The 57671-nt window shown below is 69.2% G+C and carries 40 protein-coding genes and 1 pseudogene (1 of these 41 running past the window's edge); 27 read left to right on the top strand and 14 right to left on the bottom strand.

The genetic code is table 11. The annotated features are described in order from the left end of the window. From NON00_RS05010 to NON00_RS04975, 8 genes are all read left to right on the top strand, one after another. On the top strand, positions 1 to 179 hold the 3' end of the coding sequence (locus NON00_RS05010; protein WP_256018011.1) for an ABC transporter substrate-binding protein. Its footprint begins 763 nt before the window's first position; only the last 179 of its 942 coding nucleotides appear in the window; its start codon lies beyond the left edge, outside the window; it ends in the stop codon at positions 177 to 179. A gap of 29 nt (positions 180 to 208) precedes the next feature. Then, positions 209 to 1087, top strand: a complete 879-nt coding sequence (locus NON00_RS05005; protein WP_256018009.1) for an NAD(P)-dependent oxidoreductase — start codon at positions 209 to 211, stop codon at positions 1085 to 1087. Positions 1088 to 1138: 51 nt separating this feature from the next. Continuing rightward, on the top strand, positions 1139 to 2143 hold the full coding sequence (locus NON00_RS05000) for a tripartite tricarboxylate transporter substrate binding protein (RefSeq protein WP_256018007.1): 1005 nt from the start codon (positions 1139 to 1141) through the stop codon (positions 2141 to 2143). Between the two features lie 16 nt (positions 2144 to 2159). After that, positions 2160 to 3026: an amidohydrolase gene (locus tag NON00_RS04995; protein WP_256018004.1), complete on the top strand. Its 867-nt coding sequence runs from the start codon at positions 2160 to 2162 to the stop codon at positions 3024 to 3026. 15 nt (positions 3027 to 3041) lie between these two features. Then, a complete protein-coding gene (locus NON00_RS04990) occupies positions 3042 to 3770 on the top strand; it encodes a PIG-L deacetylase family protein (protein ID WP_256018002.1) in 729 nt (242 codons plus the stop codon). Beyond that, on the top strand, positions 3767 to 4459 hold the full coding sequence (locus NON00_RS04985) for a 4-carboxy-4-hydroxy-2-oxoadipate aldolase/oxaloacetate decarboxylase (protein ID WP_256017999.1): 693 nt from the start codon (positions 3767 to 3769) through the stop codon (positions 4457 to 4459). The genes NON00_RS04990 and NON00_RS04985 overlap by 4 nt, the downstream gene beginning before the upstream one ends. A 54-nt stretch (positions 4460 to 4513) precedes the next feature. After that, on the top strand, positions 4514 to 5527 hold the full coding sequence (locus NON00_RS04980; RefSeq protein ID WP_256017997.1) for a tripartite tricarboxylate transporter substrate binding protein: 1014 nt from the start codon (positions 4514 to 4516) through the stop codon (positions 5525 to 5527). 245 nt (positions 5528 to 5772) lie between these two features. Then, on the top strand, positions 5773 to 6567 hold the full coding sequence (locus NON00_RS04975; protein WP_256017995.1) for an SDR family NAD(P)-dependent oxidoreductase: 795 nt from the start codon (positions 5773 to 5775) through the stop codon (positions 6565 to 6567). Between the two features lie 3 nt (positions 6568 to 6570). Here the strand turns inward: NON00_RS04975 and NON00_RS04970 are convergent, their stop codons facing one another. After that, positions 6571 to 7236 carry a GntR family transcriptional regulator gene (locus NON00_RS04970; protein ID WP_256017992.1) on the bottom strand — a complete coding sequence of 222 codons (666 nt, stop codon included), beginning with the start codon at positions 7234 to 7236 and terminating at the stop codon, positions 6571 to 6573. A 176-nt stretch (positions 7237 to 7412) separates the two neighbouring features. On the opposite strand from NON00_RS04970, the gene NON00_RS04965 reads away from it, so the two are divergent. The 3 genes from NON00_RS04965 (at position 7413) to NON00_RS04955 (ending at position 10787) form a co-directional block, all read left to right on the top strand. Further along, positions 7413 to 8825, top strand: coding sequence for an FAD-binding oxidoreductase (locus NON00_RS04965; RefSeq protein ID WP_256017990.1), 1413 nt, complete (start codon positions 7413 to 7415; stop codon positions 8823 to 8825). Positions 8826 to 8838: 13 nt separating this feature from the next. Continuing rightward, complete coding sequence (locus NON00_RS04960; RefSeq protein WP_256017987.1) at positions 8839 to 9723, top strand: oxaloacetate decarboxylase; 885 nt, start codon at positions 8839 to 8841, stop codon at positions 9721 to 9723. Between the two features lie 68 nt (positions 9724 to 9791). After that, entirely contained in the window at positions 9792 to 10787 is a 996-nt protein-coding gene (locus NON00_RS04955; protein WP_256017985.1) for a tripartite tricarboxylate transporter substrate binding protein, read from the top strand. Between the two features lie 12 nt (positions 10788 to 10799). Here NON00_RS04955 and NON00_RS04950 read toward each other — a convergent pair whose 3' ends face one another. The 10 genes from NON00_RS04950 to NON00_RS04905 all read right to left on the bottom strand — a co-directional run bounded on the left by NON00_RS04950 (position 10800) and on the right by NON00_RS04905 (position 23344). Beyond that, positions 10800 to 11483, bottom strand: a complete 684-nt coding sequence (locus NON00_RS04950) for a TetR/AcrR family transcriptional regulator (RefSeq protein ID WP_256017983.1) — start codon at positions 11481 to 11483, stop codon at positions 10800 to 10802. Positions 11484 to 11485: 2 nt separating this feature from the next. Next, the gene (locus NON00_RS04945; RefSeq protein WP_256017981.1) at positions 11486 to 12637 is read right to left on the bottom strand and encodes an FAD-dependent monooxygenase; all 1152 of its coding nucleotides are present in this window, start codon (positions 12635 to 12637) and stop codon (positions 11486 to 11488) included. A 64-nt stretch (positions 12638 to 12701) separates the two neighbouring features. Further along, positions 12702 to 16202 carry a molybdopterin cofactor-binding domain-containing protein gene (locus NON00_RS04940; protein ID WP_256017979.1) on the bottom strand — a complete coding sequence of 1167 codons (3501 nt, stop codon included), beginning with the start codon at positions 16200 to 16202 and terminating at the stop codon, positions 12702 to 12704. Beyond that, positions 16199 to 16672, bottom strand: a complete 474-nt coding sequence (locus NON00_RS04935; protein ID WP_256017977.1) for a (2Fe-2S)-binding protein — start codon at positions 16670 to 16672, stop codon at positions 16199 to 16201. Before NON00_RS04935 ends, NON00_RS04940 begins: the two co-directional genes overlap by 4 nt. After that, positions 16672 to 17373: an ABC transporter ATP-binding protein gene (locus NON00_RS04930; protein ID WP_256017975.1), complete on the bottom strand. Its 702-nt coding sequence runs from the start codon at positions 17371 to 17373 to the stop codon at positions 16672 to 16674. The genes NON00_RS04935 and NON00_RS04930 overlap by 1 nt, the downstream gene beginning before the upstream one ends. A gap of 1 nt (position 17374) precedes the next feature. Beyond that, positions 17375 to 18133 carry an ABC transporter ATP-binding protein gene (locus NON00_RS04925; protein ID WP_256017973.1) on the bottom strand — a complete coding sequence of 253 codons (759 nt, stop codon included), beginning with the start codon at positions 18131 to 18133 and terminating at the stop codon, positions 17375 to 17377. Then, a complete protein-coding gene (locus NON00_RS04920) occupies positions 18130 to 19971 on the bottom strand; it encodes an ABC transporter permease (RefSeq protein ID WP_256017971.1) in 1842 nt (613 codons plus the stop codon). The genes NON00_RS04925 and NON00_RS04920 overlap by 4 nt, the downstream gene beginning before the upstream one ends. A gap of 19 nt (positions 19972 to 19990) precedes the next feature. Continuing rightward, complete coding sequence (locus NON00_RS04915) at positions 19991 to 21199, bottom strand: ABC transporter substrate-binding protein (RefSeq protein WP_370688670.1); 1209 nt, start codon at positions 21197 to 21199, stop codon at positions 19991 to 19993. Between the two features lie 43 nt (positions 21200 to 21242). Continuing rightward, positions 21243 to 22295 (bottom strand): 2,5-dihydroxypyridine 5,6-dioxygenase, encoded by a 1053-nt coding sequence (locus NON00_RS04910; RefSeq protein WP_256017969.1) that lies wholly within the window; start codon positions 22293 to 22295, stop codon positions 21243 to 21245. 155 nt (positions 22296 to 22450) lie between these two features. Further along, a complete protein-coding gene (locus NON00_RS04905; protein WP_256017968.1) occupies positions 22451 to 23344 on the bottom strand; it encodes a LysR family transcriptional regulator in 894 nt (297 codons plus the stop codon). Between the two features lie 112 nt (positions 23345 to 23456). Between NON00_RS04905 and NON00_RS04900 the strand changes: the two genes are divergently transcribed. The 5 genes from NON00_RS04900 (at position 23457) to NON00_RS04880 (ending at position 28524) form a co-directional block, all read left to right on the top strand. Further along, a complete protein-coding gene (locus tag NON00_RS04900) occupies positions 23457 to 24575 on the top strand; it encodes a 4-oxalomesaconate tautomerase (protein ID WP_256017967.1) in 1119 nt (372 codons plus the stop codon). A gap of 38 nt (positions 24576 to 24613) precedes the next feature. Beyond that, complete coding sequence (locus NON00_RS04895; RefSeq protein ID WP_256017966.1) at positions 24614 to 25603, top strand: tripartite tricarboxylate transporter substrate binding protein; 990 nt, start codon at positions 24614 to 24616, stop codon at positions 25601 to 25603. A 291-nt stretch (positions 25604 to 25894) separates the two neighbouring features. Beyond that, positions 25895 to 27070, top strand: coding sequence for an isochorismate synthase MenF (locus NON00_RS04890; protein ID WP_256017965.1), 1176 nt, complete (start codon positions 25895 to 25897; stop codon positions 27068 to 27070). A 36-nt stretch (positions 27071 to 27106) separates the two neighbouring features. Then, positions 27107 to 27763 carry an isochorismatase family protein gene (locus NON00_RS04885; RefSeq protein WP_256017964.1) on the top strand — a complete coding sequence of 219 codons (657 nt, stop codon included), beginning with the start codon at positions 27107 to 27109 and terminating at the stop codon, positions 27761 to 27763. Beyond that, positions 27763 to 28524, top strand: a complete 762-nt coding sequence (locus tag NON00_RS04880; RefSeq protein ID WP_256017963.1) for a 2,3-dihydro-2,3-dihydroxybenzoate dehydrogenase — start codon at positions 27763 to 27765, stop codon at positions 28522 to 28524. Before NON00_RS04885 ends, NON00_RS04880 begins: the two co-directional genes overlap by 1 nt. Positions 28525 to 28658: 134 nt before the next feature. Here NON00_RS04880 and NON00_RS04875 read toward each other — a convergent pair whose 3' ends face one another. After that, complete coding sequence (locus tag NON00_RS04875; RefSeq protein ID WP_256017962.1) at positions 28659 to 29996, bottom strand: hypothetical protein; 1338 nt, start codon at positions 29994 to 29996, stop codon at positions 28659 to 28661. A 208-nt stretch (positions 29997 to 30204) separates the two neighbouring features. Between NON00_RS04875 and katG the strand changes: the two genes are divergently transcribed. From katG to NON00_RS04855, 4 genes are all read left to right on the top strand, one after another. After that, a complete protein-coding gene (gene katG, locus NON00_RS04870) occupies positions 30205 to 32424 on the top strand; it encodes a catalase/peroxidase HPI (RefSeq protein ID WP_408906445.1) in 2220 nt (739 codons plus the stop codon). A gap of 185 nt (positions 32425 to 32609) precedes the next feature. Beyond that, positions 32610 to 32777 carry a hypothetical protein gene (locus NON00_RS04865; RefSeq protein ID WP_256017961.1) on the top strand — a complete coding sequence of 56 codons (168 nt, stop codon included), beginning with the start codon at positions 32610 to 32612 and terminating at the stop codon, positions 32775 to 32777. Between the two features lie 181 nt (positions 32778 to 32958). Then, positions 32959 to 34116 (top strand): AAA family ATPase, encoded by a 1158-nt coding sequence (locus NON00_RS04860; protein ID WP_256017960.1) that lies wholly within the window; start codon positions 32959 to 32961, stop codon positions 34114 to 34116. Further along, entirely contained in the window at positions 34113 to 35195 is a 1083-nt protein-coding gene (locus NON00_RS04855; protein WP_256017959.1) for a ParB/RepB/Spo0J family partition protein, read from the top strand. The genes NON00_RS04860 and NON00_RS04855 overlap by 4 nt, the downstream gene beginning before the upstream one ends. A 150-nt stretch (positions 35196 to 35345) precedes the next feature. On the opposite strand, the gene NON00_RS04850 is transcribed toward NON00_RS04855, so the two are convergent. Together NON00_RS04850 and NON00_RS04845 are read right to left on the bottom strand one after the other, a co-directional pair. Then, complete coding sequence (locus NON00_RS04850) at positions 35346 to 36380, bottom strand: replication protein RepA (RefSeq protein ID WP_256017958.1); 1035 nt, start codon at positions 36378 to 36380, stop codon at positions 35346 to 35348. 353 nt (positions 36381 to 36733) lie between these two features. Further along, positions 36734 to 38116, bottom strand: coding sequence for a tetratricopeptide repeat protein (locus NON00_RS04845; protein ID WP_256017957.1), 1383 nt, complete (start codon positions 38114 to 38116; stop codon positions 36734 to 36736). 213 nt (positions 38117 to 38329) lie between these two features. On the opposite strand from NON00_RS04845, the gene NON00_RS04840 reads away from it, so the two are divergent. The 7 genes and pseudogenes from NON00_RS04840 to NON00_RS04810 form a co-directional block, all read left to right on the top strand. Further along, a complete protein-coding gene (locus NON00_RS04840) occupies positions 38330 to 50020 on the top strand; it encodes an LEPR-XLL domain-containing protein (RefSeq protein ID WP_256017956.1) in 11691 nt (3896 codons plus the stop codon). A 79-nt stretch (positions 50021 to 50099) separates the two neighbouring features. Then, a complete protein-coding gene (locus NON00_RS04835; protein WP_256017955.1) occupies positions 50100 to 50390 on the top strand; it encodes a DUF3467 domain-containing protein in 291 nt (96 codons plus the stop codon). Between the two features lie 28 nt (positions 50391 to 50418). Beyond that, positions 50419 to 52380 carry an efflux RND transporter periplasmic adaptor subunit gene (locus NON00_RS04830; RefSeq protein ID WP_256017954.1) on the top strand — a complete coding sequence of 654 codons (1962 nt, stop codon included), beginning with the start codon at positions 50419 to 50421 and terminating at the stop codon, positions 52378 to 52380. Beyond that, a complete protein-coding gene (locus NON00_RS04825) occupies positions 52377 to 54557 on the top strand; it encodes a hypothetical protein (RefSeq protein ID WP_256017953.1) in 2181 nt (726 codons plus the stop codon). The genes NON00_RS04830 and NON00_RS04825 overlap by 4 nt, the downstream gene beginning before the upstream one ends. Next, the gene (locus tag NON00_RS04820; RefSeq protein WP_256017952.1) at positions 54550 to 55416 is read left to right on the top strand and encodes an efflux RND transporter periplasmic adaptor subunit; all 867 of its coding nucleotides are present in this window, start codon (positions 54550 to 54552) and stop codon (positions 55414 to 55416) included. Before NON00_RS04825 ends, NON00_RS04820 begins: the two co-directional genes overlap by 8 nt. Beyond that, on the top strand, positions 55413 to 56870 hold the full coding sequence (locus NON00_RS04815) for a TolC family protein (protein WP_256017951.1): 1458 nt from the start codon (positions 55413 to 55415) through the stop codon (positions 56868 to 56870). Before NON00_RS04820 ends, NON00_RS04815 begins: the two co-directional genes overlap by 4 nt. Positions 56871 to 56937: 67 nt before the next feature. Next, positions 56938 to 57671: pseudogene (locus tag NON00_RS04810) on the top strand (hypothetical protein); the annotation flags it as partial.

The following is a 57671-nucleotide window of genomic DNA, read 5'->3' as shown; positions in this document are numbered from 1 at the left end:
CACCGGGTATCCCACCGGGTATCCCACAGGGCGGCCCGCACGGCGCGCCCCCCGCCAGCCGCGCCGCGCTGCGCCCCGTTCTGGCGCTGGCGCTCCGCTTCATGGCCGCGCAGGGCATGCTGCCCCGCCCCCTCACGCTGGACGCGGTGTGGGACGGGCTTCCCGCCGGCCTGGAATGACCACAACGAAGAATACGGGAGAAACCGCCATGACACGCTTCGCGATCATCGGCTTTGGCGAGGTGGGCGGCATTTTCGCCCGCGACCTGCGGGCGGGCGGCGCCACGGCCATCACGGCCTATGACATCGCCCCGGCGGCGCTGGAGCGCGCCCGCGCCACCGGCGCCCAGGTGGCGGAAAGCGCCGCCGCCGCGGCCGCCGCCGCCGATGTGGTCTTCGTCTGCGTCACCGCCGGCAGCGTGCCGGCGGCCATGCGCAGCCTGACCGGCGGGCTCGGCCACGCGCCTTTCGTGGTGGATGTGAATTCCGTCTCCCCCGGCACCAAGCAGGCCGCCGCCGCCACCATCACCGCCCAGGGCGGGCGCTATGTCGAGGCGGCGGTGATGGCCAGCGTGCCGCCCAAGGGGCTGCGCTCGCCCATCCTGCTCGGCGGGCCGGAGGCGGGGGCATTCACCGCGCTGATGGCGCCCTTCGGCATGGACCTCACCCTTTTCCCCGGCCCGGTCGGCAAGGCCTCGGCGGTGAAGATGTGCCGCAGCGTCATGGTGAAGGGGCTGGAGGCGCTGACCACCGAGAGCATGCTGGCCGCCCGCCATTATGGCGTGGAGGAGGAGGTGCTGCGCTCGCTCTCCGACACGCTGCCGCACCCGGACTGGCGCGGCCTCGCCCGCTACGTCATCAGCCGCGCGCTGATCCATGGCCGCCGCCGCGCCGAGGAGATGCGCGAGGTGGCGCGCACCGTGCAGGAAGCCGGGGTGGAGCCGCTGCTGAGCGCGCCCATCGCCGAGCGGCAGGACTGGGCCGCCGCCCGGGGCCGCGCCATGCGCCCGGAGGAGCTGGCGACGCAGGATCTCGATGTGCTGCTCTCCGGCATCATCCATGCGGTGCCGGCGCAGGCGGCCGAATGAAGCAACCCAGGCCGCCCCGGTGAGAGGCGGCCGGGACGGGAGGACCATGCCATGACGATCACTCGCCGGCTCCTGCTCGGCGGCGGCGCCCTCGCCTGTGCCGCGCCGCGCGGCCCTGGCGCGGCCCGCGCCCAATCTGCCGCCACCCAGCCCATCGCCACCCTGCCGGACAAGCCCATCCGCCTGCTCGTGCCGAATGCGGCGGGCGGCGTGGCCGATCTCGCGGCGCGCAGCGTGGGGCAGGGCCTGTCCGAGCGGCTCGGCCGCCCGGTGGTGGTGGAGAACCGCCCGGGCGCCGGCGGCACCATCGCGGCGCAGGCGCTGCTGGCCGCGCCGGCCGATGGCAGCACGCTGATGGTGGCCACCAATGCCCATGCCATCAGTGTCTCGCTGTTCCGCAGCCTGCCCTTCGATCCGCTGCGCGACTTCGCGCCGGTCGGGCTGATGGGCAGCTTCGGCATCGCCATCCTGGTCGCGCCCGGCTCGCCGCTGCGCGATGTGGCGGCGCTGCTGGCGCAGCTCAGGGCCGCGCCGGAACGGCACCCGATCGGCACCATCAGCGTCGGCAGCACGCAGCACCTGGCGGCGGAACTGTTCAAGGCCAGCGCGGGGGTGGATGCGCTGACCGTGCCCTTCACCGCCACCCCCGCGCTGCTGACCAGCCTGATGCGCGGCGATGTCGCCGTGGCGTTCGAGATCGTCGCGCCGGTGATGGGGCAGGTGCGCGACGGGGCGCTGCGCGCGCTGGCCGTGACCTCGCCGGAGCGCTCGCCCAGCCTGCCGGAGGTGCCGACACTGCGCGAGGCGGGGCTCGCGGGGTTCGATGTCACCTCCTGGAACGCGCTGGTGGCCCCGGCGCGCACGCCGCCCGCCATCATCGCCCGGCTCAACCAGGAGCTGAACGCCGTGCTGGCCGAGCCCGGCCTGCGCGCCACGCTGCGCGCGGCGGGGGTGGAGGCCGGCGGCGGCACGCCGGAGGCACTCGCCGCCCTGCTGCGCGGCGAGACGGCGAAGTGGCGCGCCGCCATCGAGCGCGCCGGCATCGAAAAGCAATGAGAGGGGGAAGACGCGCATGAAGACCTGCAAGGCACCGGACCCGAACCCGCGGCGGCCCGGCCTCACCCTGCCGCCCGGAGCCTGCGATGCGCATTGCCATGTCTTCGGCCCGGCGGCGGCCTTTCCCTATGCCGAGGACCGCTCCTACACCCCGCCGGACGCGCCGGTGGAGGATCTGCGCCGGGTGCACGCGGCCATCGGCGTCAGCCGCGCGGTGATCGTCCAGGCCAGCTGCCACGGCACCGACAACCGCGCCATGCTGGATGCCATCGCGCGCAGCGGCGGCGCCTATCGCGGTGTCGCCATCGTCGATGGCGGGATCAGCGATGCGGCGCTTGAGGCGCTGCACCAGGGCGGCATCCGTGGCGTGCGCTTCAACTTCGTGCAGCATCTGGGCGGCACGCCGGATCTCGACGTGTTCGACCGCGTGCTGGACCGGATCGCGCCGCTGGGCTGGCATGTCGTGCTGCATCTCGATGCGGGCGACATCCTGACCCATGCCGGGCGCATCGCGCGCATCCGCGTGCCCTTCGTCATCGACCATATGGGCCGCGTGCAGGCGAAGCACGGGCTGGAGCAGGAGCCCTTCCGCCGCCTGCTGGAGCTGATGCGCAACCCGCTCGCCTGGGTCAAGATCTGCGGGCCGGAGCGCGTCTCCTCGGCCGGGGCGCCGTTCCACGATGCCGTGCCCTTCGCCCGCCGCCTGGCCGAGGCGGCGCCGGAGCGCACGCTGTGGGGCACCGACTTCCCCCACCCCAACATCGCCGGCGACATGCCGAATGATGGCGACCTCGTCGATCTCCTGGCCCTGGCGGTGGAGGACGAGGCGCTGCGCCACAGGATCCTGGTGGACAACCCGGACCGTCTCTACTGGGCTGAGTAAGAGGAAGAACCCACGATGTCTGATACGCCGAAATCCGGCCTGGTCGTCACTGCCCATCCCGGTGATTTCGTCTGGCGCGCGGGCGGCGCCATCGCCCTGCACGCCCAGCGCGGCTACCGCATGAAGATCGTCTGCCTCTCCTATGGCGAGCGCGGCGAGAGCCAGGGGGCCTGGAAGCAGCCGGGCATGACGCTGGAGGCCTGCAAGGCCGGCCGCCGCGCCGAGGCCGAGGCCGCCGCCGCCATCCTCGGCGCGGAGATCGAGTTCTTCGATGCCGGCGATTACCCGCTGCGCCTGACAGAGGCGATGCTCGACCGCCTGATCGACATCTACCGCGAGGTGCGGCCCTCCTTCGTGCTGACGCACCCGCTGGCCGACCCCTACAATGTGGACCACCCGGAAGCCTCGCGCTTCGCGCAGGAGGCGCGCATCATCGCCCAGGCCGCCGGCCACAAGCCCGGCCCCGGCGGCGTCGCCTATGCCGCGCCGCAGGTCTTCCAGTTCGAGCCGCACCAGCCCGAGCAGTGCGACTTCAAGCCCAACCGCATCCTCAACATCACCGAGGTGTGGGAGACGAAGTGGAAGGCCTTCGAGCAGCTGCCGGCGCAGAAGCACCTGTGGGAATACTACCACCGCGTCGCGCTCAACCGCGGCATGCAGGGCGGCCGCAATTCCGGCAGGCCGATGACCTATGGCGAGGCCTACCAGACCATCTTCCCCGACGCGGTGGAGGTGCTGGCGTGAAGACCGTCGTCGTCACGCGCAATCCGCGCGCCGATCTCGCCCTGGTGGACCGCTTCGCGCCGCTCGGCGTCTCGACGGTGCACGAGGCCTCGGGCCGCGCGCCCAACCTGATGAAGCCTTCCCTGCGCCCGGCCTGGCCGGGGGCGGCCGTGGCGGGCTGCGCCGTCACCGTGCTGGCGCAGCCGGGTGACAACTGGATGCTGCATGTCGCGGTGGAGCAGTGCCAGAAGGGGGATATCCTCGTCGTCGCCTGCACCACGGACTGCACGGATGGCATGTTCGGCGACCTGCTGGCCACCTCGCTGCAGGCGCGCGGCGTGCGCGGGCTGGTGATCGATGCCGGGGTGCGCGATGTCGCCACGCTGCGCGAGATGGGCTTCCCCGTCTGGTCGCGCGCCATCTCGGCGCGCGGCACGGTGAAGGCGACGCTCGGCGCGGTGAATGTGCCGGTGGTCTGCGCCGGCGCCGCGGTGCGGCCGGGCGACATCGTCGTGGCCGATGATGACGGCGTCGTCATCGTCCCCGCCGCCGACATCGCCACCACCCTGGCAGCGGCCGAGAAGCGCCAGGCCAATGAGGGCGAGAAGCGCGCGAAGCTCGCCGCCGGCGTGCTCGGGCTTGACCTCTACGGCATGCGCCCGGCGCTGGAGAAGGCCGGCCTGCGCTACGTCGAGACGCTCGAGGAATAGCGCCGCGCCGGCAGCGGCGCGGAACGGTCCAGGAAAGACAAGAAAGGAAAACCCATGATGCAAGGGCTGATCCGGCCCGCCCGGCGGCGCGCCCTGCTGCGCGCCGCGGGCGCCGCCCTGCTGCCGCTGCCCTGCTGGTCCGGCGGGGCACGGGCCGCCGCGCCCTGGCCGGGCGACCGGCCGGTGCGCATCATCGTCCCCTTCACCCCGGGCGGCTCCACCGATATCCTGGCCCGTGCCCTGGCGCAGCGCCTGGGTGAGGAGCTGCGCCAGACCTTCGTGGTGGAGAACCGCGGCGGCGCCGGCGGCACCATCGGCACCGAGGCGGCGGCGCGCGCCACGCCGGATGGCTATACGCTGATGATGGGGCATATCGGCACGCTCGCCGTCAATCCTGCCCTCTACAGCAATCTTTCCTTCGATACCGCCACGGCCTTCGCGCCCATCGCGCTGGTGGCGACGGTGCCGAACATCCTCGTGGTCAACCCGCGGCGCGTGGCGGCGCGCGACGTGGCGGAGCTGATCGCCCTGGCGAAGCGGCGCGGCGGCCAGCTCACCTATGGCTCGGGCGGCAATGGCAGCGCGGCGCATATCGCCATGGCTGCCTTCACCATCACCGCCGGGGTGGAGATGGTGCATGTGCCCTACAAGGGCACCGCGCCGATGATGAGCGACCTGATCGCCGGGCAGATCGACCTGACGCTGACCGGCGGCCCCCCGGCCCTGCCACCGGTGCGCAACGGGCTGCTGCGCGCCCTCGGCGTCTCCAGCCTGACGCGGCTGGAGAGCGCGCCGGAGATCCCGACCATCGCCGAGACCGCCCTGCCCGGCTTCGAGGCGGTGCAATGGTATGGGCTGGTGGGCCCGGCGGGGATGCCCCGCGCGGTTATCGGGCAGTTGCACGAAGCCAGCCAGCGCATCCTGCAGGAGCCCGCGCTGCGCGCCCAGCTGGAAGCGGAAGGCGCGCAATTCTCCCCCCATACGCCCGAGGCTTTCGGCAGCTTCATTGCCGCCGAGCGTCAGCGCTGGGGCGCGCTGATCCGCCAGGCCCGGCTTCAGCCAGACTGATAGGGCCGGGCGTGGTCTTGAGAGGGGCTTCGCCCCTCTCAAACTCTCCCCACCAAAGGCCTGAGGCCTTTGGAAACCCATCTGTGAGTCCCCCCTGATGGCGGGTGCAGGGGACCCTGTCCCCTGCTGGGGGTTGAGGGGGCAAAGCCCCCTCAACTTTCCACGGCACCTGTCTTGCGGGCGGCGGCGGTTTTGGCTCCGATGCGGCCGCGGGTTCGCCCGCGGGACCACCGGAGGAAACGACATTGCACCACGACACAGCACCCGTCGCGCTCGTAACCGGCGCGGCGCGCGGCATCGGCCTCGCCACGGCGCGGCGCTTCCTGGCCGAGGGTTGGCGCGTCGCGCTGCTGGACATCGACGCGGCGGGGCTGGACGCCGCCGAGGCCGAGCTGGCGGCCCCCACCCGCACCCTCGCCCTGGCCTGCGATGTGGCGCAGAGCGGCAGCGTGGCGACGGCCGTCGCGGAGCTGGGCCGGCGCTTCAGCCGGCTGGACGCGCTGGTCAACAATGCCGGCACCGCCGTCTTCAAGCCGCTGCTGGAGACGACCGAGGCCGAATGGCAGCGCGTGATGGCGGTGAACCTCACCGGCCCCTTCCTGCTGACACAGGCGGCCATGCCGCTGTTCCGCGCGGCGGGGGGCGGGGCGATCGTCAACATCACCTCGATTTCCGGGCTGCGCGCCTCCACGCTGCGCGTCGCCTATGGCACCAGCAAGGCGGCGCTGGCGCATCTGACGCGGCAGATGGCGGTGGAACTCGGCGAGGAGGGAATCCGCGTCAATGCCGTGGCCCCCGGCCCGGTGGACACGGCCATGGCCAAGGCGGTGCACTCGCCCGAGATCCGCGCCGATTATCATGACGCCATCCCGCTCAACCGCTACGGGCTGGAGGAAGAACTGGCGGAGGCCATTTTCTTCCTGTGCGGCAGCGGGGCGAGCTACATCACCGGGCAGGTGCTGGCGGTGGATGGCGGCTTCGACGCGGCGGGGATCGGCCTACCGACGCTGCGCCGCGCCCGCGCGGCCGCCGCGCAATAGGCCTCAGCCGCGCAGCGCCTCGGCATAAACCGCCTGGGCGCGCAGGATATGCGCGGCCATCAGGCCGCGCAGCGCCGGCAGGTCCGCCGCCGCGAACGCCCCGATGATCTGCCCGTGCTCGCGGAAGGACAGATCCTGCTGGTCGCTGCGCGGCACGGAGAGATGCGCGCGCAGCGCCGCCACCCGCCCGGCGATGCCGCGATAGGCATGCGCCAGATGGACGTTGCCGCAATGGGTGAAGAAGGCGGCGTGGAAGGCGGTGTCGGCCCGCGCATAGGCCTTGCCATCCCGCGCCGCGCGCGCCGCGCCCATGGCGGCGAAGGCGGCGCGCAGATCGGCCAGCGTCGCCGCCGCGTCGCCCTCCAGGCAGCGCTCGACCGCGCCATTCTCCAGCATCAGGCGGAAGGAGGCGAGCTGCCCGACATCCTCCAGCGTCGGGCGGAAGACGAAGCTGCCCTTCTTCGGCTGGATGACCACCAGGCCCTGCTGCTCCAGCCGGGTCAGCGCCTCGCGCATCGGCGTGCGGCTGACGCCGAGGGAGAGGCCCACGGCATCCTCGCTGAGCGCCTGGCCGAAGGCGAGTTCGCCATTCACGATGGCCTCGCGCAGCCGCTCCTCCACCAGGGTGGAGAGGGTCTTGGGCAGTTCGACCGTCAGCGGCGGCAGCATCCGTGGGTCTCTCTCCTGCGGCGGTGGATCATCGCGCCTCTCATATGGGCTGGCGGGGAGCCGGTCAAAGCGCCCCCACCCTTTCTGTATCCAAGATACAGCATCTTGCACACAAAGAGACGCTGGCCTAGGAAGGCAGCAAGGCTGGAACAACCGGCCGGAGGAAACGCGACCGCATGGACAGCCTCACCCTGCCGCCCGCCGCCCCTGTGGCGGAGGGCCTGCCGCCGGCCCTGCTCGCCGGGTTGCGCGCCTTGCTCGGCCCGCGCCTGAGCTTGAACGCGGCGGAGCGCGAACAGCATGGGCGCGGCGAATCCTACCACCCCTCCTGCCCACCACAGGCCGTCTGCCACCCGCGTTCCACCGCGGAGGTGGCGGCCATCCTGCGGCTCTGCGCCGCCGCGGGCACGCCCATCGTGCCCTTCGGCGCTGGCACCTCGCTGGAGGGCCATGTCGCCGCCCTGCGCGGCGGTGTCTGTATCGATCTCCGTGGCATGGACCGCATCCTGGCGGTGCGGCCGGACGACCTCGACGTCACGGTGGAGGCCGGCGTCACGCGCCACCGGCTGAATGAGGAGTTGCGCGCCACCGGGCTGTTCTTCCCGGTCGATCCCGGCGGGGAGAGCACGCTGGGCGGCATGGCGGCCACGCGCGCCTCGGGCACCAATGCCGTGCGCTACGGCACGATGCGCGACAATGTGCTGTCCATGACTGTTGTCACCGCCACAGGCGAGATCATCCGCACTGGCAGCCGGGCCCGCAAATCCTCCGCCGGCTATGACCTGACGCGGCTTTTCGTCGGCTCCGAGGGCACCCTGGGCATCATCACCGAGGTGACGCTGCGCCTCTATGGCATCCCGGAGGTGGTGGCCGCCGCCATCTGCCCCTTCGCCACGGTGGAGGAGGCGGTGGCCGCGGTGGTCTCCGTCATCCAGTGCGGCATTCCCGTCGCGCGGGCGGAGCTGATGGACCGGCGCACCGTCCAGGCGGTGAACCGCTATTCGAAAACGGAATATCGCGAGACACCCACACTGTTCTTCGAATTCCATGGCCCGCCCGCAGCCGTGGCCGAGCAGGTCGCGCTGGTGGAGGAGATCGCGCGCGGCCATGGTGCCCTCGCCTTTGACTCCGCGCGGGAGCCGGAGGCGCGCGCCGCGCTGTGGAAGGCCCGGCACAGCGTGCATTATGCCATCCAGGCCATGCGCCCCGGCGCGCGGGTTTGGAGCACGGATGTCTGCGTCCCGGTCTCCAACCTGGCCCGCTGCATCGCCGAAACGCGGGAGGATACGGAGCGCGCCTCCTTCTTCATCTCGCTGGTCGGGCATGTGGGGGATGGCAATTTCCATCTCGGCCTCGTGGTGGACCCCTCGGATGCCGCCGAGATGGCGGAGGCGGAAGCGCTGAACGACCGGCTGGTGCGCCGCGCCATCGCGCTGGACGGCACCTGCACGGGCGAGCATGGCATCGGCTATGGCAAGGTGAAGTTCATGGAACTGGAGCATGGCGCGGCGCTCGGCGTCATGCGCGCGCTCAAGCAGGCGCTGGATCCGGCGAACCTGCTGAACCCTGGCAAGATCCTGCCCGGCTGAGGGAAAGATGCGCATGAACGCTGCCCAGACCCTCCGCGCCCGCCTCGGCCTTGGCGAGGGCGGCCGCCGCCCCATCCTGATGGCGCCCGGCGCGCCCGATGCCCTGGCCGCGCGCCTTGTCCAGCAGGCGGGGTTCGAGGCGGTCTACATGACCGGCTTCGGCGCCACGGCCTCGCGCCTTGGCCGGCCGGATATCGGCCTGCTGACCCAGACGGAGATGACGACCCATGCGCGCGACATGGTGCGCGCCGTCGCCATTCCCGTCATCGCCGATGCCGATACGGGCTATGGCGGCCCCGCCAATATCGCGCGCACCCTGGAAGAATATGCCCAGGCCGGCGTCGCCGCCGTGCATCTGGAGGACCAGGTGGCGCCCAAGCGCTGCGGCCAGCTCGCCGGGATTCGCCTGATCCCGGCGGAGGAAAATGTCCGCCGCCTGCGCTGCGCCCTGGCCGCGCGCGGGGCGGCGGGGCCGCTGGTGATCGGCCGCACCGATGCGCTGCCGGCACTCGGCCTCGACGAGGCGGTGCGCCGCGCCGCGCTCTATCGCGATGCCGGGGTGGACCTTGTTTTCGTCGATGGCGTCAAGACCGTGGCGGAGGTCGAAGCCATCGCGCGGCGTGTGCCGGGGCCGAAGGTCGTCAGCATTGTCGATGGCACGGAGGCCGTGGCCCTGAGCGCCGCCGCGCTGGAAGAAATGGGCTTCGCGCTGGTCTTCCACGCCGTCACCGCGCTGTTCGCCGCGGCGCGGGCGATGGCGGAGGCGCTGGCCACCCTGCGGCGCGACGGCACGCCGGCCGCTATCCCCGGCATGGGCTATGCCGATTTCAGTGCCCTGGTCGACCTGCCACGCTTCCAGGCGCTGGACCAGGAATTCGGCTGGGACCCGGCGGGCTGAGCACTCCCGCAGGGTTCTCCGCACAAACACGCGTAATACAGAAGAAAAAAACGGAGGACGTCCCCATCATGACCACGCGTCGCCATCTGCTGCGCGGCCTCGCCGCCAGCGGCACCCTGCTCGCTCCCAGCTTCGCCGGCGGCATGGGTACGGCCCGGGCGGAAGAAGCCTGGCCAAGCCGCCCCGTCAATGTCGTCGTTCCTTTCGGCGCGGGTGGCTCGACCGATGCCTTCGCCCGCGTGGTGCTGCAACGCCTGGGCGCTGATCTCGGGCGGCCCTTCACGGTGGACAACCGCAACGGCGCCAATGGCACAATCGGCGCCAATGCCGTGGCGCGGGCGCGGCCGGATGGCTATACCCTGCTCATCACCACCATCACCTCCTATGCCATGGCGCCGCACCTGATCCAGGTGCCCTATGACAATGCCCGCGCCTTCGCCAGTGCCGGCCTCGTCGCCAATATGCCGATGCTGCTGATGGTGGGGCGCAACCACCCCGCGCGCAGCTTGCAGGAGTATGTGGCCCTGGCACGCGCACGGCAGGGCAAGGAGATTTTCGCCAACCCCGCCGTCGGCTCCTCCGCCCATCTCGCCGCCGAATTGTTCTTCCAGCAGGCACGGCTCGAGGTGCATGACGTGGTCTACCGCGCCACGGCGCCTGCGGCGCAGGCGGTGATCAGCGGCGAGGCCGGCATGACCGTGGCCGCCAGTTCCGCCGTGATGGGGCTGGTGCGCGATGGGGAATTGCGCGTCCTCGCCGTCGCCGCACCGCATCGGGTCGCCCTGCTGCCCGATGTGCCGACCTTCGAGGAAGCCGGCTTCCCCGGCGTGGTCATCAACGAGGATATCGCCCTGCTCGCGCCGGCTGGCACGCCCGAGAGCATCCTTGACCGCATCAATGCCACGATGGCGGCGGCGATGAAGGCCCCCGAGGTGAGCGAGCGCCTGACGGCGCTGGGCGTCGAGCCAGGGGTGAGGCCACGTGCCGAATGGCCCGCCTATTTCGAGCGCGAATATACCCGCTGGGGCGAACTGATCCGCGCCAAGAATATCCGCATCCAATAGCAGCGGCGGCGCTCAGGGCGTGGAGGGGGCGGTCAGGCCGGCCACCAGGAAATCGGTCAGGCGGCGGACCACCTCCTCCGTATCGTCGGAATTGTAGAGCCCACCAGATAGATCGGCGAGGCGATCGAAGCCAGAGAGCATGTAGAGATAGGTGCCGACGGCGAAAGTCATGCGCCAATGCGCATCGGCCGCATCCAGCCCCGGCACAAGCTGACGCAGGGCCGCGATGTAATTGCGCGTGGCGTGGTCATAAACCTCGCGCCGCAGGCGCAGGGCCAGTTCATCCGGCTCATGGTGCAGCCGCGCCTGCATGCGCACAAAGGCGAGGCTGCCCGCCCCGCCCTGGCGCAGCGCGAATTGCGGAGCCAGATAGGCACTGACCAGCTCGCGCACCGTGGGCGGCTCTGCACGCTGCAACAGGGCATCAAGAAGTTCCTGCCTGCGGCGGGAAACTTCCAGGCCACGCCGCTTGAACAGCGTTTCGAACAGCGCCTGCTTGCTGCCGAAATAGTAGATGATGAGGGCCTGCGTCACATCCGCCCGCGCCGCGATCTCGCGCAGCGAAGCCGCGACATAACCATGTTCGGCGAAGACCGCCTCCGCCACGGCCAGGATATTCTCCTGGGTCGGCACGCCATCGGGGTCGGCCGGGCGGCGGCCATTGCGGCGGCGGGCCGGAGTGGCGGAGACGGACATGCTCAGGCCGCCACCCGCGCTGGCTCGACCAGCTTCACATTGAAGACGTCATAGCCGAAGACCCAGGCGGGATCCTCGTCGGTGCGCAGCCAGGTGTTATCATGGGAGACCTTCTGCACGCGCGAGGCACGCTCGATGCGATTGGCGCGGTAGAGGGCGAAGGCCGTCTCGTAGTCGTCGCCACCGACAAGGCGGAAGCAACGGGCCAGCATGGCGGCATCCTCGATCGCCATGGCCGCACCCTGCGCCATATGCGGCTTCATCGGGTGGCAGGCATCGCCCAGCATCACCATGCGGCCACGGCTCCACAGCGGCAGCGGGTCACGCTCCAGCAGCGGCCATTTGGTGATGTCGTCACAAGCATCGATCAGCGACTGCACCATCGGGTGATAACCCGCGAAGGCCTCGCGCATCTCCTCCTGGCTGCTCTGTACCCAGGCCTTGCTCATATCCCATTCCGCCTGCGGCACGCCGGTGACATAGTAATATTCATCGCGCTGCTCGGTGACATAATAGACCATCATGTGGCGATCCTCGGACCACCACTTCACGCACTGATCGAAGTCGAAGCCATATTTCGCCAGGGCCGAGGCCGGAAAGACGGCACGATGCGCGACATAGCCGGTGTAGCGCGGTGCCTCAACCCCCAGCATGTGTTCGCGGATCACGGAGTTCACGCCATCGGCCCCGATGACGATTTCCGCCTCCGCGCTGGTTCCATCGGCAAAAGCGAGATGCACGACGGAACCGCGATCCTCGATGGCAACCAGGCGCTTGTCATAGCGGATGGCACCTGCTGGCGCGGCCTCCACCATCAAGCGGTGGAAGTCACCGCGGTGCACGGTGAGATAGGCAGCCCCATAAGTGCGGCGGGCATAGTCGCCCAGCGGAATCTGCGCCAGCACCGCGGCATCATCCCAATTGCGGCTGTACCAGTAGTCCGGATGCGAGCCCATGCTCTCCATCGCTTCCTCCAGGCCGAGGCGACGCATGATCTTCATCACATTGGGGCCGACATGGATGCCGGCACCAAGGCGTGTAAAGGCCGGTGCCTGCTCATACAGCGTAGCCTCGAAGCCTTCCTGGCGCAGCAGCAAAGCGGCGGCGATGCCGCCCAGGCCGGCCCCGACAATGGCGATACGCGGCTTGCTCATGCTCGGATCTCCTGCTGACCTTCCGGTCATTGAAATGCTCGTTCTGTTGAACCCAAAATGTTCTTCAGGACGCACGCCGAAGCCGGGCGATGGCCTGCGGCAGGCCATCCCAGGCGGGGCGGGCGGGGGCAAAGTGGCCGCGCAGGAAGACCGCCAGACTCTCGATCTGACGCTCGCTCAGACTGTCGCGGAAGCCGGGCATCTCGCCATGGCCGGGCAATCCTGGCCGCACGCCTTCGAGAATGACGCGCAGCAGATTGTCCGGGCGGTCGCTGTGCAGGCTGGTGGTGAGGCCAAGCGCAACCTCTGGGCCTTCCTGCATGCCACCGCCATGGCAGGCGCCACAGGCGGCCTGAAACAGCCGTGCACCAGGGTTCAACCCTGGCGGCGGCGATGTGAGGGCTGGAATATTCTGCGCCTGCAAAGGAACGTCACGGGGTGGCGGATTCAGCGTGGCCAGATAATGCGCCATGGCACGGATATCGGAATCCGGCAGGCTCTGGAGTTCCTCCACCACCGGGGCCATCGGCCCCATTGCCACGCCATGCCGCGGTGAATGCCCGTGTCGGAGATAGGCATAGAAATCTTCTTCCGTCCACGGCAAGGGCGCGCATGACAGGGCGTTCAGCGCCGGCGCCTCCCAGCCTTCCACCATGGCACCGGAGAAGCGTGCGCTCCCCCCCTTCTCTGCCCCCAGCGCATTGCGCGGCGTGTGGCAGGCGCCGCAATGGCCCAGGGCATTGACGAGGTAGGATCCACGATTCCACAGACCAGAACGTGCCGGATCAGGCGCCTCCGGACCTGCGCGATGGAAGAGCAGTTTCCACCCCGCGAGCAGAGGCCGCAGGTTGAAGGGGAAAGACAATTGCGTCTCTGGCACCGTGGTGTGCAATGGCGCCTGCGCCATCAGAAAGGCGTAGAGCGCCAGAAGATCCTCATCCGTCATCCGCGTATAGGCGGTATAGGGAAAAGCCGGATAGAGGTGCCGCCCATCGCGCGCGATACCGTGGCGCATGGCACGCTCAAAGGCAGCGAAGGAATAGCTGCCGATGCCGGTCTCCATATCGGGCGTCAGATTCGTGGTCCAGATCGTGCCAAAGGGAGTTTCCAGAGCACGACCACCGGCATAGGGCGCGCCACCCTGCGCCGTGTGACAGACGGCACAATCTCCCGCCGCCGCCAGCAGGCGCCCACGCTCGATCTGCGTCGGGGAGAACACATCCGGCGCGGGGGGCCGCGCTGGCGGCATGGCTGAGGCCAAGCCCAGCGCTGTCATGACTCCCCCGGTCAACGCGCCTAATCCTGCAAACCAACGACGCCGGCTTTTGCGTGTTTCCTTCTGCTGCAAAGGCTGCAGGCCAGCGCGAATGACTTCCGGCGTGAAAGGCACGCTACGAAATCGGACACCTGTGGCATCAAAAATGGCATTGGCGATGGCCGCAGCACTCGGGACAGAGGCGGATTCACCAGCACCCAGCGGAGGTTCATCCGGGCGTGGCATCAACAGCACCTCGACCGCCGGGACCTCGCGGAAATCGAGAATGGGATACCCCCCCCATTCGCGCGGTGCGGGCAGCCCTTCCTCGAAGGTGACGCGTTCCTTCAGCACGCGGCTGGTAGACTGGAGGACATTACCATGCACCTGGTGGCGCACGCCCTCCGGGTTGATCATCAAGCCCGCATCATGACCCGTGACAATGCGCGTGGCGGTCACAACCCCAGTGCGCCGGTTGACCTCAACCTCCGCCACCCAGGCTGCCCAGGCCGCGCCATACCCAGGAAATTTGCTGTGCACATAAAGCGCGTAAGCGAAACCCTGGCCGCGCAGGATATCACCCTCAGCCTGCATACGCGGGCCTGTACGCTTCTGCCATCCGGCACGCTCGGCCACCGCGCGCACCAGCTCTGCGGCACGCGGTTCCTTCAGGTAGCGCAGGCGATACTCAACCGGATCGACCCCCGCCTCCGTCGCCAGTTCATCGATATAGGATTCATGGGCAAAAGTGCTGGGTAGCGCAGAAACGCCCCGCATCCAGGAAGCACGCACGATCGGCGGCATATCTTCGACCGCAATGCGCAGTGCCGGGTAGTCATAGGGCGGGATAGCGGTACGGTCGCCCATCTGCAGCACGGCCGGTTGCGCCGGCAGCATACCTGTCAGCAGCAAGGCCAGCAGCGGTGCATCATTCGAGGGGTAGCGCGAGACAAAATCATAGGCAGCCACGTCACCATCGGCATTGAGTCCGCCATCGATATCGATGAGTTGTGCGGCGCCCTTGGGTTCCCATTGGTGTTCCTGCTCGCGGGTCAGCTGTACGCGCACCGGGCGACGGACAGCCCGCGAGAGCAAGGCGGCATCACCACAGACATCATCGGCACAGTTGCGGCCATAGCAACCGGCCGCCTCCATGCGGGTGATGGCAATCATGGCTTCCGGCATATTCATCAGCTGCGCCAGGGCAGCACGCAGCATGTGCGGATTCTGTGTGCCAGACCAGAGTTGCAATCGGCCTTCAGACCAATCGGCCACCGCGCAGGAAGGACCGATGGAACCATGCAGGTGATAAGGCCACGAATAGCTGCGCGTCAGTCGCTTCGCTGCTCCCGCCAGCGCGGCATCAACATCGCCTGTTTCTTTCAGGAGGCGGCGGGTGGAAGGATTGAGGCGCAGCGCCTGCTCGACATCCTCCAACCCGGCAGGAGCGGTGAAAGCCTTCCAGGAAACACGCAACTCCCGCGCGGCGCGCGCTGCTTCCTCCTCCCGCTCGGCAACGACGCCGATGAAATCGCCGATAACAACAATATCAACGAGGCCTGTGATATGCGCAACGGAATCACGATCGACTGCCAGAAGGCATTTCCCGATAAAAGCGCCAGCATCAAGGCCTGCATAGGGCGGGCGCACAACGCGGCCATGCAGCATGCCGGGTACGCGCATGTCGTGCACAAAGGTCAGGCCACCGGTCGCCTTGGCTGGAATATCGACACGCGGCACGGGCTGGCCAACGATCCGGTACGCAGAGACGGACTTCAGCGGCGCATCCGGCATGAAGGGCAGGAATTCACGTCTTCCGCGCAGCAAGTCTGCATAGGTACAAGAGCGTGCGTGATCCTCGGCATCGTAGACAACGCCGTCCACCACGGCGAGCGCTGTGGTGCCCAGCCGTTCGGCAGCAAGACCCAGCAGCGCCTGCCGCGCCTGGGCCGCCGCCTGGCGCAGTGGAATGGCGGCAATCTGGATGGTTTCGCTGGCAATGGTCGGACCCTGGTCAGGTGCGCGCTCCGTATCGCCGAGCACCATATGGACAGCGGCGAAGGAAACATCCATTTCTTCCGCGACGATCTGCGCCAGCGCCGTACGGATTCCTGTGCCGAGATCAACATGACCATTATAGGCAGAAACACTGCCATCATCGAAGACCACGACAAAAATATCGCGTGTGTCCTGATGGTTATCTCCGGGAGCCGTGCCAGGAATCGGCGGGCGTTCGCGCAGGATGGCCAGCAGGCCCTCCTGCTCCAGCACTGCCCTACGTGATAAGGCAAGAGCAGCACGTGATGTCATACCATCCCCTCCGCCGCGGCACGGCGAGCCGCCGCCAGAATCTCCAGATGGGTGCCACAACGGCAAAGATTATGCGCCAGGGCAGAACGGATCTGTGCCTCATCCGGATGCGGATTACGTGACAGCAGGGAGACAATCGTCATGATCATCCCATTCAGGCAATAGCCGCATTGAGCCGCCTGCTCTGCGATAAAGGCCGCCTGCACCGGATGAGGCGCCGCGATCGTGCCGAGCCCTTCCAGTGTCGTCACCTGCCGCCCCGCCGCGCGCGACAAGGGCAGCACGCAGGACCGCACCGCACGCCCATCGAGCAGCACGGAGCAGGCTCCGCATTCGCCCAGTCCACAGCCATATTTAGGGCCGTTCAGCGCAAGGTCATTGCGCAGAACCATCAGCAGTGGCGTATCAGGATCGAGCGCAAGCTCATGCCGAACGCCATTCACCACGACGGTCACGGGCGGCCGCGGCATCATACCGCCAGATACTGGCTGCGGGCAGTTTCATCGGCCCGCAATGCCGCGATACTGCCGGACCAGACGACACGGCCCTTTTCAACCACCGTTGCGCTATCAGCGACGCGACCCGCGAAGTGCAGGTTCTGCTCGGCCAGCAGGATGGTCAACCCTTCCCGCTTCAACGCCAGGATAGCATGCGCCATCTGCTCGACGATCACCGGCGCCAGCCCCTCGCTCGGTTCATCAAGCAGCACGAGGCGTGGATTGCCCATCAGTGTGCGCGCGATGGTGAGCATCTGCTGCTCTCCGCCACTCATGCGCCCTCCTGGCCGGTGACGCATGAGGCCAAGATTGGGGAACAACTCGAACAGCCGTTCCGGCGTCCAGGGGCGCATACCATCGCGTGGCGTTTGGCGCCCAACCTCGAGATTTTCCATCACCGTTAGATCGGCAAAGATCCGCCGTTCCTCGGGCACGTAGCCAAGGCCACGACGGGCAATGCGATGAGGCTCCTGGCCGGCGATGGGCTGTCCTTCAAAAAGAATCGCGCCACTGCTCGGCCGCACCATGCCGATGATGGACTTCATCGTCGTGCTCTTGCCGGCACCATTGCGGCCGAGCAGCACCATCACTTCACCACGCCCAATGCTCAGTGCCATATCCTGAAGGATATGGGCGCGACCGTAATGCGTGTTCAGACCTTCGACCGAGAGCATGTCAATGACCTCCGCTCGTCGCGCCGCTACCAAGATAGACCTCCCGTACCGCCGGATTGGCACGGATGGAGGCCCCATTGCCCTCAGCCATGAGCTGCCCACGGTTGAGCACCAGGATGCGGTCCGAGACATCAAAAACGACATCCATGTCGTGCTCAGTGAAGAGGACGGCCATGCCACGTTCTGTCGCCAGGCGGCGGGTGAGTTGCATGAGGGCGACGCGCTCGGCGGGTGCCATGCCGGCGGTCGGCTCATCCATCAGCAGCAGCCGGGGCCCGTTGCCAAGAGCAATGGCAAGTTCCAGGCGCTTCAGATCACCATAGGCCAGTACGCTGGTTGCACGGTCAGCCTGCGCGGCGAGGCCGACCTGATCGAGCAGCGCATCAGCCTTATCCGCGTGACGGCCGGCAACGGGGCGCCAGAACTGCCAGATCTCACGCCGGTGGGCGAGCAGCGCCATCTGGACATTCTCGCGTACCGTCATCGAGCCGAAAGTGGCGGTGATCTGGAAGGTTCGGCCAACACCACGATGGGCGATGGCGCGCGGCGAAAGCCCTGTGATCGGCCTGCCTTCCAATAGCACTGTGCCCGCATCCGGCGGAAGCTGACCACCAACCATGTTGAAGCAGGTGGATTTTCCGGCACCATTCGGGCCGATCAGTGCCAGCATTTCGCCCGGCGCGACATGGAAAGACACATCGGAAACCGCGCGCACGCCACCAAAGGATTTGCGCAGCCCCTGCACCACCAGCGTGCTCATGCCTCGCGCCCCCGGAGCCAGAGACGACGTACCGCACCAGCGATGCCCTCCGGAAAGGCGATGACCAGCACGACGATCACCGCGCCCAGCACCAGGCGCCACAGATCGGTCGAGCGGACAAGAAGATCGGCAAGGCCGGTATAGATCAGCGCGCCGACAATCGGCCCTGCCATGGTCTGCAAACCACCGAGCAGCACCATCAGCAGCGCCTCGACCGAATGGGCGATGCTGATATAGGTCGGGAACACGCCACCCTTGGCGTAGGAGAAGAGCGCACCGCCCAGACCACAGGACGCGCCAGCGATGACCAGCGCCACCATGCGCAGCCTCGGCACATCAAGACCGATGGACTGGGCACGCGGCGAGGAATCCCGTGCTGCCCGCAGCGCATAGCCATAGGGCGCGTAAAGGACACGGCGAAGAAGCAGCGCCACACCGGCCGCGAGCCCCAGGGCGAGCCAGTAATAGACACGCGGGCTACGGGCCCATTCCGGCGGCCAGACACCAAGCAGGCCATTATCACCCGCCGTCACCTCGACCCACTGGAAGGAAATGGCCCAGGTGATCTGCGCGAAGGCCAGGGTGAGCATGGACAGATAGACACCGGAAAGCCGTACCACGAACCAGCCGAACAGCGCGGCGAAGAGGCCACCCGCCAGCGGCGCGGCCAGCAGGCCAAACGGCATGGGAGTGCCCAGCCAGTGCAGCAGCAGGCCTGCCGCATAAGCACCGATGCCGAACCATGCGGCATGCCCGAAGCTTGCCATGCCACCCGGCCCCATCATGAAATGCAGGCTGACAGCGAAAAGAATCGCGACACAGGCATCGGTCAGCACGGAGAGCGCATAGTCGCCTGCCAGGAAAGGCGCGGCCGCCGCCAGGAGAAGAACGGCCAGGCCCAGCAGGCGCAATTCACGCGGCGCGGCACGCACCACGGGGGCAGGCAAGGCAGCCTCGCGCGCCTCGGCCTGCGGCCGGCCGAGCAGACCATTCGGGCGGAAGACCAGCACCACGGCCATCACCAGGAAGACCAGCACCAGCGTGATCTTGGGCAGCAGCATGATACCGAAAGCCTGCAGCACACCAATCAGCAGGCTGGCAACGAAGGCCCCCGTCAGGCTGCCAAGGCCACCAACCACGACAACCACGAAGGCATCGGTGATCACCGAGAGGTCGATGCCCAGATTGGCCGAGGAATTCGGCAGAGACAGCGCGCCGCCCAGCCCCGCCAGCCCGGCGCCAAGCGCGAAGACGGAGGTGAAGAGCAGGCGCTGGTCAACACCCAGCGCCGCGACCATGCCACGATCCAGCGTGGCGGCACGCACCAGCGTCCCCCAGCGCGTGCGGTGCAGGGCAAGCCAGAGCAGCCCGAGCACCAGCGGCCCGATGCCGATCAGGATGAGGTCGTAGAGCGGCAGGCGGCTACCGGCGATCTCGACGAAGCCACGCAGCCAGCGCGGACGCGGCAGGGGCAGTTCCACCGCGCCCCAGAGCCAGAGCGTGACATCCTGCAGCACCAGAACCACGCCGAAGGTGGCAAGCAGCTGGAACAATTCCGGTGCGCGATAGACACGCCGCAGCACGGTGATTTCCAGCACCACGCCGATCGCCGCCGTTGCCAGAGCCGCAGCCAGCACACCCAGGACAAACCATTCCGGGTCGCGCGGCAGGCGGGTGAGGATGCTCCAGCCAATATAGGCGCCGAGCATCATCAGGCTGCCATGCGAGAAGTTCACGATCCGCGTGACGCCGAAGATGATCGTCAGGCCGGAGGCGATGAGGAAGAGGGACGAGGCTCCGGCGAGCCCCGTCAGCAACTGCGGGATCACGATCTCCATGGCTGGGGCGCGGCCTGGATCAGCTCGCGCTGGCCGGGCGCAGGCTGCGCACCACCGCTTCCTCCGGCAGCAGGGCCTCGCCGGGGATGTAGCGCCAGTCCTGCATCACGCCCGCATTGCCCTTCAGCGCCGTGCGGCCGACGAAGACGCCGAGCGTCCCCTGCTGGTCGAGTGCGCGGTAGCTGGCGGGGCCAACCGGCGTGTCGAAGGTGACGCCGCGGAAGCCCTCGACCATCGCCTCCGTCTCCACCGAACGCGCGCGCGCGATGCCAGCGGCGATGGAGCGGATCAGAGAATAGCCCACGAGGGAGCCACACATCGGCTTGGCATTGAAGCGGGCGCGATAGGCGGCGGCATAGGCCTTGTGCGCCGGCAGGGCGATATCCTCGCCCGGATAGCCGGTGACGATCCAGCCCTCCGGCGCCTCGTCGCCCAGCGGGTCAAGATATTCGGGTTCGCCGGTGAGCAGGGAAGCGACGGCGCGCTTCTCGAACAGGCCGCGCGTATTGCCCTGGCGGACGAAATTCGTCAGGTCCGGGCCGAAGAGGACGTTGAAGATGGCATCCGGCTTCAGCTGTTCCAGCGCCTGCACCGTGGCGCCGGCGTCGACGCGCCCGAGCGCGGGCCATTGCTCGCCGACGAACTGCACATCCGGCCGGCGCGCGGTCAGAAGCTGGCGGAACCACTTCACCGCCGACTGGCCGAATTCATAGTTGGGCGCCACCGTGACCCAGCGCTTCGCCGGCAGCTTCGCCGCTTCCTCCGCCAGGATGGCGGCCTGCATATAGGTGCTGGGGCGCAGGCGGAAGGTGTAGCGGTTGCCCTTCTCCCACACCATCGCATCAGTCAGCGGCTCGCCGCCAACATAGAGCTTCCTGTTCTGCGCGGCATATTCTCCGAGCGCCAGGCCGACATTCGAGAGATAGGCCCCGGCCAGAACATCCACCTTCTGGTCGTTCACCAGCTCACCGGCGAGGCGGACGGCATCCTGCGGGCGGCCGGCATCGTCGCGGGTGATCAGTTCCAGCGGGCGGCCAAGCACGCCACCTTCGGCATTGAGCTGCTCCACCGCCAGTTGCATGGCATTGCGGTAGGGCAGGGTGAAGGCCGGGTTGCTGGTGTAGCTGTTGATCTCGCCAATGCGGATCGGGCTGCTGCCGGACTGGGCGTGCAGCAGGCGCGGCATCGCGAGCAGGCCAGACGCGCCGAGGACAAGGCGCCGTGTCATAGGCATGGGGCTACTCCGGGACAGAGGTTGCGATGCCGCGCCGTCACGCGGCGGCGGCGGGCAGGTCGGCCACGACCTTGCCATCCAGCGTCACCGCCTCGCCATCGAGGCGCACGGTGCAGTGGCGCAGCGGGATGTCGATATGGCAGGGCGTGTTGCGCGTGCCGCCAGCTTCCGTGTTGGGGCCGAGCGAGAACAGGAAATTGCCGGCGAAGGCACGCGCATCCATGCCGATCGTCTGCTCCCGGTCATAGAGGGAGAGCACGGACCAGCGGGCGCGGTCCTGCAACCCCCAGCCGATATGCGAGATGGCATAGGCTTCCGGGTCGCCGAAGGAATCGATGTAGTCCTTCAGAAGATCGGCATCCAGGCCGCCCTCGATGGCGGTGACATAGCCATCCTTCACCGTCATCACGATCCTGTCCTGCACATAGGATTTCTGGGGCAGCAGGATATCGCCGCGGTCGATGACGATGGTGCCGTTCGACTGGCCCTCATTCGGCCAGGTTGCGAGGAAGCCGCTCGGCCAATGGTCCCAGCGGCCCGGCCCGTCGACGAAGCCATATTCCTCCAGCAGTGGATATTGCCCGAGGGCACAGCGCAAATCCGTGCCGGCGGCGGAGGTGACATGCATCTCCCGCGCGGCCTTCAGCTTCAGCCCGGCGGCCTTGACGCGCGCCTTGTCGGCCGGCGTGGGCACCAGCCGGGCCAGCACCTCGGGCGGCTCCACGGCCAGCAGCATGCGGGTGCCAGACTCCAGGATCTCGCCCTGCTCGGGGGAGAAGAGCAGCAGCATCAGGTCCAGCACGAGGTCGCTCGCCTTCAGCGCCGCCATGCCAGCGGGGTTGCCGGTGAGCGGCGTGTCGCCCACGAAGGCCAGGGCATCGCGGCTCAGCGAGGCCTCGCCATTCACCGGCGGCAGGTCCAGGCGGTTGACGATGGCGCCCATGCCGCGCGCCGCGATCATCGCGGTGGACAGCGTCTGCGGATGGGTGGAGGGGCCGGTGAGGACGGTGACCACCTCCCCCGGCTTCAGTTCAGAGAGGGTAAGGACCTGCTTCCAGGCCGCGATCATATCCGCGTCGCTGATGGGCATCGGCTGCGCTCCCGCTGAAACTAACTGAGCGTACAGTTATTCAAAGCCGGCGCAGAAGCAGGAGAATGGCTGTTTTTTAGCTTTTGCTTATATCATCCCACAAATATCGATCAAAAAAAGTGCAATCTTCGCATATATGCACAAAAAATATGCTATCAGCTAGCAGCCATCCGCCGCTCCAGCAGATCGAGCAGCGCCCGCGTCGCGGGGGCAGGGCTGCTGCCGCGCCGCAGCACCAGCCCCGTCGCCCGCTCGATGCGCGGCGCCTCCAGCGGGCGCGCCACCAGCACCGGGTGCGGGCTGCGCGGCAGGGCCAGGCGCGGCACCACCGCCACCCCCAGCCCCGCCTCCGCCAGGCCCAGGCTGGTCGAGAGGTGCTCCGCCTCGTAATGCCAATTGGGCCGGATGCCCTGCGGCAGCAGCGCCCGGTCGAGGATCAGCCGGTTGCCGGAGCGGCGCGAGACGCCCACCAGCTTCTCCCCCTCCAGATCCGCCCAGCGCAGCCGCCGCCGCCGCGCCAGCGGGTGATCATGCCGGCAGGCCAGCACGAAGGGGTCGCGCCGCAGCGGCTTGAACTCCACATCCGGGTGCATCGCCCCTTCCATGCCGATGCCGAATTCCGCGCCGCCGCTCGCCACCATGTCGATCACCCCATCGGCGGAGAGGTCCATCACCCGCACGCGCACGGCCGGAAAGCGCCGGGCGAAATCGGCGATGGTCACGGGCAGGAAGTAGTAGGCGGCGGTCGGGATGCAGGCGAGAGTGATGAGCCCGCGCCGCCGCGCCGCCGTCTCACGGATGCCCAGCAGGCTTTCCTCCAGCTCGTCCAGCAGCCGCCGCGCGCGCGGCAGGAATTCCCGCCCCGTCTGCGTCAGCGCCACGCGCCGCGTGGTGCGGGTGATCAGGGTGATGCCGAGTTCTTCCTCCAGCGCGCTCAGCCGGCGCGACACGGCGGGCAGCGAGAGATGCATCAGCTCCGAGGCGCGCGTCAGGCTGGAGGCCTCGGCCACGGCGACGAAGGTGCGGATCTGGTCGAGGTCGATGGCCATGCCGGGGGCCTTTCTTGCTTGTGTTGCAAGTATTCTACCATTCTTTGCACTTCTTTCCGCATCCCGCCGGGCGCAGAACCACGGCGAACACGAAGATGGGAAGGAAACAGCGATGCAGACACGCATCCCCTGCGTGCTGATGCGGGGCGGAACCAGCCGCGGGCCGTTCTTCCTCTCCGCCCACCTGCCGGCCGATCCGGCGGCGCGGGACGCCGTGCTGCTCGCCGCCCTCGGCTCGCCCCACCCCATGCAGGTGGATGGCATCGGCGGCGGCACGACGCTGACCAGCAAGGTCGCCATCGTCGGCCCCTCCACCGAGCCGGGCGTGGATGTCGATTATCTCTTCGCCCAGGTCGCGGTGGAGCGGAACAGCGTCGATACCCGGCCGAACTGCGGCAATATGCTCGCCGCCGTCGGGCCCTTCGCCATCGAGGCCGGGCTGGTGGCGCCGGGCCACCCGCAGACGCTGGTGCGCATCCGCAACCGCAACACCGGGCAGCTGGTGGAGGCGGTGGTGCGCACCCCGGGCGGCCAGGTGACCTATACGGGCGAGACCGCCATCCCCGGCGTGCCCGGCACCGCCGCCCCCATCGCGCTGCGCTTCCGCGATGTCGCCGGCAGCAAGACGGGGCGCCTCTTCCCCTCCGGCGCGCGCAGCGAGGCGATCGGCGGCGTCACCGTCACGCTGATCGACGGCGCCATGCCGATGATGCTGGTGGCCGCCGCCGATCTCGGCACCCGCGCCGATGCCCCGCCCGAGGCGATCGAGGCCGATCCCGCCCTGCGCGCGCGGATCGAGGCGCTGCGGCTGGAAGCCGGGCGGCGCATGGGCCTTGGCGATGTGTCGGACAGCGTGGTGCCCAAGCCCGCCCTGCTCGGGCCGGGCACGGGCGGCGCCACCCTCACCGCGCGTTACCTGACGCCGCACAGCGTCCACCGCGCCATGGCGGTGACGGGCGGCATCACTCTGGCGGTGGCCGCGCGCCTGCCGGGCACCGTGGCCGCGGCTCTCGCCACCCCCCCGGCCCGGCCGGAGGGCGGGGAGGACAGCATCAGCATCGCCCACCCCGCCGGCCTGATGGAAATCGGCCTGTGGCTGGAGGAAGGCAAGGTCCGCTGGGCCAGCGTGCAGCGCACGGCGCGGCGGATTTTCGAGGGGCACCTGCTCCTGCCCGAGGAAACCGCCCGGGCGGTGGCCATGGCGGCACCGCCGCTGCTGGCCGCCGAGTAGAGCCAGGGTCCATAAAAAAGAATCGGAGGAAACGAGACATGATCTCGCGCCGTTCCCTGCTGGCCGGCCTCGCCGCCGGCACCGCCGCCACCCTGGCCGCCCCACGGCCTGCCCTGGCCGATACCGGCGCCTGGCCGCGCCGCCCGATCCGCCTGCTCGTCGCCTATGCGCCGGGGGGCGGGACGGACAATGTCGCCCGCGTCCTGGCCGCCCAGTTGCAGACCGTGCTGGGCCAGCCGGTGGTGGTGGAGAACAAGCCCGGCGCCGGCGGCAATCTGGCCACCGAGGCCGTCGCCCAGTCCCGCCCCGATGGCTATACGCTGCTGATCGGCAATCAGGGGCCGATGACGGTCAACCAGTCGCTCTTCCCCTCGCTGAAGATCGACCCGCTGAAGGTGCTGGAGCCGGTGGCGCTGGTGGCGGATGCGCCCCTGGTGGCGGTGACCGGCCCCGGCAGCAAGGCCACCGACCTGCGGAGCCTGCTGGCCGAGGCGCGCGGCAAGCGCGGCGGCTTCAGCTATGCCTCGGCCTCCAACGGCTCGGCCAGCCACCTCGCGGCGGCGCTGATGTTCCAGATGGCGGGGGTGGAGGCGGAGCACCTGCCCTTCCGTGGCGCCGGCCCGGCGCTGAACGATGTGGTCGCCGGCCATATCCCCTTCATGGTGACGACGCTGCCCTCCGTCGCCGGGCTGATCCAGGGCGAGATGGTGCGCCCCCTGGCGGTGACCGGCACGCGGCGCATCGCCGCCCTGCCCCAGGTGCCGACGGTGGCCGAGGCGGCGCTGCCGGACTACCACGCCTCCGCCTGGTACGGGGTGGTGGCGCCGCGCGGCCTGCCGGAGGGCATCCGCGCCCGCCTCGAAGCCGCCATCGCCGACAGCCTCGGCGTGCCCGAGGTGGCGAAACGCCTCGCCGAGGAAGGCGCCGTCCCGGCCCGCATGGGCGCGGATGACTTCGCCCGCTTCATGGCCACCGAGCGCAGCCGCTGGGCCAGGCTGATCGCCGAGACCGGCATCCGCGCCGACTGAGAAAGCGTTGCGCCTTGAGGGGGCTTCGCCCCCTCCGATACCTGCCCCCAGAAAGGGTTTCCAAAGGCCTCAGGCCTTTGGTGGGGAGAGTCTGAGAGGGGCGAAGCCCCTCTCAGCACCCCATGGACGGCCTCAACACCCCTCCCCTCGCCTTCTCCGCGTGGCGTGAAAGCCCTGCATATGCCGCAGGGCAGCAATCCCCGCTGCCGCCCGCGCAGCGGCAAGGATTGCGAATGAAAATCACCTTCACTATTGAAGCCACGCCAGGGATGCCGAATGGAGAGACCGGCCATGAACATCATGTTGCGCGGGGCCACCCAGGAACAGGCCGGGGGCGCACCGCTTTTCGCCTTCCGCTCACGCCATGGCCTGCTCTGCGGCCAGGGCGAGGCCGCCGCCCTGCCCCCCGGCCCCGCCGAAACCCTGGCTGCCCGCGCCGAGGCCTTCTTCCGCGCCGCCGGGCCGGAGGCGGTGCTGGCCGGCGCCCTGCCCTTCGACCGCGCGGCGGCGGACCACCTGATCCAGCCACGCCGCCTGCTCCCTGCCCTGCCCCCCGCGCCGGAGGAGGATGCCCCGCCGCCCGGCCAGGACTGGCGCCTGCGCCACGAGCCGGATGCCGCCGGCTATGCCGCCGCCGTCCGCCGCGCCCTCGACATCATGGCCGGCGAGGCCGGGCCAGACCGGCTGGACAAGATCGTGCTGGCGCGCAGCCTGCTGGCCCATTCCGCCACGCCGATCGACACCGCCCGGCTGCTGCACCGCCTCTCCGCCGACCCGGCGGTGACCGCCTTCCTGGTGCCGCTGCCGCCGCAGGAGGGGCGCCCCCGCCTGCTGATGGGCGCCACGCCGGAACTGCTGGTGTCCAAGACGGGGGAGGCGGTGGTCTCCCACCCCCTGGCCGGCTCCGCCCGGCGGCAGGCCGATGCCAGCGCCGACCGCGCCGCGGCCGAGGGCCTCGCCCGCTCGGAGAAAGACCAGCGCGAGCATGCCATCGTGGTGGAATACATCCTCGACACCCTGGCGCCCTTCTGCCGCGACCTCGCCACACCTGAGGGCACGACGCTGACCAGCACGCGCAGCATGTGGCATCTTGGCACCCGCATCGAGGGGGTGGCGAAGGAGCCGGGCCTCTCCGTGCTCGCCCTCGCCGCCGCGCTGCACCCGACGCCGGCCGTCTGCGGCCTGCCGCGCGCCCGGGCGGCGACGCTGATCGGCGAGATCGAGCCCGCGTCGCGCGGCTTCTATGCCGGTGCCGTCGGCTGGGGCGATGGGCGCGGCGATGGCGCCTGGCATGTCGCCATCCGCTGCGCCGAGATCAGCGGCCATACCGCGCGGCTCTATGCCGGGGCGGGCATCGTGCCCGGCTCCGACCCCTGGCAGGAGGCTGCGGAAACCGGCGCCAAATACGGCGCCATGCTCGCCGCGCTGGGCATCGACCCGCGCGGGGTCGATGCCCCCGCCCCCTGACTGCCTTCTTTCTCCCTGCCAAGGACGACCCGCCCGATGAGCCAGAAGGGCCTGCCCACCATCGCCCCCTATGCCCTGCCCGAGGCCGCGTCACTGCCCGCGCCGCGCGGCGGCGGCTGGCCGCTGGAGCCGGGGCGCGCAGCCCTGCTGGTGCATGACATGCAGCGCTATTTCCTCCGCCCCTACCCGGCGGGCGAGGCGCCGCTGGCCCCGGTGGTGGCGCATATCGCGCAGCTCCTGGCGGCCGCGCGGCGGGCGGGGGTGCCCGTTTTCTACACCGCCCAGCACGTCAACCAGGACCGGCGTGACCGTGGCCTGCAGGCCGATCTCTGGGGCCCGGGCATGAGCGATGCCGGGGCGCACCAGCCCATCCTGCCCGAGCTTGCCCCCACGCCGGAGGATTTCGTCCTCACCAAGCACCGCTACAGCGCCTTCCAGCGCAGCAACCTGGAACGGCTGATGCGCGCGCGCGGGCGGGACCAGCTCATCATCTGCGGCGTCTACGCCCATATCGGCTGCATGCTGACGGCGGCGGATGCCTTCATGCGCGATATCCACCCCTTCTTCGTCGCCGATGCGGTGGCCGATTTCTCCCGCGCCAAACATGACATGGCGGTGGAGTATGTCGCCGCCGTCTGCGGCGTGCCCTGCGCCACGGCCCAGGTGGTGGCCCGGCTGGAAGGCCAGGGCTGATGCGCCTCACCGGGATCGAGGGCCGGCTGGCCCTGCTGACGGGCGCCGCCGGCGGCATCGGCCGCGCCGTGGTGGACACCCTGCTGGAGGCCGGCGCCCGCGTGGTCGCGACGGACCGGGTGGTGGACGACCTCCCCCCCCGCCCCGGCCTGCGCGCCCTGCCGCTCGACGTCTCGGACGCCGCCGCGGTCGAGGCGCTGGTGGCGCGGGTGGAGGCGGAGGAAGGCCCGGTCGATTTCGGCCTGTCCGTCGCCGGCGTGCTGGAGACGGGGCTGGTGACGGAGACGGAGGATGCCGCGTGGCGGCATGTCTTCGCCGTCAATGCCGATGGGGTGTTCCATCTCGGCCGGGCCCTGGCGCGGCGGATGGTGCCGCGGCGGCGCGGCGCCTTCGTCACCGTCAGTTCCAATGCCGCCGGGGTGCCGCGCCACGGCATGGCGGCCTATGCGGCCTCCAAGGCCGCGGCGACCATGTTCACCCGCTGCCTCGGGCTGGAACTGGCGCCGCATGGCATCCGCTGCAACATCGTCGCCCCCGGCTCCACCCTGACGCCGATGCAGACAGGCATGTGGGCCGATGACCAGGGCGCCGCCCGCGTGATCGCCGGCTCGCTGGACAGTTTCAAAACCGGCATCCCGCTCGGCAAGCTGGCCACGCCGCAGGATGTGGCCCATGCCGTGGTCTTCCTGCTCTCCGATCAGGCGGGGCATGTGACCATGGCCGATCTCTATGTGGATGGCGGGGCCACGCAAAGAGCCTGAACAAGAATGTCCTTTTTTTCAAAAAAGGACCAAAAAACTTTTTCCAGTTGGCGTCCCGCCTCAGGCCATAGGCGGGACGCCAGACTGGAAAAGTCTTTTTGCTTCTTTTTCTTCAGAAAAAGAAGATTCCTTCCTTACTGGGGCCTGTGGCTGACGAGGGCCACAAACTCTTCCAGCAGGGCGGGCATTTCGGCGGGGGGCACGGGCAGGCGCTCCGCCTCCAGCCGGGTTTCGTCGAGCAGGCGGCCAGCGCGGGTATAAAGCGTCAGGTGGAGTTCCTCCGCCGTGGCGCGCGGCAGGCACAGCACGTCTTCCCCCCGCGCTTCCTCCCGCGCCACCTCGATGAAGTCGCGGATCTCGCGCAGCGCGCCGCCGCCCTGTTCATCCGCCTCTTCCAGGAAGTCAGCGATTTCAGCCGCCGTCTCGGAGAGCGGCACAAGGGCCAGCGGCACGCAGCCACCCTGCGCCTGATACGCCAGGGAGCGCCAACGGTCGAACGCCTCGGCCCGGGCCTCTTCCTCCGGGGTGGCGGGCGCATCCTCGGCCGGGGGCTCCGGCAGGCCAGAGACGGCGATCTCCTCCCAGAGCGGCACATCCCAATCGAGTTGCAGCCCGATCAGCACGGCGAAGCTGCCCTGCCCCAGCACCGCGGCCTCGGCGGGCGGCAGGGCGGCGGGCGGCTGCCCGGCCAGCATCTCCAGCAGGACCTGCCGCGCCTGCACCGGCGTCAGTTCCGCGATGGCCTCGGGCGCGCGCCATTCCGGCAACAGATGCAGGGCGACGCCCTCAGACAGGGCACCGGAGGCCAGCAGCCCCTCGACCAGGGCCAGGGGGTCGGGCAGGGCACCGGGCGACAGGGCCACCGGCAGCGCCACCAGCCCGGCCCAGCCAGAGGGGCCAGCCGGCGCAGCCTCGGCCAGGGTCAGCAAGTCCTGCGCCAGATCATCCGCCGCCTCCTCGCCATAGCGCTGCGCCACCTTGCGCACCGCCTGGTCCAGCACGCCATCCCGCCCCTGCTGGATCAGCGTCTCGGCGAGGGTCTCGAAGGCCAGGCGGTCCTCCCCGGCGAAGAGGCGCATCAGGCGCTCGGCCGGGGTGCCGCTGCCCTTGTCGGCGCGGGGGGCGGGGGCCTTGGCCGGGTCGAGGCCGAGCAGGCGCAGCGCCTCCGGCCCCTGGCGCAGGGCCTCGCGGTCCCTCCAGGCGCGGCCGCCGCCGGGATGGGCGTCCAGCCAGCGGCGGGCGGCGGCGCGATCGGGCTGCTGCACCAGCACGGCCACGCCCTGGCGCAGCATTTCCGCCGCCACAGCACGGTTGGCGGCCTGACGCTCGGCCAGCGAGGCGGCCTCGCCGGGGCGCAGCAGGTCCAGCGTCTCGGCATCGGGGTAGTGGGTCAGCACCACGGAACGCAGTTCCGGCGCCAGGGTACGGGCCAGGGCTTCCGCCTCCGCCCAGGATTCATCGGCTGGTGCCATCGCCCTACTCCTCGCATCGGCCACAGGGGCGCAGGAGTAACGCCAGCGGGCGCCGCGCGCCATGTGGTGGCGGCGATCCTCGGGCCAACCGCGCCGCCGCGGACCCGATGATCGATTTCGCCCATAAAATTTATCGAAAAAACTCGTTTCCCTCGATCATGGCCAGAGCATAGCCTTCCTGCCAATCAACCAAGGGAGGAATACGTCCATGGATACCAATCCTGGCAGCCAGATGGGCTGCCCGATGAAGAAGGCGGGGGGTGTGCGCGCCCTGCTCGGCCGCACCAACCGCGACTGGTGGCCGAACCAGATGGCCCTCGACATCCTCCACCAGCGCGGGCGCAGCGGGAACCCGATGGGGGATGGCTTCGACTACGCCAGGGAATTCCTCTCCCTCGACCTCGCCGCGGTGAAGCGCGACCTGCACGCGCTGATGACCGACAGCCAGCCCTGGTGGCCGGCCGATTACGGGCATTACGGCCCCTTCTTCATCCGCATGGCCTGGCACAGCGCCGGCACCTACCGCACCGGGGATGGGCGGGGCGGCGCCTCCGCCGGCACGCAGCGCTTCGCGCCGCTCAATTCCTGGCCGGACAATGCCAATCTCGACAAGGCGCGCCGCCTGCTCTGGCCGGTCAAGCAGAAATACGGCCGCAAGCTCTCCTGGGCGGATCTGATGATCCTGGCCGGCAATGTCGCCATCGAGTCCATGGGCGGCCCGGTCTTCGGCTTCGGCGGCGGGCGGGAAGACGTCTTCGAGCCGGAGAAGGACATCTATTGGGGCACGGAAGAGCAATGGCTCGGCCAGACCCGCATCGACCCGGCGAAGAACATGGTGCTGGAGAGCCCGCTGGCGGCCATCCAGATGGGCCTCATCTATGTCAACCCGGAGGGGCCAGGGGGCGTGCCGGACCCGGCGCAGTCGGCCCGCGACATCCGCGAGACCTTCGCCCGCATGGGCATGAATGACGAGGAGACGGTGGCGCTGACCGCCGGTGGCCATACCTTCGGCAAGTGCCACGGCGCGGGCGATGCCGCCCATGTGGGGCGCGAGCCGGAGGGGGCGGATATCGCCCTGCAGGGCCTCGGCTGGCACAGCACGCATGAAAGCGGCATGGGGGACCACACCATCACCAGCGGGCTGGAAGGCGCCTGGACGCCCAACCCGACGCGCTGGGATGGCGGCTATTTCCACATGCTGCTCGATTATGAGTATGAACTGGTGACCAGCCCGGCGGGGGCGAAGCAGTGGCAGCCCATCAACCCCGCCCCCGAGGACATGGCCCCCGGCGCCCACAGCCCGGAGCGCCGCCTGCCCACGATGATGACCACCGCCGACATGGCGATGAAGGTGGACCCGGCCTACCGGGCCATCTCCGAGCGCTTCCGCGCCCATCCGGAGCAGTTCGCCGATGCCTTCGCGCGGGCCTGGTTCAAGCTCTGCCATCGCGACATGGGGCCGAAGGCGCGCTATCTCGGCCCCGATGTGCCGGCCGAGGACCTGATCTGGCAGGACCCCATTCCGGCAGCGGATTACGCCCCGGTTGACGCCGCCGATATCGCGGCGCTGAAGGCGCAGATCCTCTCCAGCGGGCTGAGCACCGCCGAGCTGGTGGCGACGGCCTGGGCCTCGGCCTCGACCTATCGCGGCTCGGACCACCGGGGCGGCGCCAATGGCGGGCGCATCCGCCTTGCCCCGCAGAAGGATTGGGACGTCAACGAGCCGGCGCGGCTGGCCCGCGTGCTGGGGGTGCTGGAGGGGATCAAGGCCCGCTTCGACGCCGCGGCGGGCGGCGGCAAGAAGGTTTCCCTCGCCGATCTCATCGTGCTCGGCGGCAGCGCGGCGGTGGAGAGGGCCGCCCGCGAGGCCGGGCATGACGTGGCCGTGCCCTTCACCCCGGGCAGGACGGATGCCAGCGCCGAACAGACGGATGCCGAGGGCTTCGCGGTGCTGGAGCCGAAGGCCGATGGCTTCCGCAATTACCTCCAGGTGCCCTTCACCGTGCCGACGGAGGAATTGCTGATCGACCGCGCCCAGCTGCTGACATTGAGCGCGCCGGAAATGACGGTGCTGCTCGGCGGGCTGCGCGTGCTGGGGGCCAATCATGGCGGGCGGAAGGAGGGGGTGTTCACCCATCGCCCGGGGCTGCTGACCAACGACTTCTTCGTCAACCTGCTCGACATGGGCACGGCCTGGAAGTTGATTGATGGCCATGCCGATGAGGTCTTCGCCGGCACCTGCCGCAAGACGGGCGCGGCGCTCTGGACGGCGACGCGCACGGACCTCGCCTTCGGCTCGAACTCCCAGCTGCGCGCCCTGGCCGAGGTCTATGCCGCGGCCGATGCGGGGGCGATGTTCGTCACCGACTTCATCGCCGCCTGGGTGAAGGTGATGAATGCCGACCGCTTCGACCTGACCCGCCCCTGATCATGGCCTGGCCACGGCGCCCGCGCGCCGTGGCCCGGACAGGATCGGGACGGGGGGACAATGCCATGCATCGGCGCGATATCGATCAACTGGATACGGCCCGCCGCTACTGGGTTCCGGTGGTGGTGTCGCCAGAACGCAACTGGGCCGCTGCCCCGGGCTGCCGCAAAGGGGCGCGCTACCTCGTGAACTGCCGCACCCTGCGGGTCAGCCGGGACGAATTCGAAGCCTTCGAGACGGAATTCGGCTGCCTCGGCTGGATCACCCGCAACCGCGCCTCGCTCAACCGGCTGTTGCCCGGGGCGAAGGTGCGGGCGGTGCCCCTGGAGCGCTGGCTGCTCGGGCTCGACTGAGCCACGGCTTGGATGCATCCCATTGGATGCATCCAATCTGGCCGCTCCCCCTCCCCGCCGCGCGGCGGATTGGATGCATCCAAGCCACACTCGCCACCCTTCGCACCACCATCGCCCGGCGCCCCTTTGCGGGAAGGCTCCGTCTCGCTTATGGAGAAATCACCTGCGACCGGAGGAGTTCATGGATCAGGCCGAGAGTTTCCGCCAGATCGCCGAGGTGCTGCGCGCCGCGCAGCGCACCGCGATCGAGGTGGAGAACGCGCCCGAAAAGCGCAAGCGGCTGCGCAGTTTTTCCGTGCAGGAAGCCGCCGCCCTGCTCGGCACCACCCCGCGCCAGCTGCGCCAGGCCGCCGGCCTCGCGCCGGAGGGCAAGGGCATCGCCCCCCGCGCCCGCCTCGACTTCCCTGAGCTTCAGGCCGCCCGGGCCGCCCTCGGCCGCATGCCGCGCCGCGACCCCGCGCGGGGCGAGGCCCTGGCCACTGTCGTCTTCACGAATTTTAAGGGCGGCTCGGCCAAGACCACCAGCAGCGTCCATTGCGCGCAATATCTCGCCCTGCAGGGCTTCCGCGTCCTGCTCGTCGATCTCGACAGCCAGGCCAGCAGCACCGCCCAGTTCGGCCTCGATCCGGCCACGGAGGTGAAGGCCTCCACCTGCTTCACCGCCTGGCTCCGGCGCGGCGCTGGCGCGGCACCCGATCTGGCGGCCTCGCTCTGCCAGCGCACCTATTGGCCCGGTATCGACCTGCTGCCCGCCGGCGCCGCCCTCGCCGAGGCGGAGGAGACCCTGGCCCGTCGCGCCGCCAGCGGCGAAGCCGAGGAAATCCTCTATTTCGACGAGCTGGCCGCCTTTCTCTCCGCGGTCGCGCCGCGCTACGACGTGGCCGTCATCGACACCCGGCCGGACGTCAACATGCTGATGACGACCGCCCTTCACGCCGCCACGGGGCTGGTCATCCCGACCCGCGCCACCATGACGGACCTCGCCTCCACCGCCGAGTTCTTCGCCCATCTGGCCAGCTATACGGCCGATTACCATGCGGCTTTCGGCCATGGGCTGGACTTCGCCTTCGCCCGCATCCTGGTCACCGCCTATGACCCCACGGACCGTAGCCAGGAGGCGCTGCTGGCCCTGCTGCGGGAGCGCTTCGGTGCCCGTGTCCTGCCCGAGCCCTTCCTGCATTCGCGCATCATGGGCACCGCCGGCTTCGGCAAGGAGACGCTCTATGAATATGAGCCGAGCACGGACCGTGCCGCCTATAACCGTGTCATCGCCAGCGCCAATGCCGTGAACCAGTCCATCGAGGACGAATTGCGCCGCCATTGGGGGAGGGCCGCATGAAGGCCCCCGGCTCGCGCTTCGGCGCCCTGGCCCAGGCGGTGCGCGACCGCACCGCCGAGGCCGCCACCCAGCCCGCCCCCCCGCCCGAGGCGGAGAAGCCCGCCCAGCACCGCCCCGCCGCCGCGCTGGGCCTCGCCGCCGAGGGGCTGCGCGAGCGCATCGCCCGGCTGGAAGCGGAACTGGCCAGCGCCACCACCGCCAACCAGGGGCTGGAGCGCCAGCTGTCGCAGGCGCGCAACCTCGCCGCGCGCAGCGGCGAGAACGGGGAGGAGTTTCTCTTCGTTGATCCCGCCCTGGTTGACGACCCCCTGCCACGCGACCGTCTGCCCGGCGCCTTCTCCGGCGCGGAGTTCGAGGCGTTGCTGGCCGATATCCGGGCCAATGGCCAGAACGATGCCATCACCCTGCGGCGGCGGGAGGGTGGGCGGTTCGAGATCGCGGCGGGGCGGCGGCGGCTTGAGGTGTGCCGGCACCTGGGCCTCGCGGTGCTGGCCCGCGTGCGCGCCCTGGACGATGCCGCCATGCTGCGCGTCCAGTTCTCCGAGAATGAGCGGCGCGAGGATATCTCGGCGCTGGAGCGGGCGCGCTGGTTCGCCGAGGTGCGGGCGCGCCTCCAGGGGGCCGGGCGCGATATCGCCGCCCAGTTCGGCATCGATCCCTCGACCTTCAGCCTTTACCTGCGGCTGGCAAGGTTCCCATCGGAGATCATCGAGCGCCTGGAGGACCCGCGCCGCCTCTCCATGCTGCGCGCCCGCCGCGTCATGGAGGCGGTGGAAGCCAATGAGGCCATCCTGCCGCGTATCCTGGAGGCGCTGGAGCAGCAGGGGAGGGGGGTGGAGGCGGAGGAGCAGATCAATCTGCTGCTGCGCGTGGCCGAGGGCCGGGAAATGCGGTCGCCGGCGGGGGCCGCTCCGCCTGTGGAGCGCCGGCATATCGTGCATGAGGGGCAGAAGCTGGGAACTCTCACACGCAATGGCGGGCAATGGGTGTTCCGCTTCGCCACCTCGCTGAGCGATGAGGTGGTGCAAGGCATGGTGGAAAGCCTGCCGGAGCTTTTGCAGCGCCACGCCAAGGGGTGAGGGTGTGAACCTTGCAAGCCAGGGTCAGGCCCTGGTGGCAAGGTTCACAACAGCGGTGAGGTATAGGAAGAATCTTCTTTTTCTGAAGAAAAAGAAGCAAAAAGACTTTTTCTAAAAGAAAGTTTTTGGTTCTTTTTACAAAAAGAACACTTAAACCCGGATCGGCGGCGGCGAAGGTTCCAGCAGAAGGCCCCGATCCGTCACCCGCACCTTGGCGTTCTTGTAGGTCGAGAGCGCCAGATGCAGAGGCCCCTCGAACTGTGTCTTGAAATTCTTGAGGGCGCCAACCTTGGAACCGAATTGCCGCCACAGCCTGTCCCAGCCGATCGGCGTTTCCTTCGGCAGCGAGTGCAGGCGGTAGGCCAGCCACAGATAGATATCGATGGCCAGGGGGGAGGTGGTGAGGTCGCGCACGGCGGCGCGGTCCACCAGCACCGGATGGCGGCGCAATTCCTCGAAGAAGGCCTGGGAGAGCAGCACACGCTCCACCAGCCGGTTTGTCTTGGTCGAGCGCGGGTCTGGCTCGCCGACATAGCTGAAGGCTTCGACAAGGCGCTGGTTGATGATCACGCCCTTCTTGTCGCTGCCGAAACTGAAATCCACGGCGCAGCTGGCGAGGCGTTCCAGCTGTTCTGTCACCTTGGCATTGCTGGGGCCGCCGCGGTTGATGCCCAGCCGCGCCACCACGGCGCTCGCCGAGCGGCCCATATGGATCTCGCGTGAGCCACGCTCCAGGGCTTCCGTCTGCCAGTCGATCAGCAGCAGGCGGGCATAGCTGCCGAAGGGGACACCGATATATTCCTGGCTGTTGTCATCGCGCAGCCGCACGCCGGGGCGCACCAGGAGGCGGGCGAAATCCGTCTCGATCAGCCAGTTCTGGTCCTTGGGCTGGTCGCGGTGTGGCAGGCCGGCGAGGCACCAGGCGGAATAGGAATAGCCGATCTCGCTGCTGCCTTCGAATTCGCGCACGATGGCGGTGGAGGCCGTATCGGCGATCTGGCGGCCCATGCGCCCGGCCAGCGCGCGCGAGAGGCTGGCAGGCTTCGCATCCAGCACGGCCAGCTGCGCGGCCTTCACGGCTCCCTTGGCGCCTTTTGCCTCCACCAGCCTGTGCACGCTGGCGGTGTCGCCGAACAGGTCGCCCTGGTCATCCTGGGGTTCGGGATTCGTCTTCGGCTGCACCATGAACGGCAACCTGCAACGTCCGGCGGGGGGCCGTCGATGCGAACCTTGCAAGCCACCCCTTCCAAGCGCTGCGAACCTTGCCAGCCCAGGGCAATGCTAGGGGTTAAAGAGAGATTGTTATTGTTAAAGGGGCTGGCAGGGTTCGCGTGGATAACCCGGCAAGCCATTTATTATAAAAGAAAATCCGCGAAATCGCCGTGCTGGCAGGGTTCACATCCGGAGGCATCCGGGCGGGGTTTTCCGGCTGGCAAGGTTCACACCGCAGCACCATGGGGGCCTCTGGCCCTGGCTGGCAAGGTTCACAGCCGCCCTCCGAATCGCTTCGTTGCGCAGGCAGGAATGGCTGGCAGGGTTCACATCCCTGGCAAGGGGCGCAGGGCCCGTTCCATCAGCGCGGCGGCGGCGCTGTCGAAGACATGGTCCCAATCCTCCTCATGCCGCGGGCGGAAGAGGCGGAGGGAGGGATACCAGGGGCTGCCCTCGCCCGCGCCGTTCCACAGCCAGTGGGCATTGCGGCCGAGCAGCACCCAGACCGGCCGCCCCAGCAGCCCGGCGAGATGGGCCACGGCGCTGTCCGTCATGATGACGAGATCGAGCTGGGACACCACGGCGGCGGTGTCGGCGAAGTCGCGCAGCAGAGGGGCGAGGTCGGTGATGCCGTGGCCGGGCAGGGTGTCGAGCTCCGCGCGGGGGGAGCCCATCTGCAGGCTGTAGAGCCGCACCCCCGGCTGCTCGAAGGCGAGGCGGAAGCGGCTGAGCGGCTGGGCCCGTTCATGGTTGCGGCGGAAGGTGGTGTTGCCGGACCAGACGAGGCCGACACGCAGTGCATCGGTGGCCAGGAGGCCGCGGAAGCGTGCCTGCCGGGCAGGGTCCAGGGGCAGGGGAGGGCAGGGGGGAATGGCGGCCGGGCCATGCGTGAAGAGGCCGGGCAGGCTGCACTGGTGGATGTGCCACTCCACCGGGGGCAGGGGCGCGCCCAGGGGCAGCACCGCATCCACGCCCGGCAGGCCGGCGAGCAGGGGCAGCAGTTCGGGCTGGCATTCCAGCAGCACCGTGCCGCCGCGCGCCTTCACCAGGGGCAGGTAGCGGCAGGCCCAGAGGGTATCGCCAAAGCCCTGCTCGGAGAGCACCAGCAGGCGCTGGCCGCGCAATTCCTGCCCGGCCCAGGGGCGGCCCGGCAGCGGGCGGCGGGGCACCAGGCCATTCTCCAGCCGCACGGCGTAGTCTGCCCAGCCCTCGGCCAGCCGCCCCAGGTGGAGCAGGCTGCGGCCCCTGTCCCAGCGCGCCATGTCATGCCCGGGCTGGCGAGCCAGGGCGGCGGTGAAGGCCTGCACCGCGGCCGCGTGCTGCCCGGCCTCGGCCAGCGAGATGCCGGCATTGTAGTGGTGGCCGGCATTCTCCGGCGCCAGGGCAATGGCGCGGGCGTGGCAGAGCCGCGCCGTCTCGTGCTGGCGCAGCTGGGTGAGGGCATTGCCGAGATTGGTCCAGAGCGCATCGATGCCGGCGGCGCCCCGCATGGCGCGGCGGTAGCAGAGCAGGGCTTCGGCCGGCTGGCCCAGGCCCGCCAGCGTCACGCCGAGGGCATTCCACAGGAAGGGGTCGCCCGGCCGCTGCCGCAGGGCTTCGCGCAGCAGGGCCTCGGCGCGGCCGAAGCCGCCCGCCTGATGCAGGCGGATGACCTCTTCCAGCAGGGCGGGGGTGGTGTCGATGGGAGGGGGTTCGGCGGTGAGGGTCACGTGAGGCTCAACATTACAATTTTGTCATGCTTAGGGGATTGCTCAACCCTGGCAGGCAGCTTGCCCCGTGTCGTTCATGGTGCGTATTGAAATGCCAAGGGGTTTCGGTACCTCCGCGCGATTCTCAACCAGGACGTTGACCGTTATGGTTGATAGACTAATCTGAAGCGTAACGAACGGCCAGGATGGCCACGGCTTGGGGAGCGCTTGCGGGTGCCGACATTGCTCGATCGTCTGTGCCGGACCCTCAGCCCCAGGACCCAGGGCCCCCGCCCCGCACCGCGCTGGGAGGCCGCGCGCCTTCCCGTCATCGAGGGGCTGGAGCCCCGCCTGCTGCTCTCCGGCACTGCGCTGAATGCCGCCGCCCTGCAGGCCCTGCATGACAATCTCGAGCATATCGAGACGGTGCTGTCCGGGCTGGAGGGGGAGGGCGTCTTCGCCCACAGCATCCCGCTGATGAACCTGAACGACACTTCGACGGCGGGCGGGATGCTCGCCTTCTCGAAGGTTTTCGCCAGCGACATCGCTGATCCGGTGCAGGCGCTGATCAGTTCGGTGCCTGCCGATTCGGGGGCGCTGGCCACGGCGCTGCAAAGCGCGATCAGCGGCATCATCGGCAGCGGCGCCGGTGAATCGGTGCAGGTGACGGATATTTCCTCCGGTTCCGTGCTGGGGCTGACCATCCAGGTTGCCGACACGATCAAGCAGAATTTCTCGATCGACCTCGGCACGGTGGCCGATACCTATGGCATCCGTTTCCCGACCGTCGCCGGCACGGTCGATCTCAGCTATGGTTTCGCCTTCACGGTGCGGCTCGACACGGCCGCGCTCGGTGCCTCGCCGACGGATGCGCAGGAGGCGGCGGCCTTCAACCTGTCCTCTGCCAGCTTCACCACCGGCCTGCATGCCACGGCCGACCTGACGGGGGCGCATTTCAATTTCGGCCTGCTGACGCTGACGGTCGCCGCCGGCGGCTCGGGAATCGACCAGCAGGCGAGCTATTCCGGCGCCTTCACCAATTCCACCGGCACGGCGCTGCGCAGCGCGGCGACCGCCATCGATGGCGGGGACACCTCCTCCCTGGGCAGCCTGGTGGCCGTCAGCCTGACCGGGCAGACCAATGGCACGGTGACGCCGCTGCTGGACCTGCCGGTGGTGCTGAGCGGCGACCACACGATCCCCGGCATCACCGCCTTTGACACGCCGGTGCATCTGACGGTGACGGGGCGCAGCGCCTCGGGCAGCGTCACGGTTGACATCGACCCGCTGCTGGATGCGCTGCGCGACGCGGTGGGCAACCCGGATTTCGACCCGCGCAGCTTCAACACCTTCGGCGCCGCCGACCTGGTGACGCAGCTGGCCAAGGTCGGCACCTATATCGACTCTCTGTCTGGTGGCTCTGATCTCGACCTCGAGATTCCCTTCACCGATGGCGTGACGATCGGCGATGTGATCGACATCGCCACGGCCTTCAAGACCGGGCTGATCGACCCGTTGCAGGCGGTGGCCGCTGTGCTCGGCTTCACCGAGGGCCAGCACAATGCCAGCGGCGCCAACTTCATGGAAGGCGCGGTGCTGACGGCCGAGCAGATCGAGAATCTGCCGGACACGCTCTCCCTGCTGGTGACGCTGGACAATGGCAAGTCCACCACGCTGAGCTTCGCGCCCACCTATGTCGATTCCGACAAGGTCTCGCACCGTGTCGCCAGCGTGGCGGATCTCGCCACGGCGATGAACCAAGCGATCGCCGCCAGCGCGCTGGCCGGCTATCTCCAGGCGGGCCAGGATAGTGGCCGCCTGACACTCACCCTGGCCACGCCCTCCTCCGGCACGGCGGCGACGAAGGTGACGGTCTCCAGCGGTTCGGGCGCCACCATCTTCTCCAATCTGCGGGATTTCGGCATCCAGCTGGCCCGCATGCTGCATCTGCCCGGCTGGGACGATACCACCTCCGACCAGACGGAAGTGGGCGACCTGCTGCTGGAGGGGCTTGGGCTGGCCTATGATTCCGGCACCAATGCCATCACCCTCAGCATCTCGAAGGAATTCGCGGCGGCGGACCTGCTGACCGATGTCTCCTTCGACCTCGACCTGAGCGGCATCGCCGGGCTGTCGATCAGCAATGCCAGTTTCCACCTGACCAGCAGCGTGCTGCTCAACCTGACGGTGGGCTTCAGCCTCGACCCGCTGGGCAGCGACCTCAACCAGGATGGCGGGCCGCAGATCGGCGACGGGCAGAATGGCACGCCGAGCACGACGATCGGCGCGCTGCCCGTCTATGTCACCGCCGCCAGCGGCGGCAGCGTGCCGCTCACCGCCAACCAGATCGCCGATGCGCGCGAGAGCGGTGTGACCCATACCAGCCTCGCGGATCTGCAGATCATCAGCCGCGACGGCACGGTGAAGAGCTTCGTGCTGACGCCGGGCATGACGCTGGCCAATCTGGAGAGCGTCATCTCCAACGCCTTCGGCGGGGATGTCGAGATCCGCTTCAACGCGCTGGGCAATGCGGAGCTGGAGATCATCGACGAATCCACCGCCTATTCCGGCCCGTCCCCTGCCTCGCTGGGGTTGACGGTGGGGAGCATGGCGGAGGCCGCGGCGGTGGGCAGCAGCGGCAATTACCAGGCCGTGCTGGCCGGCACCGTGGTGGATGGCGCGAGTTACGCGGCGGCCTCGAAATTCATCCTCACGGTCGGCAAGCTGCCGCCGGTGGTGGTGGAGGTGGCGGGGGGCGCCGGCAGCATCTCCGCCTATGCCAGCGCCATCAACTCGGCGCTGGCAGGGATCACACTGGATGGCGCGCTGATCGGCCTCTCCGGCGAGACGCTGCATTATTCCGACATCGTGCGGGCCAGCATCGGCAGCAATGGCGCGGTGCAGCTGGCCACCACCCTCTATGACGCCATCACCGCCACGCAGGGGGAGGCGCCCTATCTCTCCACCCAGCGCAGCGCGGTGCGCTATGGCCTGCAGGTGGATGCGGTGGGGCTCATCGCCTCGGCCCTCAACAACTCGCTGCTGCCAGGGCTGCTGGGCCTCACCGGCAAGGACATCAATGACGGGGATGGCGACCAGGGGCTGATCATCGGCGCCGCGCTGCATGGCGAGACGCTGGTGGACCGCTTCCTGCTCCAGGATACCGGCCTCTCCGCCACCATCGACATGGAGCTGGTGCCGACGGATGACAGCGAGGCTGTCACCGTCACCGGCACGCTGGGCGGCTTCGAGTTCACCGCGACCCTCTACGACCCCGAGGATGCGGCGGAGATCGACGCCTATGTCTCGCTCAGGGCCGCGCTGCTGCTGAATTACGATGGCAATGCGGAGCCCAACACCATCACCTTCCGGCAATTGTCGGAGGCGCTGTCGAATGGTGATTTCACCGATGTCTGGGCCTTCAACCTTGGCTCTGGCCGTGGCGAGGATGAGCCTTTCGCGCGGCTGACCATCACCGGCATCACGATGAGCGCCGGCGATGTGACGCTGGGCTCGATCGCCAGCCCGGAGGTGGTCATCACGCTGGATGACGCGTCGCAGCTTCTCACCCTCTCCGCGCCCACCGCGCATGTCGAGGTGAGCGAGTTCGACAGCAAGCTGGTGGTGGCCGATGTGGTGGAGGCCGTGCGCCAGGCCTTCCAGAGCATGAACTCGGATCTTGCGAATGCCACCATCCCGCTGGTCAATGTCAGCCTGGACGATATTCTCGGCTTCAGCAGCAAGTTCCTGGTGGCGCTGAGCGAGGCCGAGGCGGATCCGGATGGCGCCATCAGCGGCATCGAGACGGCGATCAACGAGGCGCTGGGCGGCGACTATGTCGATTTCCGCATGGATGGGGCGGATACGCTGCTGCTCTCCATCGCCTATCACCCGGTCGATGTGGAGACGCAGCTTCCCTTCTCGCTGGACCTGGAGAGCCTCGCGGATTTCCTCGGCAGCGATGGCAATGCCCTGGCCGATCTGGTTGATGCCATTGGCAGCATCGCCAGCGTCAGCGCCAATGGCACGCTGGATGTCTCGGCTGGTGTCAGCCTGGCGCTGACGCTGGGGATCAATCTTGGCGCCAATACCCATCAGGCGGCGCTGGGGGAGCTGCTCTCCAACCTGAATGGCCGTACCGGGCTGCGCACCGGCACGGCCGGCCAGCCGGACCTGCAATTCACCCTGGGCAATGGCCGCGTCTTCACCGTCTCGGTGGGTTCGCTCGGCGCCAATGCGACGGTTGAGACGCTGATCGACGCCATCAACACCGCCGCCGGGGATGACAGCTTCGCCAGCTATGACGAAGACACCGGCGCCATCGTTTTCCACGACAGCAGCACCAGCCCGGCGGAGGGGCTGGACGATCTCGGCTTCCAGGATGGCCAGACGAGCGTCACGAGCGGTTCGCGCTCTGTCCTGATCGCCGGCACCGCCGTCACCGATCCGAGCCAGGCCTATCGCTTCGCCCTGTCCATCGGCGCCGATGTGACGGCCGAGATTTCGGTGGAGGCGGATGCGGACCGCACCACCCTGGCCGGGCTGGTTTCCGCCATCCGCACGGCGCTGGCCGATACGATGGTCTCGGCGGCCGATCTGCTGGGCGAGAATGTCCGCCTGCCGGGCAGCGCCGGCACGCTGGATGGCGATTTCGATATCGCCCTGGGGCAGATCCTCTCCGTCTCCAGCCAGAGCGGCAAGCTGGTCTTCAGCGCCAAGAATGCCGTGCTCGGCACCGATGCCAGCGGCAACCTGCTCAACACCCTCAGCATCGCCGAGGCGACGCCGCAGCTGACGCTGACGGTGGAATCCATCAACGGCTCGCATATCGCCGAGGATCTTGGCCTCGGCGGCTCGGTCATCAGCCAGTCGCACACGGTGGATGGCGTCCGCACGCTGAGTGGCGAGCTGAGCGCACCGAACTCAACCAGCGAGCGCTTCTTCCTGAAGACGGGCGAGGACCCTGACACGCATGAGCTGCTGACCGGCATCCGCGCGACGCTCGGGATCGAAGCCACCAACCTCAATTTCACCGCGGCGCTGGGCCCGCTCAGTGCCAGCATCATCGGTGGCCATGCGGTGCTCGGCGCTGATGTCGGCCAGGTCGAGGCGGGGGAGGATGGCTTCGCCGTCGGTGAACTGGGCGAGGATCCGGCCACCTTCCTGATCACCCTGAATGACGGTTTCGGCGGTGGCCCGGCGGATGATGGCATCATCACCTTTGCCGAGCTGGCGGAACTGGGCAGTGCGGGTAACAGCCTGGGCGATCTCGTCCAGTTCATCGCCGATGCGGCGCTGGAAGTGTCGCTGCCGGTGGTGGTGCTGGGGCAGGAGCTGGGCACGATCGACCTGCAGATCGGCAATCTGTTCGGCAATTCGACCCTGCCGGATCTGCCGGCGCGCAGTGTCTACACCGCTTTCCCGAGCTTTGACGGCATTTCCGTCGGCAGCATCCTGAACGACCCGCAGACGCTGATCGACGGGCTGGACGCGGTCCTGTCCAACCTCGCCTATGGCAGCTTCGCCCAGGCGCTTTACGGGCTGGACCTGCCGCTGATCGGTCCGGCGCTGCAGGGGATCGGCAGCTTCTTCGCGACGCTGCACGACAGCGTGATCGGCACGCTGCAATCGCTGCTGGATGACTTCAAGGCCTCCCATCCCGGCCAGCCGGCGACCAGCCAGAACATCATCACCCAGGGGCTGGAATACGTCCTCACCGACATCCTGCACCTGCCGGGCGATGTCTATTCCTATATCGACAGCATCGACTCGCCGACCGAGCTGTCCTTCCTGTGGCATTTCGACGTCACCCTGTTCCAGAGCACGATCAACCTCAGCGCCGATCTTGGCATTCCCGGCCTCGGGCTGCAGATCGACAACGGGTTGGTGAACCTGCTCGCCGAGTTGCAGGTGACGCTGGGCTTCGGCTACCTGAAGGACAAGGGTTTCTTTCTGTATGATATGGGCGTGCCCGGCGCGCTCGAGCATTTCCAGACGAACAACGACCCGAACGATGTCTTCGAGGGCGACCTGCGCGAGATCCACGCGCTGGAATTGTTCGTGGCCGCCTACCTGCCGACGGATCCGGCCTTCAGCGCCTCGCTCAATCTTGGCTTCCTGCGGATGACGGCGAGCAATGGCTCCACCCTCTCCGCCACGGTGGGCGGGCAGGAATATCTCGGCACCAGCCTGACCGGCAGCATCTATGCCGATATCGGCCCGGAGGATGATACGGGCCGTCTGCTCTTCAGCAAATTCTCCCAGGGCCCGATCCTGCGCGCGGGCATGGAGATGACGCTGAATATCGACCTGATCCTGGATTCCGGTTTCGGCATCGGCAGCACCTCCATGGCGCTGCCCTCGGTCTCCACCGAGGTCATTTTCTCCTACGCCTTCAACAAGGTCTTCACCGGGGCCATCGGCGACGAAACGCCGAGCGGCATCCTGGTGCCGCTGACCTTCCTCGATGTCACGCTCGATGTCGGCAGCTTCCTCAACACCATCCTCAAGCCGATCCTCGACACCATCGGCGATGTGATCGGCCCGATCGAGCCGATCCTGGACTTCCTGACGGCGCCGATCCCGGGCATCTCGCAGATCATCGGCTCTACCTCGGTGCTGGACCTCGCGCAGCAATTCGGCGGCTCGAAGGTGCAGAGCGCGGTGCGCTTCATCCAGCTGCTCGACGATGTGGCCGGCCTGGTGCGCAGCCTGCAGTCGATGCAGAATTCGGGCGGCATCACCATCAATTTCGGCACTTTCGTCTTCGGCGAGACCGATGACCCGGATGCCTATTCGCTCAGCAGCAGCAACCTCGATCCCTTCTCCAGCACCGTCTCCAAGACCGATATCAGCGCCGCAGCCAGCCATTTCCAGAACAGCGCGGCGGGGTCGGCCGCGGCGGATGCGGCGCTGGCACGGCTTTCCGCCCAGTCAGGCAGCAATGTCGGCAACCAGCTGAAATCCTTGCAGAGCGCCGAGGGCGCCGGTGGCAAGCCGGCCTTCGACTTCCCCATCCTGCATGACCCGATTTCCATCGTGAAGCTGCTGATGGGGCAGGTGAACCCGGTGGACCTCGTCCACGTCACCCTGCCGACCTTCGACTTCAACTTCAGCAAGGAACTGCCCTTCCGCTTCCTGATCGGGCCGGTTCCGGTGACGGTCACCTTCTATGCGTCGGTCGGCGTCGAGATCAATCTGGCCTTCGGCTACGACACCACCGGCATCATCAAGTTCATCTCGAACAACAACCCGCTGATGCTGCTTGACGGCTTCTATGTCGACAACACGCTGGGCCCGCAGCTCGATTTCTACGCCACCTTCGGTGTCACCGCCGCGATCAACCTGGCCCTGGTGGCGGCCGGTGTCGGCGGCGAGATCAGCGGCCACATCACCTTCCAGCTGCACGATGTCAGCGGAACCGGAAAGATCCATGCCTCGGAACTGCTGACGGCGCTGCTCGACAACCCGCTGCACCTCTTTGACATCGCGGGCCAGTTGGATGCGCTGATCTATGCCTTCGCCTGGGTCGGCATCGACCTGCCGCTGATCGGCAAGATCACCCTCTTCGAGGTGCAGTTCGACATCATCGATATCACCCTGCTCTCCTTCAGCTACAATTATGCCGAGGTGCATTCCACCCCCGTCCTGGCGAGCCAGGAGGATGACGGCACGCTGACGCTGAACATGGGCCGCAACGCCGACCGCCAGGAAGTCGGCGGCAATATCAGCAATCCGGATCAGACCTATGAGATCCGCCATGTTGGCGGCACCGCCGGCAATGAGGACATCGCCATCACCGCCAATGGCGTGACGACCGTCTATCATGGCGTGAGCGTGGTCGTGGCCGATGTCGGCACCGGAAACAATGTCATCCGCTTCGCCGATGGCTATGTCGGCAATGTCACCATCACCGGCGGCGGGGGAAACAACATCATCGACCTTGGCGGCGTCGATGGCGATCCGCTGATCTCCCTTGGCGACGGCAACAACATCATCTTCGGTGCCAGCATCGATACCACCATCATCGCCGGGAATGGCAACAATACCATCTTCGGCGGCAATGCGCGCAACACCATCATCGCCGGCAATGGCCGCAACACCATCGTCGGCGGCAATGCGGTGGATATCATCCAGGCAGGCACGGGCGACAACATCATCTATGGCGGCGCCGGGGATGATGTGATCACCGCCGGCAGTGGCAACAACACCATCTGGGGGGGGGAGGGCGCCAACGTCATCTCCATCACCGGTGGCGCCGGCAACAACATCCTCTTCGGCCATGGCGGCAATTCGCCGGATGACGTGGCGAGCACCACCGTCACCGCCACCCTCGTCTCCGCCAACAGCGTCAGCGCCGGCGATATCAGCAGCACCATCACCGGCGGCAGCGGTCGGGATATCATCTTCGGTGGCGGCGGCAACAACACCATCAGCACCGGGGCCGGAGCGGATATCGTCTTCGGCGCCCTCGGCAGCGTCAGCCGCACCGAGCAGGGGCAGCTGGTGCAGGCGGCCAATACTAGCGCGCTGGGCGGCAATTCCGTCATCACCGCCGGGGCGGGCGACAAGATCCTGTTCGGCGGCGGCGGCGAGAACACCATCACCGGCGGCGCCGGGCATGACATCATCCTGGCCGGCGGCGGCACGGTGGATGGCGTGGCGGGCGCCGCCTCCGGCAGTTTCACCGTCTCCGGCCTGACGCTGGGCGGGCACAGCGTCATCAATGCCGGACTCGGCAACGACCTCGTGCTGGGCTCGGGCAGCACCAGCATCATCAGCGGCGGCGGCGGGGATGACATCCTCTCCGGCCACGCCGCCATCGTGGTGCGCGATGCCGCGGGTGGGCGCAATGCCCATCTCATCAGCGTGGAAACGGCGCTGGAGGGCACGGGCGGCAATGTCACCCTCCGCGGCGAGGCCGGCAATGACATCCTGCTGGGCGGTGCCGGTAGCCACAGCCTCGATGCCGGCACGGGCGCGGATGTGGTGATCGGCCATTACGGCCAGGTCAGCGCCACCAGCTCGGGCACGAAGCTGACCATCCAGGGCCGCAACGGCGCCGCCGCCGGCAATGGCGACAATATCATCACCGCCAGCCACAGCGCCGTCATCATGGGCGGCGGCGGCAACAACACCATCACCACCTTCGATGCCACCTCGCCGGCCGACCCGGCCAATAACCTGCCCGAGATCACCGCGGCGGACCGGCAGATGGTGGTCTTTGGCGCCAATGGCTACGCGACCGCCGATCTCCTCTATTCCGGTGGCTTCAGGATCCACGCGGCCCGCACCCTGGCGGGGGAGGAGACGGTGGGCGGCGACAACATCATCACCGTGGGCGATGGCAACAACATCGTCTTCGGCGGCGCCGGCACCAGCACCATCACGGCGGGCGATGGCGACAATGTCATCCTCGGCCATATCGGCGCCGTCAGCCGGGACCGGCTGGCCGCGCCGGACCGCTCGGGCCGCAGCCCGGATGTGCTCGGCTATGTGCTGGCGCAGGATGGCACCGCCCTGCATGGCGGCGGCGCCACCATCACGGCGGGCCATGGCAACAACGTCATCCTCGGCGGCACCGGCAACAACACCATCACGGCGGGCACCGGCGCCAATATCCTCTTTGGCGCCGCCGGCGCGGTGACGCGCGATGGCACCAACGGCAATGCTCTGCTGGTGGCCGAGACGCTGGAAGAAAGCCTCGCCGGCAACAACACCATCACCGCCGGCATCGGCGGGCGGGGCGCCAATGTCGTCTTTGGCGGCATCGGGCAGAACCACATCACCGTGGGGGATGGCAACAACATCGTCCTCGGCCATCTCGGCTTCGTCAACACCACGGTCTTCGCCTATGCCGATGCGGCGCGCGCCGATGGCTCGCGCCCCGATGTGCTCTCCCGCACCGTGCCCGAGCGCGGCACGATCGACCGCAGCAGCCTCTGGCCGAACGCCACGCTGGACCAGGTGGTGTCCGGCACCGGCGCCGTCATCACGGCGGGCCATGGCAACAACCTCATCCTGGGCGGCGCCGGCAGCAACACCATCACGGCGGGGGATGGCACCAACACCGTCTTCGGCGCCTCCGGCTCGGTCACCCGCTCCGCCGCCAACCTGCGCGTCGCCTTCGCCACCACGGTGGAGGAAAGCCTGGGCGGCACGCATGTCATCACCCTGGGCAATGGCGCCAACCTCGTCTTCGGCGGGGCGGGCTTCAACCAGATCACCGTGGGCCACCGCGACAACATCGTCTTCGGCCATCTCGGCCAGGTGAACTACTCGGTGCTGACCGACTTCACCACGGCCCAGCGCGCGACCGGCTCCTATCCGGACCTCATCGGCCGCGTGCTGCCCGCCATCGGCAACCGCTCCCCGGCGACGACCGCGCCCTGGGGCGGGCTGGACCAGCCGATGGCCGAGGCCGGCTCGGTGATCCGCGCCGGCAATGGCAGCAACATCATCTTCGGCGGCGCGGGGGACAACACCATCGTCGCCGGCACCGGCTCCAACACCATCTTCGGCGCGGGCGGCGCCGTCACCCGCAACACCCAGGCGAGCGCCGTGCTCTTCGCCGAGACCACGGAAGAAAGCCACGGCGGCAACAACACCATCTATGCCGGGGACCGTTCGATCGCCACGCAGGTCGTCTTCGGCGGGCCGGGCTACAACACCATCCGCCTCGGCAATGGCGCCAATGTGGTCATCGGCCATATCGGCTATGCCGATTTCGGCTCGATGCTCTACTACAGCTCGCTCCAGCGCGCCGATGGCTCGCGCCCCGATGTGGTGGGCCGCATCGTGCCCGAGCGCGGCAACATCGCCCCCGTGACGCCGAATGGCAGCCTGGGCCTGGATCAGGCGCCCTCCGGCGGCGGCAGCGATATCCGCGTGGGCAGCGGCAACAACGTCATCATCGGCGGCGCCGGCGACAACCACATCTACACCGGTTACGGCAACAACATCGTCATCGGCGCGGCGGGTGCCGTCACCCGCGATGCGCGCAGCCTCGCCCTGCTGCACGCCACCTCGCTGGAGGAAACCCTGGGCGGCAGCAATGTCCTGACGGTCAGCGCCCAGGGCACCGGCACCTCCGTGGTCATCGGCGGGCCGGGGGACAGCCTCATCGCGACCGGTTATGGCCGCGACATCATCCTGGGCCATCTCGGCACCGTCGCCGTCAGCGTGCGCGGCACCGGGCCGCTGGACACGGTGATCGGCGAGCGCATCACCATCACCGGCCGCACCCTGCCGGTGATGGGCAATCTCTTCCCCGCCACCACCGCGCCCTTCGCCGGCCTCGGCCAGCCGCTGGCCGCCAATGGCGCCACGATCAGCGCGGGGGAGGGCGACAACATCATCATGGGTGGCGCCGGCGCCAACACCATCACGGCGGGGGAGGGTGACAACACCGTCTTCGGCGCCTCCGGCGAGGCGGTGCGCGACCGTGCCGGCGCGCTGCTCTCCGCCCGCGTGCTGGAGGCCGGGCTGGCGCGCGAGGCCCGGCTGATCCTGGGGGGCGGGGTCAACACCATCTACAACACCGGGGCGGCGCCCACCCTGGCCGGCAGCGCGGAGGCCTCCGCCGCCACGCCGGGCGGGATCTTCCTGGTCTCCGGCAGCGAAACCCTGTCGAGCGGCAGCAGCCTCGCCGACCTCGCCGCCGCCACCCAGGCGCAGCGCGCCCTGGCGCTGGAGGGCGGCGGTGACGCCCTCCTCCCCGCCTCGGCCGCGCCCGTGGCGGAGGCCGCCGGCACCGCCATTCCCGCCGGCTATGTGCTCGATGAATCCACCGGGCGCTGGGTGGCCGATGAGGGCGGGGATCCGTCCCTCTTCCTCCTACTCGCCACGGGCGGGGCCGCGCCGGAACTCGCCATCCAGGGAGACAGCACCACCCCCCGCACGCCGCGCCCGCGCCTCGCCGCCTGAGGCGGCGGGGCTTTCCCCGTCTTTGCTCAGCACCTTTGCCCGGGGCCGTCAAACGGCCCTTCAGATAGGAAAAATCCTGATGACGGATGACCGCAGCCCGCTCAAGACCACCATGTCGGGCCAGACCAAGATCAAGTGGGACGACAGCAAGCTGCGCACCACCTACGCCAATGTCTGCAACGTGGCGAGCACGCGGGAAGAGGTGATGCTGCTCTTCGGCACCAGCCAGGCCTGGATGGGTGCCACCGAGGAAGTGACCGTCGCCCTCACCGACCGCGTGCTGCTCAATCCCCACGCGGCGAAGCGCCTGGCGGCGATGCTCAACAAGACGATCGAGGAATTCGAGAAGGCCTATGGCAGCCTCGGCTGACCGGCCCGCAGCCTGAAGGGACGCCGCCATGGCCGAGCCTCTCGCCGCCTCCGATCCTTCCTCCGCCGGCCCGGCGCCCGGGGCTGCGCCTGCTGCTGCCTCTGGGGCCGCGCCCGGGGCACCACCCGGGGCGAACCCCGCCGGAGGCAGCCCGGGCCAGGCCTCCTGGCGCGCCCTGCTCGGCGCGGGGGAGGCCGGGCAGGCCGCCCAGGCCTGGCTGGACCTCGCGGTCATCCTGATCGGCCAGGCGGTGCCTGGGGGGGCATCCGGGGCGGCAGCGGAGGGCGCGGCCTCCCCTGTGCTTGGCGCCTTCGTGGCGCTGCGGCAGGAGGGCGCGCGCTATGGCCGCGCCGCCACCCATGGCGAGGGCACGGCCAGCTTCCTCCTGGCCAAGGCGGCGGAGCGCTGCCTGCAACTGCAACGCACCGTCGTGCAGAATGACGAGGCCGCCGGCGCCGCTTTCCAGCTCGCCCTGCCGCTGATGGCCGGGTACCGGCTGGAAGGGGTGGTGGCCTTCGAATTGTCGCGCGCCGCCCTGCCGCAGCTCGACCGCGTGACGCGGCTGCTGCAATGGGGGTTGGGCTGGTTCGGCCGCGGCGCGCCGGGCGAGGCCGGCACCGCCGCCGCCCCGGCGGCGGAGTGGCTGGAGCTGCTCACCGCCGGCGCGGATCTCGCCACGGCGCTGGAGGCGGTGTGCAGCCTGCTCGCCGGGCAATGGGCGGTGGGGCGGGTCAGCATCGGGCTGGGCCGGGCCGGGCGGCTGCGGCTGCGCGCCACCTCGCGCGGGCGGCTCTCCACCTTGCAGACGGAATTCATCCTGGCCCTGGCGGCGGCGATGGAGGAGGCGGTGGAGAGTGGCGCCCCCCTCTGCCTGCCCCCGCGCGAGGGGCAGGTGGCGGCCATCGGCGCGCATCAGCGCCTGTGCCGCGCGCATGGCGTCGCCTGGGCGGCCACCTTCCCGGTGCCTCTGTCGCCGCAGGGCGCCAGCCCCCCGGGCCGTGCCCCTTGGATGGCGCTGACGGTGGAAGGGGAGGGCGCGCCCCCGGCGCCGGAGCAGATGGCGCTCTGGCAGGGTGTCGCGGCGCGGCTGGCGCCGGTGCTGGCGCTGCGCGGGCAGGCGGAGCGCGGCCTGCTCGGCCATGCCGGGGCCGCGTTGGGGGCCGCGCTGGGCCGTCCCGGCCGGCTGTGGAAGCCGGCCCTGGCCCTGGCCGCCGCCGGGGCGCTGCTGGGCCTCGCCCTGCTGCCCGTGCCCTTCCGCGTCAATGCGCGGGCGACGCTGGAAGGCAGCGTGAAGCGCAGCATCGCCGCGCCTTTCGATGGCTATCTGGCCGAGGCCCTGGCCCGGCCGGGGGACCGCGTGGCCGCCGGCACGCTGCTCGCCCGCATGGAGGATCGCGAGCTGCGCCTGCAGCGGCTGGACTATGAGGGCCGCCTCGTCGAGAGCCGCCGCCAGGCGGATGAGGCCATCGGCCGCCGCGACATGGCCACCGCCGGCATCGCCACGGCGCGGCGGATGCAGGCCGAGGCCGAGCTGCGCCTGATCGACGCGCATCTGGCGCGCACCGGTTTCGTCGCCCCCTTCGACGCCATCGTCATCGCCGGCGATCCCAGCCAGTCCATCGGCGCGCCGCTGCGGCGGGGCGAGGTGGTCTATGAGCTCTCCCCCCTCGACGACTACCGCGTGACGCTGGAGGTGGAGGAGGGCGATTTCGCCGCCATCGCCGCAGGGCAGCAGGGGCGGCTGGTGCTGGCCTCGCTGCCTTATGGCGACTGGCCCATCCGGGTGACGGCGGTGACGCCGCTCGCCTCCGCGCGCGATGGGCGCAACAGCTTCCGCGTCGAGGCGCGGCTGGAGCAGCGTGACGCCGCGCTGCGCCCGGGCATGCAGGGCATCGGCAAGGTCGAGGCCGGCACGGCGCCGCTCGCCTGGGTCTGGGGGCGCAGCGCCCTGGCCTGGGCGCGGCTGAAGCTCTGGGCCTGGCTGCCATGAGCGCCAGCCTGGGCATGATGGAGGCGGCGCTCGGGCCGCTCGCCCATCTGCGCCCCCGGCTGAAGCCGGGGGTCGAGGCCTTCCGCCACTTCTACCGGGGCCTGCCCTGGTATGTCTTCCACGACCGCGCGGCGCACCGCTTCTACCGCGTCTCCCAGGGCGGGGCGGATATCGTCGGCGCCATGGATGGCCGCCGCAGCCTGGGCGAGATCTGCGAGGGGCTGGAGGGCCGGCAGCGCCCGCAGGATCCGCAGGCCGCCGCCGGCTTTGTCATGCAGCTCGGCGCCCTCGGCCTGCTGCAGCAGGATGGCGCGCCCGATACCGCCGCCATGGCCGCCCGCAAGGCGCAGGAGCGGCGGCGCCTGCTGGCGGCGCAGTTCCGCACGCCGCTCTCCTTCAAGCTGCCGCTCTTCGACCCGACGCGGCTGGTCGATGCGCTGCTGCCCTGGTGCGGCTGGATGTTCCGCCCCCTCGGCATCACCCTCTGGTTCGCCGTGGTGCTGCTCGGCGGCGTGCTCGGCGCCATGCAGTGGGAGGCGCTGACGGAGGATCTGACGGACCGCCTCTTCTCCGCGCAGAACCTGCTGCTGGCCTGGCTGGTCTATCCGGTGGTGAAGGCGCTGCACGAGCTGATGCACGCCATCACCCTGCGCCGTGCCGGGGTGGAGGTGCGCCAGGTCGGCCTGCTCTTCGCCGCCTTCATTCCGGTGCCCTATGTCGATGCCAGCGCCTCCGCCACGCTGGAGCGCAAGGGCGAGCGCATGCTGATCGGCGCGGCGGGCATCCTGGTGGAGCTGTTCCTCGGCGCCCTGGCGCTGATCCTCTGGAGCATCGCCGAGCCGGGGCTGCTGCGCGCCATCTGCTACAACATCATCATGATCAGCGGCTTTTCCACGCTGCTGTTCAACGGCAATCCGCTGCAGCGCTACGATGGCTACTACATCCTGGCCGACTGGCTGGAGATCCCGGGCCTCGGCACGCGCTCGGCCGCCTATCTCGGTTCTCTCGTGCAGCGCCACCTGCTCGGCCGCCACAGCGCGCGCGTGCCGATGGCCACGCCGGGGGAGAAGGTGTGGTTCATCCTCTACGGCCCGCTCTCCTTCGTCTACCGCTTCGGGCTGATGCTGGTGATCGCGCTGCATGTGGCGAGCTTCGACCAGTCGCTGGGCCTGCTGCTCGCCGCCTGGTCGGTGGTGGGCTATCTCTGGCCGATGCTGGCCGGGGCGGCGGGCAGCCTGCGCGGCGCGCCTGATGCGCGCGGCGGCGGCCAGGGCAGAGGCTCGGGCGGGGCGGGGCGGCTGCGCGCCCTGGGGGGCATGGGGCTGCTGGCCGCGGCCCTCGGGGCGCTGCTCTTCCTGCTGCCGGTGCCGCACCGCCTGCTGGTGCAGGGCTATGTCACCCTGCCGGAGGAGAGCATCGCCCGCGCCGGGGTGGGCGCCATGCTGGACCGTCTGCTGGTGCCCGATGGCGCGATGGTCGAGGCCGGGCAGCCCCTGGCGCAGCTCGCCGAGCCGGCGGTGCCGGCCAAGGCGGCGCGGCTGGCGGCGCGGCTGGCGGAGCTGGAGGCGCGCCACACCCGTGACCTCGCCGATGATCGCGTGCGCGCCGCCATCACCGCCGAGGAACTGGCCCAGGCCGGGCGGGAACTGGCCGATGCGCGGCGCGACGTGGCGGCGCTGCAATTGCGCAGCCCCGCCGCCGGGCAGCTCGTCATCGGCCTGCCGGCGCAGGACCTGCCGGGGCGTTTCCTCTCGCGCGGCGAGCAGTTCGCCATGGTCTACCGGCCGGAGCGCGCCCTGGTGCGCGCCCTGGTGCCGATGAGCGAGATCGACGCGCTGCGCCACGATCTGCGCGGCATCACCCTGCGCCCGGCCTATGACACGGCGGCGGAGATGCGCGCCACGCTGCTGCGCCTCGTGCCGGCGGCGAGCGACATCCTGCCCAGCCCCGTGCTGTCGCTGGAAGGCGGCGGCCCCTTCGCCGCCACCCGCGATGGCGGCGGCCAGCTCCGCATGGAGGAGCCGGCCTATGAGATCCAGATCCGCCCGGAGCAGCCCTTGCCCGTCACCTACCTGAATGGCCGCATCCATCTCCTGCTCGACCTGGGGACGCAGCCGCTGGCCTGGCAGATCTGGCGCGAAGTGCGGCTCGTTTTCCTGAGGCACCTGCATGCGTAAGCGCCTTTTCTCCGCCGTGTTCTCTGCCAGGGCCTTCCTGTCCCCGGCCCTGGGCCTGCTCGCCGCCCTGCCGGCCCCGTTCCTGGCCACAACCCCGGCCATGGCGCAGGAGCAGCGGCCGGATTTCCCCTGCCAGGTCTTCGCCGCCCAGCGCGTCGAGCTGGCCAGCCCCGTGCCCGGCGTGCTGGCCGAGGTGAAGGTGGAGCGCGGCGACCGCGTGACCGCGGGCCAGGTGGTGGCGCAGCTGCGCACCGAGATGGAGCAGGCGCAGCTCGCCCTGGCCCAGGCGCGTGCCAGCGCCGATGCGCAGCTCCGCCTGCGCCGCGCCCGCCTCGCTTTGGCCGACCGCACGCTGAGCCGCAACCAGGGCCTCAACGAGCAGCGGCTGATCTCGCAGCAGGAGCTGGACCAGATCCGCACCGAGCGCGACGTGGCGGCGATGGAGGTGGCGACGGCGACGGAGAACATCACCATCGCCCGCGCCGAGCTGGAGCAGGTGCGCGCGGCGCTCGCCATCCGCACCCTGCGCAGCCCGATCTCCGGCATCGTGACCGAGCGCGGCCTGCAGGCGGGCGAGCAGGTGCGCGACAAGCCGGTGATGGTCATCGAGAATGTCGACAGCCTGCATGTCGAGGTGGCGCTGCCGGCGGCGCTGTTCGGGCGGCTGCGCATGGGCGCGCGCGGCCGGCTGAGCTTCCCCGGCACGGGCCTCGCCTCGCTGATCACCCCCGTCTCGCTGATCGACAGCGTGGTCGATGCGCGCAGCGACATGTTCGGCGTGCGCTTCGTCCTCGACAACCGGCAACTGCGCATCCCCGCCGGCCTGAAATGCCGCGCCGAGCTGGAGCTGACGCCATGACCCGCGTTCCGGTGATGTCCTGGCGGGGCTGCGCGCCGGGCGGTGGCATGGCGCTCGCCCTTGCCCTCTCCCTGGCCCTCGCGGCGCCGGCCGTGGCGCAGGCGCCCGCCGCCCCGGCCGGGCCGGTGGCCGTGCAGGAGGCCACCGGCCTCGCCGAACTGGCCGAGCGCGCCGGCGGCGGCCATCCGCAGCTGCGCCAGGCGGAGGCGGGGCAGGATGCGGCGCGCTTCAGCCTGCGCGATGCCTATCTGGGCCTCGCGCCGCGCGCCAACATCGTCTTCGACCGTGGTGACCAGCGGCTGAACGTCATCCGCACGGACAATTACCTCTACCGTCTCGGCGTCAACAACTTCCGCAACCAGGGCTATACGCTGGAAGTGGTGCAGCCAATCTTCGACCCGCGCGTCTTCGCCCAGCTGCGCGGCGCCCATGCCTCGCTGCGCCGCGCGCGGGATGAGCTGACGGCGGCGCGCCAGCGCACCCTCTTCGACCTGATGCAGGCCTATCTCACCACCCTCGCCGCCTATGACGGCCATCAGGTCGCCAGGGCGGAGGAGGAGGTGCTGGCCCGCCAGATGGGCGAGATGCAGGCGCGCATGCGCCTTGGCCTGGCGAGCGAGGCCGACGCCAATGAGGTGGAGGCGCGGCTGCGCGCGGCGGAGGCGCAGCGCATGGCCGCCGCCTCGGCGCTGAATGAGAGCTTCGCCTCGCTCGAGCGGCGCGCGGGCTTCCGCGTCGGGCCGCTGGCGCCACTCGCCGCGCGCATCCCGATGGTGCCGCCGAGCCCGGCCGACCCGGATGAATGGGTGCGCGAGGCGCGCGCGCGCAATGCCGATCTGCGCGCGCTGGAAAGCGCCAGCACCGAGGCGCGCGCCATGGCGGAGACCCAGGCCGCGGCCCTGCTGCCGCGCCTGGAGCTGCGCATGACGCAGGACCGTTCCGACAGTGGCGGCACCGTCTATGGCGGCGGCTCCACCATCAGCGACCGCACCCTGCTCTTCCGCCTGACCGTGCCGCTCTTCAACCCGGATGGCGGCGGCTATCCGGTTTTCGCCGCGCGGGCGCGCTACCAGGCCTCGCTCTACCGGCTGGAGGATCAGCGCCTCGATGTGGAGGAGAAGGTCCGCATCGCCTTCGAGGAAGTGGTCTCCAATGCCCAGCGCGACCGCACCCTGCTGCAGGCGCTGGAGGCGCAGACGCGCAACGTCGCCGGCAAGCAGGCGCGCTACGCCGCCGGTACGCTGCGCATCAAGGAAGTTCTCGACAGCGAGAGGGATCTTTATCAGGCGCAACGAAATCTGTTGGCAGCCCGATACAATTACCTGATGAACTTCATGATGTTGAAGCGTCTGGCAGGCGATTTTGCCGAGGCCGACCTGCTCTACATCGATTCGGCGCTCGACCGGCGTGCCGCGCCTGTCCGCCGCCTGACGGGGGATGGACGCGATGGCTGACCGGATCAAGAGCAGGGCCGCGAGGAAACCGCAGACGGCGCGCGCCGCGCCAGGGGATACGCAGAGCATGACGAGTCTGGGGCAGGAGAGGGCGGGTCAGAACGCGGCGGCAGGGCCCGCGCGGCCCCAGGGTGTCGCGGCGGGCCGGGCGCGGGGCTGGCGGCTGGCGCAATGGCTGGTGCTGTTCACGGCGCTGACGCCGGTGGGCCAGGCGCTGGCCACCACCTATACCGTCACCCAGGCGGCCGACAGCGGCAACACCGCGACCTCCGGCACGCTGAGCTGGGCGATCAGCCAGGCCAATGCCAATCCCGGCTCGACCATCACCTTCAGTTCCTCGCTGGCGAATACGACGCTGGTGATCTCGGCGCCGCTGCCCATCATCAGCAGCAGTGTCACCATCGATGGCAGCGGCGCCTCGGGCCTGACGATCAGCGGCAACAACCAGAACCGCGTCTTCTTCGTCGATGGCGGCACGGTGACGGTGGAGAACCTCACCATCGCCAATGGCCGTGCCACGGGGGGCAATGGCGCCTCGGGCGGCGGCGGCGGCCTCGGGGCGGGTGGTGCCATCTTCGTCAATTCCGGCGCGCTGGCGGTGTCGAACGTCACCTTCAGCAGCAACAGCGCGGTGGGCGGCACGGGGGGCGATGTCACGCGCGGCAGCGGCAATGCCGGCGGCGGCGGCGGTGGCCTGGGTGGCTCGGGCGGCGCGCCCTCCGATGGCGCGGGCGGCGGCGGCGGCTATAGCGGCGGCGGCGGCGGCGGCGGCGCTTATGATGCGAGCGGCCTGACCGCCAG

Origin of the sequence: Roseomonas sp. GC11 (assembly GCF_024437745.1) — a bacterium.
In the GTDB taxonomy this organism is placed as follows: Bacteria; Pseudomonadota; Alphaproteobacteria; order Acetobacterales; family Acetobacteraceae; genus Pseudoroseomonas.
This window is presented reverse-complemented; position numbering and strand designations above follow the sequence as displayed.

What these genes read in the sequence shown, in the direction of transcription:
- NON00_RS04980 (WP_256017997.1), top strand. Translation starts at nt 4,514, where the DNA reads ATGATGCAAGGGCTGATCCGGCCCGCCCGGCGGCGCGCCCTGCTGCGC.
- NON00_RS04835 (WP_256017955.1), top strand. Translation starts at nt 50,100, where the DNA reads ATGACGGATGACCGCAGCCCGCTCAAGACCACCATGTCGGGCCAGACC.
- NON00_RS04860 (WP_256017960.1), top strand. Translation starts at nt 32,959, where the DNA reads ATGGATCAGGCCGAGAGTTTCCGCCAGATCGCCGAGGTGCTGCGCGCC.
- NON00_RS04910 (WP_256017969.1), bottom strand. Translation starts at nt 22,295, where the DNA reads ATGCCCATCAGCGACGCGGATATGATCGCGGCCTGGAAGCAGGTCCTT.
- NON00_RS04940 (WP_256017979.1), bottom strand. Translation starts at nt 16,202, where the DNA reads ATGACATCACGTGCTGCTCTTGCCTTATCACGTAGGGCAGTGCTGGAG.
- NON00_RS04920 (WP_256017971.1), bottom strand. Translation starts at nt 19,971, where the DNA reads ATGGAGATCGTGATCCCGCAGTTGCTGACGGGGCTCGCCGGAGCCTCG.
- NON00_RS04915 (WP_370688670.1), bottom strand. Translation starts at nt 21,199, where the DNA reads ATGACACGGCGCCTTGTCCTCGGCGCGTCTGGCCTGCTCGCGATGCCG.
- NON00_RS04895 (WP_256017966.1), top strand. Translation starts at nt 24,614, where the DNA reads ATGATCTCGCGCCGTTCCCTGCTGGCCGGCCTCGCCGCCGGCACCGCC.
- NON00_RS04825 (WP_256017953.1), top strand. Translation starts at nt 52,377, where the DNA reads ATGAGCGCCAGCCTGGGCATGATGGAGGCGGCGCTCGGGCCGCTCGCC.
- NON00_RS04905 (WP_256017968.1), bottom strand. Translation starts at nt 23,344, where the DNA reads ATGGCCATCGACCTCGACCAGATCCGCACCTTCGTCGCCGTGGCCGAG.
- NON00_RS04990 (WP_256018002.1), top strand. Translation starts at nt 3,042, where the DNA reads ATGTCTGATACGCCGAAATCCGGCCTGGTCGTCACTGCCCATCCCGGT.
- NON00_RS04850 (WP_256017958.1), bottom strand. Translation starts at nt 36,380, where the DNA reads ATGGTGCAGCCGAAGACGAATCCCGAACCCCAGGATGACCAGGGCGAC.
- NON00_RS04890 (WP_256017965.1), top strand. Translation starts at nt 25,895, where the DNA reads ATGAACATCATGTTGCGCGGGGCCACCCAGGAACAGGCCGGGGGCGCA.
- NON00_RS04965 (WP_256017990.1), top strand. Translation starts at nt 7,413, where the DNA reads ATGGACAGCCTCACCCTGCCGCCCGCCGCCCCTGTGGCGGAGGGCCTG.
- NON00_RS04830 (WP_256017954.1), top strand. Translation starts at nt 50,419, where the DNA reads ATGGCCGAGCCTCTCGCCGCCTCCGATCCTTCCTCCGCCGGCCCGGCG.
- NON00_RS04820 (WP_256017952.1), top strand. Translation starts at nt 54,550, where the DNA reads ATGCGTAAGCGCCTTTTCTCCGCCGTGTTCTCTGCCAGGGCCTTCCTG.
- NON00_RS04875 (WP_256017962.1), bottom strand. Translation starts at nt 29,996, where the DNA reads ATGGCACCAGCCGATGAATCCTGGGCGGAGGCGGAAGCCCTGGCCCGT.
- NON00_RS04925 (WP_256017973.1), bottom strand. Translation starts at nt 18,133, where the DNA reads ATGAGCACGCTGGTGGTGCAGGGGCTGCGCAAATCCTTTGGTGGCGTG.
- NON00_RS04930 (WP_256017975.1), bottom strand. Translation starts at nt 17,373, where the DNA reads ATGCTCTCGGTCGAAGGTCTGAACACGCATTACGGTCGCGCCCATATC.
- NON00_RS05000 (WP_256018007.1), top strand. Translation starts at nt 1,139, where the DNA reads ATGACGATCACTCGCCGGCTCCTGCTCGGCGGCGGCGCCCTCGCCTGT.
- NON00_RS04945 (WP_256017981.1), bottom strand. Translation starts at nt 12,637, where the DNA reads ATGAGCAAGCCGCGTATCGCCATTGTCGGGGCCGGCCTGGGCGGCATC.
- NON00_RS04995 (WP_256018004.1), top strand. Translation starts at nt 2,160, where the DNA reads ATGAAGACCTGCAAGGCACCGGACCCGAACCCGCGGCGGCCCGGCCTC.
- NON00_RS04885 (WP_256017964.1), top strand. Translation starts at nt 27,107, where the DNA reads ATGAGCCAGAAGGGCCTGCCCACCATCGCCCCCTATGCCCTGCCCGAG.
- NON00_RS05005 (WP_256018009.1), top strand. Translation starts at nt 209, where the DNA reads ATGACACGCTTCGCGATCATCGGCTTTGGCGAGGTGGGCGGCATTTTC.
- NON00_RS04935 (WP_256017977.1), bottom strand. Translation starts at nt 16,672, where the DNA reads ATGCCGCGGCCGCCCGTGACCGTCGTGGTGAATGGCGTTCGGCATGAG.
- NON00_RS04815 (WP_256017951.1), top strand. Translation starts at nt 55,413, where the DNA reads ATGACCCGCGTTCCGGTGATGTCCTGGCGGGGCTGCGCGCCGGGCGGT.
- NON00_RS04900 (WP_256017967.1), top strand. Translation starts at nt 23,457, where the DNA reads ATGCAGACACGCATCCCCTGCGTGCTGATGCGGGGCGGAACCAGCCGC.
- katG (WP_408906445.1), top strand. Translation starts at nt 30,205, where the DNA reads ATGGATACCAATCCTGGCAGCCAGATGGGCTGCCCGATGAAGAAGGCG.
- NON00_RS04970 (WP_256017992.1), bottom strand. Translation starts at nt 7,236, where the DNA reads ATGCTGCCGCCGCTGACGGTCGAACTGCCCAAGACCCTCTCCACCCTG.
- NON00_RS04950 (WP_256017983.1), bottom strand. Translation starts at nt 11,483, where the DNA reads ATGTCCGTCTCCGCCACTCCGGCCCGCCGCCGCAATGGCCGCCGCCCG.
- NON00_RS04880 (WP_256017963.1), top strand. Translation starts at nt 27,763, where the DNA reads ATGCGCCTCACCGGGATCGAGGGCCGGCTGGCCCTGCTGACGGGCGCC.
- NON00_RS04955 (WP_256017985.1), top strand. Translation starts at nt 9,792, where the DNA reads ATGACCACGCGTCGCCATCTGCTGCGCGGCCTCGCCGCCAGCGGCACC.
- NON00_RS04855 (WP_256017959.1), top strand. Translation starts at nt 34,113, where the DNA reads ATGAAGGCCCCCGGCTCGCGCTTCGGCGCCCTGGCCCAGGCGGTGCGC.
- NON00_RS04960 (WP_256017987.1), top strand. Translation starts at nt 8,839, where the DNA reads ATGAACGCTGCCCAGACCCTCCGCGCCCGCCTCGGCCTTGGCGAGGGC.